This window comes from Deinococcus detaillensis, from assembly GCF_007280555.1.
Classification (GTDB): Bacteria; Deinococcota; Deinococci; order Deinococcales; family Deinococcaceae; genus Deinococcus; species Deinococcus detaillensis.
The window spans coordinates 55,553-105,868 of record NZ_VKDB01000010.1; the positions used below are offsets into that span (position 1 = coordinate 55,553).

Here is a 50,316-nt window from a genome sequence, read left to right on the forward strand (position 1 = left end):
TTTTAGCGGCCCACTGCGGGAGAGTCGCAGATCAGACCCAGTCCAGCTTCGTCCACGGCGGCGGCGGCCACTCCACTTCAATGTCGTCGCCTGCTTTTACTTCGCCGCCACTCAGCACCACGCCCATGATGCCTGCTTTGCGAATCAGGTGGCCACTGTCATCTCTGCCCAGCACGGCGGCCAGCAAGCCGGAGCGCTGAGCAGCGCCGAACCGTTCAATCTGAGCGCAGGGGTTTCGCAGCCCGGTGATTTCCACCACCGCTTCGCCGCCGAGATGCAGGCGCGTACCGGCCGGCAGCGCCAGTAGATCCAGCCCCAATGTCGTTACATTTTCGCCGAGTTGTCCGGCACTGACCTCAAATCCCTGCGCGGCCAGCTCTTCAAAGAGTTCGGCGTGAAGCAGATGAACCTGGCGCAAATTGGGCTGCGACGGGTCGGCAGCCACGCGTGAGCGGTGCTGAACCGTCACGCCGCTGTGGGCATCCCCCTCCACGCCTAGGCCCGCCAGCAAGCGGACACTCGGCTGCGGCGGTTTGCTGAACTCATGTGCGCCGCTCCGGCTGACGGCCCCGACCTGACCAACAGGAGCATCTCTGTTGTGGCCTTCACTGTGACGGCTGTTCATTAACCTGCTCATTGTGTCATATTTCGCCCGTCAGCAGTGCCCACTTTGGCTGAGGCTCTGGCGTGACATTTCACCTGACGCTCTCATGACTTTGGGCCTATCATAGGTTCACCGGCAGAGCGCCCACAACCCAAGTTGTTACTTCTGCTTCTGGCCGGTAAAGAGGTGACTTTGTGCATATCTACAAGCTGAGCGGACGCAATGTTGACGTGACCGACGCCCTGCGCGACTATGTGGAGAGCAAACTGACGCGGCTCGACCGATTTAACGGTCAGATTACCGACGCCCGCGTGACTCTTACCGTCAGAGACGTGCGCGACGCTTCACGCCGCAATAGGGTCGAGGTTCAGCTCAACGTGCCCAACGGCATCATTCGCGCCGAGGAACACAACGCCGACATGTACGCCGCCATCGACAAGGCCGGTGACGTGTTGGAGCGGCAGCTGCGCAAGTTCAAAACCAAAATTATGCGCCACCGCAACGACGCGACGCTCGACGCTGCAGCGCCTGCGCAGGCTGACAGCAGCGGTGACGATGTCAGCGAATTTAACCCCGAGATCGTGCGGCAAAAGCGCTTCGATATGCGCCCGATGTCTGCCGAGGACGCCGTGACCCAAATGGAAGCGCTCGGCCACGACTTTTACGTCTTTTTGAACATGACCACCGATTCCTGCGGAGTGGTGTATCGCCGCAAAGACGGCCACTACGGACTGATTGAGCCGAGCTGACCTGAGCGGTAAGCGCTCAAAGAGTTGGGGCATCTTAAACAAGGTGGCCTAACTGTCTTTGAGCAGCTCCCGTGTTGCGTCTTGATCCCGTTTCAATTGCGCTCTCAGTTCGTCCAGGCCGCCGAACTTCTGCTCCGCGCGGATAAAGTGAAAGAACTTGACTTGCAGTTCTTTGCCGTACAAATCGCCCTCAAAGTCGAGCAAGTTGACTTCGAAGCGTAGCGTGAGGCCGCTGACGGTGGGGCGGCTACCGATATTGGCCATGCCGCTGTACGTTTGGCTGGTTCCGCCAGATTCGACCTGCACCCGCACGGCAAAGACGCCCCTGGGCAGCGCCTTGCCCCCGGCGACCTGCACATTGGCCGTCGGAAAGCCGATGGTGCGCCCCAACTGATCGCCCTGCACCACCACGCCCTGAGCGCTGTAGCGGCGGCCCAGAAAGCGCTGAGCGCCCTCCACGTTGCCGGAGCGCAGAAATTCGCGGATGCGGGTGCTTTTGATGTCCTCACCGCCCAGGCTGTGCATCGGCAGCGCGATCACGTCTCGGCTGACCTGGCGCAGGTCCTCGGTGCTTCCCTCCCTGCCCTTGCCAAAATAGAAGTCCTCACCCACCACGATGGAGCGCGGGCGCAGGCTCCGCAGATCATCCAGAAAATCGGTCTTGGGCCGGGAGGCAAACTCGGCTGTAAACGGCACGGCGATGACTTCGTCAATACCGTAGCGCGAGAGCAGTTCCAGCTTCTCCGGCAAGGTGGACAAAAACTCTACCCCCTGCGTAAAGACGCGGGTGGGCGGATCGAAGGTGTAGACCACGCTCGGCACGTGGTAATGGCGGGCGCGTTCCTTGAGGCGGGCCAAGAGCGCTTGGTGGCCGAGGTGCAGGCCGTCAAACGAACCGATGGCCACCACCGTCTCGGTATCGGGGCGCTGGCTGGGCGAGAGGTAGGTTTTGAGGTTGGTCACGCTCAAGTCAGTGCCGCCCTTCCTGCCTTTTGCCTTCCTGTCCTCTTCCCTGTTGATCGCCGCCTTGCTGATCCACCTGTGCGCCCATTCCGCTGGCGGGCGGCGCACCTGTCAGGGCCAGCAGCGCAGCGGTGACAGTGGCCGCGCTGCCCTTGATGGAGCCGTCGCGCAGGCCGCTCAAGATCGTTTCAGGCCTGAGCCACACCACTTCGATCTCCTCGTCTTCGTCCATCTCTAAGCGCGACTCGCGGGCATTGGTGGCCTTGAAGACAAACAGTTCTTCGTCGCTAAAGCCGGGGCTGGAGTAAAACTGGGTCAGCAAGGTCATGTCGGCGTCAAGTCCGGCTTCCTCTTGCAGCTCGCGGCGGGCGGCGGCTTCGGGGGTTTCGCCCGCGTCGATCAGGCCTGCTGGAACTTCGATGGTGTAGGCGTTGACGGCGTGGCGAAACTGCTTGACGCACAGCAGCTCACCCGACTCGTTTTGCAGCAAAATGGAGACTGCCGGAGCGTGCCGCACGATCTCCCATTTGCCATCCTGCACTTCAAGGCTGACGACTCGCCCGCTGTAAATGCTCTTGGTGGCGCTCTGATCTGACATGAGTCGAGTTTAGCAGGCGGGGGAGAGCAATAAAGCGGGCCACAGCGCTTGACGTTGCTGTGGCCCGCTTAAAGTGCTAGTTGAGTTTAGCCCCGGTCAACTTGACGGAGGAACGCCGGGATGTCGTAGTCTTTGGGGTCGTACTGACTCTGGCCGCGTGAAGATGTGCGGATGGTCGAGGACGGAGAAGGAATCGGGTCGAGTCGCCCGCTACTGAGTGCGGTTTGCGCTTCGTTGAAGCCGGTGGCGATCACCGTGACGCGCACTTCGTCGCCCGCATTTTCGTCAAAGCTCACTCCGAACAGCATGTCGGGGTCGTCGTAGCCGGTGGCGTCACGGATCTTCTCGACGATTTCGTGGGCATCGTTCATCGAGAGGTCGTAGCCGCCGGTCACGTTGACCAGAATGCGCCGTGCGCCTTCCACACCGCGCTCGAGGAGCGGGCTGTTGATGGCGCTGGTGGCGGCCTCCTCGGCCAATTTGTCGCCGCGTCCCGAGCCGATGCCCATCAGCACTGCGCCCGCGTTGGAAAGGAGGTTGCGAACGTCAGCGAAGTCCACGTTGATCATGCCTTCGACATTGATCACGTCGCTGATGCCCTTGACGCCGTAGTACAGCACCCGGTCAGCGATCAGGAAGGCGTCGCGGATAGCCACTTTTTTGTCGATGGCGGTCAGCAGCTTTTCGTTGTTGACCACGATCATGCCGTCGACCCGCTCCTGAAGCTTGATGATACCTTCCTCAGCGACTTTGCTGCGGCGCGGCCCCTCGAACTTGAAGGGCCGGGTCACGATGCCCACCGTCAGGATGTTCATTTCGCGGGCGACTTCGGCCACCACCGGAGCCGCGCCGGTGCCGGTGCCGCCGCCCATGCCCGCCGTAATAAAGAGCATGTCAGTGCCCTCTAGGTACTCTTTAATGCGCTCGCGGTCTTCCATGGCCGCTTTTTCACCGACTTCGGGGTTGGCTCCAGCGCCCAGCCCACGGGTCAGGCGGTCACCAAGTTGGATTCTGACTTCGGCGTGGCTCTTGGCCAGCACCTGCGCGTCGGTATTTCCGGCGATAAACTCCACGCCTTCGAGTCCCGACTCGATCATGCGGTTGACGGCGTTGTTTCCTGCTCCACCGAGGCCGATTACACGAATTCTGGCCGCTTGCATCAATTCTTCTCCTTAAGACCGGAAACTGTCTTCCGTACACTTGATAGTTTAACGCAAGGATACCGTCTAAAAGCCTTGGGCATGGTGGGGTGGTCTGTGCCGCGCTTAGAGGAGCTCAAGTTTTCTCATCAACGTCAATGGAAAGCGCCTCGGCGGGTGGGCCGGGGCGCTTTGAGAGCGGTGAGGAGCGGTTACAGAATGCGGCGGGCGCTGACGTAGCGGCTCGACCAATACGGATTAGACAAGTTGTCGACCATGGTGCGCCCGTAATAGCTGTTGGCGTTGGCGAAGCTGCCGTTGCCCAGATAGATGGCCACGTGCGAGATGCCGCCGCCCATGGTGCTGAAGAACATCAGGTCGCCTGCTTGCAAGCTGCTGCGGGACACGGCGTAGCCGCTGCGCGACTGTGAAGCGGCGGTGCGCGGCAAAGACACACCCATCGAGCGGTAGACCGCTTGGGTGTAGCCGCTGCAATCCAGACCCCAGTTGCTGCTGCCGCCGCTGGCGTAGCGGATGCCCAAAAAGCGCAGCGCAGCGGAGCGGATGGTGCTGTTCCCGCTGGACTGGGGCGCAGCAGCCGTCGCCTTGGCTGAACTGGTCTGGCCGCCGACATTCAGGCGCTGGCCGATTTGCAGGGTGGTGCTGCTCAGACCGTTGAGCTGCATCAGCTTTTGCGGCTGCAAATTGTAGCGCTGGGCGACGCTGGAAAGCGTGTCTCCGGCCCTGACGGCGTAGGAGGCGGCGGTGGCGCTGCCGCTCAGGGCAACTACGGTCAGGAGGATTCGGAAGGCGTTCATGAATAAAAAGAGTTTATCAGGCCTTTAACTTTAAGCCATTCACGCTCAGCTTATTTTAGGGCTTTATCCCTCCTAGACGTTAAAAAACCAATACAAAGGTTCATCTCATTTCCTAGAGGTTATCGTGCTGTTCTCATCTGACTCATCTTTGGGCTCACGTGTGATTTTTCTAGCTTACGGCGCTTACGGGTGTCTGATGCACACTTAAGCTCCAACTCTCTGAGATTGAGTGAGCCAAAACTCATTTTTCACATCTTTCCTGCCTCTCAAAGACTTGGTAAGTGCTCAAGGTCTAGACTTGGGAAATGCGTCTGGCCATTTTTAGCGATATTCACGGCAATTTGCCTGCTTTGGAAGCGCTGCTGGCCGATTTGAGGACTCAAGCGCCCGACCTTTTGCTGTGTCTGGGTGACGTGGCTATGACTGGCCCCTTTCCCAACGAGTGCTTGCAAGCGGTCGCGGCGCTCGGCTGTGGTGTAGTGATGGGGAACGCCGATCAAGCTCTGCTGGAGGCGCTGCCCGCTTTTGTGCCGCGTGGTTTGCCGGACGAGCAAGAAATCTACGACTTGGACGCTTGGAGCCATGCGGCGGTGGGCGACAAAGAGCGCGAGTGGGTGCGGGCCTATCAGCCGACCTTGCGCCCCGCACCGGAACTGCTGGCCTTTCACGGCAGCCCGGAGAGCAACACCGAGGTGCTGGACGCGGGTACGCCGCAGGAGCGCTTGGCCCAACTCCGCGCCGAGTACGGCGACGCGCCGCTGTGGATTGGCGGCCATACTCACCGCCCACTCCTGCGGAGCTTGGACGGTTGGACGCTGCTCAACCCCGGATCGGTGGGAATGCCGTTTGAACTCAGAAACGGCCACTACGTCAATCTGGCCCGCGCCGATTATTTGATTCTGGACTTGGTGGCAGGGGTGTTTCAGCCTCAGTTTCGGCAGGTGCCGTATGCGGCCAGAAGAGTGCAGGACGGCTTTGTGGCTGCCAAAGTTCCCCATGCCGCCAAGTGGGTAGCCGAATGGGTGGACGTGCGCTGAACAGGTCAAGCGGAGCCCTCTTTTCGCTTCACCTGCTGACCAAGTACGGCTAGATTACCGTTTCGGGATTCCGTAAAGAGCGCTCCATCCCTATCGTCGTGAACGGACGCCCTTGAGGACGCCACTCCTTCACTCCCATCTAGCCGTACTTTTCCCATCTCTCGCGTCTTGGGCAGAGCAGCACCTACCGGGCCTGCCCGCTCCGCTCGGTTTATCTAAAGATAAACATTGACCTACTTAAGCAGAGTACCGGGCTTCTTTTCCGCTAATCTGACAAGCATGAGCATTCATATCAACGCCGAAGTCGGCCAAATCGCCCCCACCGTTTTGCTGCCCGGCGACCCGCTGCGGGCAAAGCACATTGCCGAAACTTTTTTCACCGACCCCGTACAGCACAACGACGTGCGCGGCATGCTGGGCTTTACCGGCACCTACAAAGGCAAGCCGGTTTCCGTGCAGGGCACCGGCATGGGTATGCCCAGCGCGGGGATTTATATCCATGAGCTGATCAACTCATATGGCTGCAAAACCCTGGTACGGGTCGGTACCTGCGGCAGTTACCACGAGGAAGTGCATGTGCGCGACCTCATTTTGGCGCAGGCGGCTTCTACCGATTCCAATATCAACAACATCCGCTTTGGAGCCAAAAACTACGCACCGATTGCCGATTTCGGCTTGCTGCTGCGGGCTTATCAGGTGGCCCAGCAGCGTGGCCTGCGCTCACATGTCGGCAACGTCATGAGCAGCGACACCTTTTACCACGACGACTTCGACCAGTACAAAATTTGGGCTGAGTTCGGCGTGTTGGGCGTGGAGATGGAAGCCGCGCAGCTCTACACCTTGGCCGCCAAATTCGGCGTGCGGGCGCTGACCATTCTGACGGTATCGGATCACCTGATTACCCATGAGGAAACTACCGCCGAAGAGCGCCAAGTGACGTTCAACGGGATGGTCGAAGTGGCGTTGGACGCGGCGCTGGAAACTGCTTAAGGCACGAATTTTGCTCGCCTGAGGCGGCAAAACCGCCGACGGTGCTTGGGGCGTCTGTCAAGGTCCGTGTGCGGTGAAGCAGCAGCGTGTTCACGACTCAAGATGGAGAAGCAGGCGGCCAAGTTACCTCAGCCGCCTGCTTTTTTAATTGAGCTGAGTGAGTTGCCAAGAGACTCAGCTCAGAACCGCTCAGTCACCGTCTTGAGCTGCATGAAGTTGCCCAAATACTCCGGCCCACCGGCTTTGCTGTCGGTGCCGGACATGTTGTAGCCGCCGAACGGCTGCACGCCCACGATGGCCCCGGTGATCTTGCGGTTGAAGTACAAGTTGCCCACTTCAAATTCGTTTCTAGCCTGCTCCAAGCGGGCGCGGTTGCGGCTGCACACGCCTCCGGTCAGGCCGTACTCGGTGGAGTTGGCGAGTTCGAGGGCGTGCTTGAAGTCGCGGGCGCGGAAGACTGCCACGACTGGCCCGAAGATCTCTTCTTGGGCGAGGCGGGCGTCACTCGGTACGTCACCGAAGATGGTGGGCTGCACGTAATGGCCTTTTTTACCGCCGCACTCGCCGGGGGCTTCTCCGCCGGTCAGCAGCTTGGCTTCACCCTTGCCGATTTCCTGATACTTGCCGACTTTGTCAAACGATTCCTGATTGACCACCGCTGTGACGTTGCAGTTGGCTTCACCCGTGCCGACGCTCAGCGCTTTGGTGCGCTCCACAAACTGGCCTACCACTTCTTCGTAGACCTCGTCCACCACGATCAAGCGGCTCATAGCGCTGCACTTCTGGCCGTTGAAGCCGAACGCGCCCTGCACCGCAGCGGTCACGGCGTTGGGCAGATCGGCGGTTTCGTCCACGATCAAGGCGTCCTTGCCGCCGAGTTCCAAGATGACCCGCTTGAGCCACTTCTGGCCTTTGGGCACTTTGGCCGCCACCTCGTTGATGTGCAGGCCCACGCTGCGCGAGCCGGTAAAAGTCACGAAGCGGGTCTGGGCGCTCTGAACGAGGTACTCGCCGACTTCCTCGCCCACGCCGGGCAAAAATTGCAGCACGCCAGCGGGCATTCCAGCTTCCAGCATAATGTCCACCACGAATCCGGCGATCATGCCCGAATCCTCGGCGGGCTTGGCAATCACGCAGTTGCCGGCGACAATCGGGGCGGCGAACATGCCCGCGAAAATGGCGTAAGGAAAGTTCCACGGCGAAATGCTGACGCCCACGCCCAGCGAGAGGTACATCAAGCCGTTTTCTTCACCGTCAAACCAGGTGGTTTCCGCCGCGCCGAAACCGGCATACTTCATGGCTTCGCGGGCGTAGTACTCCAGAAAGTCGATGCCCTCGGCCACTTCCACATCGGCCTCGGCGTAGTTTTTACCGACTTCCAGCGTCATCAGGGCGCAGGCTTCCAAACGCCTGCGCTTGAGGATCGCCGCCGCCTTGAGGAGGATGCGGGCGCGGGCGTCCATGCTCCAAGTCTTCCAATCGGCCCAGGCGGCCCACGCGCCGTCGAGGGCACGCTGAGCGTCTTCTATGGTGGCTTTGGCGGTGCTGCCGATCACTTCGGACGTGTCGCAGGGGTTGGTGCTGTAGAGCTTTTCAGCGGTGTCCACCCGTTCGCCGTTGATGATCAGCGGGTAATGTTTGCCCAGCAACTCGGCGCGAACTTTGGCCAGCGCAGCCTGATAAGCGTCCACGTTGGCGGGAACGGTGAAATCGATAAAAGCTTGTGGGCGGTAGGGTTCGACTTTAATCATGGTTGGGCACTCCTTAAGAAGGGGTTGTGGTGTCTAGAACGTGGGGAAAGCGGGTTTGCGCGGCGATTGCCCTTCCCACTCACACCAAATCAAACAAAGACTCGTTCTGCAGGTCTAGCCGCCGCATCTGGGCGTCCACTTGCGGGAGACCCTGCGGATAGAGCTGCGCGGCCACCTGCATCAGAAAGTCTCTGGGGTGTTCGGGCAAATTCGGCAGGCGGCCCAGCAAAAACCAGTTCAGATCGCGGTCGTCAAATTCGGAGAGGGCGTAGGCCCAGGTGCGGGCCAGCGCGGCGTCTTGGGCTTCGGTGAGGTTGTCTAGGCCCGGCAAAAGCAACTGGGCCACATAAGCCGCGTCTGCCGGGCGCTCCGGGTTAAAAGCCGCCAGCACGTGGTCGGCTTCACCGGAACGCGACGCCCAGCCGAGCAAGCCGAAAAACTGGCCCAGATAAAAGCCGTTGATGTGTTCAGGATCGGGAAAGCGGGCGCTCACGGTGTGACCTTGGCGTCCGAAACTCAGCCGCCGAACATGCCGCGCAGCACGAACAAAGCGTTGCTGGGGCGCTCGGCGATCCGGCGGGAGAAGTACGGATACCAGTCGTCGCCGTAAGGGATGTAAGCGCGGACGCGGTAGCCCTCACTCGCCAACTGCTTTTGAAGGTCGCGGCGTACCCCATAAAGAAGCTGAAATTCAAACTGGTCACGCGGGATGCCGTGCGCCAGCACGAACATTTTCACGTCGTCGATGATGCCGTCGTCGTGCGAGGCCACGTTGGTGTAGTTGCCCGCTTTGAGGTTGGCGTACACCAAGCGGCGGTAACTGGCGTTGATATCGGCCTTGTCCTGCATCGCCACGCTTTCCGGCTCGAGGTACGCGCCCTTGACGATTCGCAAATTGGGCTTCAGGTCGGCCAAATCGGCCAAATCTTTCTCGGTGCGGTGCAGGTAGCTTTGCAGCACCGTGCCGACATAGTGATGTCCAAATTCCCCGACCAAGCTGCGGAACTGTGCCAACGTCACGTCGACGCGGGGGTGGTCTTCCATATCCAGCGCCAAAAAGCCGCCGTAAGGCTTGGCCCGGCCCAAAATCCGGCGGGCGTTGGTCAGGCCCAAATCTTCGCCGTCTACTGTCAAGCCCTGCCCCAAGCCCGAGAGTTTCACGGTGATGTACGGCTGAATGCCGGCGGCGGCGGCCTGATCGACCAAGCTCAAAATCTGCTCGGCAAAGGCGTTGGCGGTGTCGGGGCTGTCCACGAACTCGCCGAGTAAGTCCAGCAGACCGCCGATCCCATCTTTTTGCAGGTCTTTGACCGCCTGAATAATGTCGTCGGCTTGGTGGCCCGCCACGAAACGCTGGGCAAGGCCCCAACCGCGTGAACGCATGACGCTTTCCACCGCTTTGTTTCCAGCGACGGTCAGCACAGTTTTGCGGTAGATCTGATCAATCATAATGTGGCTCCTGAAGGCGCTCCCCGCGTTTGCGGCTGAGCTGAGGGAAGCTGAAGTGTTTGAAGTTCGTCCATCACCAGCGCGGCAAAGGTGCGGACATGCTGCTGGGCAGCGGCGCGGGCCGCCTCAGGGTTGCGGCTGAGCACCGCTTCCAAAATGGCGGCGTGCTGATCATGGGTGCGGGGGTAAGCGTTGAAAGTGCGGGTCTGGTGCTTGATGAGCGACACCCTGACTTCGAGGTCGCGGCACAGCGCAAACAACACCGCGTTGTGTGCCGCTTGCGCCACGCGGCGGTGAAAGGCGAGGTCCAACAAGGTCTGCTCCCGGTAGTTGCTGGGTTTAGCGCTGCTGAGTTGTGCAAGCGCCAGCCGCAAGGCCGCCGCGTCATTGAGGTCGTGCTGATCAGCCGCCAGCGCCGCCGCGAGGCCGTCGAGTTCTGCACGCACCACATACGTTTCGGCAATTTCTTGCAGCGAAAGCTGGCGCACCCGCACGCCCTTGTTGGCTTCGGTTTCAATCAGGCCGTCTTGGGTCAGGCGCATCAGGGCCTCACGAATCGGCGTGCGGCTCACCCCCAATCTCGCACCGAGTTCGACTTCCCCGAGGCGCTCACCCGGCAAAAATTCACCGCCCAAAATGGCTTCACGCAAATGCAGATAAACGCCTTCACGCACCAATGCTGGACGCTCGAAAGCGGGCCTGTTGGAGAGTAGGAGCGTCATGTGGATATTGTATACAATCTTTGGGGGAAGTAAAGGGGCAGCGGAAAGCGGCCAAGAGCGGCGGAACTGGCGCGGCAGTCTTTTATGCAATTAGGTCGGCGGCTCCCAACCAGAGCATTTGCTCCTTAGTCTGCGTACAGCGATTCAATTGGGAAAATGCGCTCGGCGAAGCGGCGTACACCTTCTTTTCCGGCCCGCCCCTGGCAACCTTCGGTGCCGAAGCACAGCGTCATATAACGGGTGCGGCGCGAGCTGACCAGCACCCGGTAAACGGCGGCCTCACTGCGCGAGCGGGTGTAGTGGCACAAATCGCAGTGCAGAACCTTATTGCCTTTGGGATCAAGCGGGGTGAACTCAGCGAGTTGAGCGCCGCTGACCAAGGCCATTCGCCCGTCGGCCACCGCGTACAGGCCCAAGGTTTCGCGGGGCGTGGTATGGTCGCCGAACCATTCCCGCGCCGTTTCGGGAAAAAGCTCGCGCAAAAGGTCGTGTTCGGAGTGTTCGCTCATAGCACCCAGTATAAAAAAGTCCAATAACTTCAAACAGAAGATGCCGCCCATTTCCGGCCTGAGGTTCTAACCGTAACAAAGGCGCTCATCGTCATTCTGTTTGTAAGCTAAAATAAAGCAGTGAGAGCTTGCCAGTGAAAGGAGACGGGTGAAATCGCGCAGCACCAACCGCAGCGGCATCGTGATGCGACGCAAAGTCACGCCAGCAGGCGACATTATCGTGACGCTGCTGACGCCGCAGGGCAAAATCAAAGCGGTGGCGCGGGGCGGTGTGCGCGGGCAGCAGGCCAGCCGCCTGAACCTCTTTCATCACGTCGGGGTGCAGCTTTACCAGACGCCCCAGGCCGACCTCGCCACCGTGCAGCAAAGCATTTTGGAAGGAGCGCTGCCCAGACTCTCCGAGCCGGAGCGTCACCCCTACGCGCACCTACTTTCCGAACTGGCCGACGCTCTGTTTCAAGAAGGCGAGTTTTCGGAGCAGGCCTTTGACTTGTACGCGGGCAGCTTGCGCGGCGTCTCGCGGCACCCTGATCCCGAATGGGTGGCGCTGGTGATGAGTTACAAACTGCTGGCCCTGGCCGGATTCGCGCCGCGCACCCGTCACTGCGCCCGCTGCGGAGCCGCCGACCCCTCACATCCCGATCCACTGGGCGGCCAACTGCTGTGTGGGGCCTGCTCCAATCAGCCGCCGCACCCCCCTGAGCGCCTTGAATTTCTGCGCGAAGTGCCGCGCCGCAGTGTGCGTGCTTTGATGGACGCGCCGCTGAGCGCCGAGCAGCGCCCCGCCGTGTGGCGCAGCCTGGAGCGGTTCGTGACGGTGCAGATCGGTAGCGTGCAAAGTTGGCGCTCGCTGGTGGGCGGCGAGGCGGTGGGGGCTTGAGCGCTGAGCGTCCGCACTGTGCTGGGCTTCCAGCAACGCTAAATTGAGCGCTGTGATTCGCCTTCTTTCTCTACCGATTTCGTGCTTCCTCCTTGCGCTGAGCAGCGGTCTGGCTGCTCCGCTCTCCGATTCCGCCGCGCCGTTTCAGGTGAATGTCCCGGATAGCTGGGTACAGCGCCCTTATCCCAATCATTTGCCCGGTATGCTGGTGATCGCCCCGGGCACGCCGCCGCCGGTGGTGCTGCAATTTTTCTATGCGCCGCACAAGGGAAAGCAAAACGACACCAAGATGCTCGCTGATTTCATTGGCGGTGTGGAAGAGTCGATGAGTGGTGATGGGCGTGGCAGCGTCAAGCAGCTCAGCACCCGTCCGCTCGACGTAGACGGAATCAAAGGCACCGAGCGCCAGTATGACCTGACCCTCAAAGCCAACGGCGTTACGGTTCGCACAAAAATCTGGTACGGCGTCAGCGCCAAAAACTTGCTGTCCTTTCAGGTGACCATCGGCACGGCGGCCACTCCAGCGCAGGCCGCCGCCTTCGACAAAGCGCTCAAAACGGTGAAATTCAAGCGCTGATTTCTTACCTTCAGTCTCGCCTGACCTCGTGATGCACCCGGCACCGCGCTTCGTAGGCTTCCTGAGCGCCGACCATTACCACCGGATCGTCAAAGTGGGCGGGCTGACCCCCGATGAGGCGCTGAGTACGGGTGGCCGGTGCGCCGCAGACCACGCAGATGGCCGTCAGCTTCTCGACACTCTCGGCGCGTGAAAGCAGTTCCGGCATCACGCCGAACGGTTCACCACGGAAGTCCAAGTCGAGGCCCGCCAGAATGACGCGCACGCCTTGATCCGCCAACTCTAGAGCCAGCGGCACCAATCCCTCGTCAAAAAACTGGGCTTCGTCAAAAGCCACCACATCCGGCAAATCGGTGGGCAAGCCGAACAAACCGCCCTCGCCGCTGAGATAAGCGCGGGCGTCCACCGTGCCCGCCACCGCCACCGCCTCGGCGCTCTGGCCGGAATGGCTGGCCACGCGGGTGGCGTGATAGCGGGTGTCGATGGCAGGCTTGAACACCACGGCCCGCTGACGAGCGATCACCGAGCGGTTGACGCGGCGAATCAGTTCTTCGGATTTGCCGCTGAACATCGGCCCGACGACGACTTCGAGGTGGCCGCCGGAATAGGGAGACTTGAGCATTCTTTGCGAGAGTGTATCAGGTGGGAGGAGCAGAGCAGGTGGGGAGGGTTCAGCAAGCGCCACAAAAAAACCGAGCCACTTGGCCCGGTCTGGTGCTTCAATAAATTAAAAAAGTGCTTTGTTACTCGGTTTTGCCACGGTTGCGGTAGCCAGTGCCGAAGCGCTTGTTGAACTTGTCTACGCGGCCCTCGGCGTCGAGGAAGCGCTCTTCGCCGGTCCAGAAGGGGTGAACGCCGCTCCAGACATCAACGTGGATTTCAGGCTTGGTGCTGAGCGTTTCCAGAACGACTTTGCCTTGATAAATGATTTTGCAGGGAACTGCTTTGGGGTGAAGGTCTTTTTGCATTATGGTTTTCCTTTGCCGTCACGTCGTGGGTGCGTATACGGGCTAACCGAAAAACTATAGCAGCAAAGAGGCCAAAAAGCTAGCGCTGCTCGGTGCTGAGCGGCACTTTGAGGTCGGTTTCGTCGCGGCCCCGTGCCACGTCGCGCACGCTGCGGCGGCCAAAGCTGTGCATCAGGTCGCGCTCGGAAAGGCGCAAGACAGTGGGCCGTCCGTGCGGGCATGACCAGGGCTGATCGCAGGCGGCGAGCTGCGCCAGAAGGGCTTCGCCGCGTCCCTGATCCAGCATTCCCGCTTTGAGGGCCGGAGCGCAGGCCAAGCGGCCCAAAACTTCGCGCTCGGCGTCACCGCTGACACCCAGCGCCGATTCAATAATTTGCTCGTGCAGCCTCGGCAGCGGTAGGGCAGCGAGGGCGGCGGGCAAACTTCGCAGCCTGACCAGCCCCGCGCCGAATTCTTCCAGCGTCAGGCCCCAGCTTCTGAGGTCGTCGCCGCGCTCGTGCAGGCGGGCAAGTTGTTCGGGACTGAGTTGCAGCAATTCGGGTTCCGGCAGCTCAAACGGCGGCTCAGCGCGGAGGCGGCGCGAGAGTTCTTCGTAGAGGACGCGCTCGTGGGCGGCGTGGGCATCGATGACCCACAGATCGCCCTCGCCCTCGGCCAGCAGATAGGTCTGGCGGTATAAGCCCACCAACGTCAGGCTTGGAAAAGCTCCTTTCTGAGTCGGGTTGGGCGCGGGGGCAGGCACTCGCAACTCCGGCAGCGGGCGCGAGAGCGGGTGCGAGCTGAGCGCCGCTTGAACCGCCGCCGTCACCTTGAGGCAGAGTTCTTGCAGATCGGCCAGCGCCACCACTGCTTTTGCAGGATGGACATTAGGGTTCACATCTTCGAATGGCAAAGTCAAATCCAGCACGCACAGCGGGGCGTGTCCGGCGGAAAGCAGTTCAGCGTATCCGTCGATCACGGCGCGTTCCAGTTCCGGGGGAGCCAAGACGGGGCGGCCATTCACTGAGAAATGCATTCGGTCACGGCGCGGGCGGCTCAGCTCGGGGCGGCTGATGACGCCTTGCAAAGTAGGCGTGCTGACGCTGATGACGCGGTTGGCGTTGAGCGGGCCGTAAACGCTGGCCACCGCGCCCCTATGATCGGCGGGTGCGTGGAGCAGCCTCGTTTCGCCGTCTAATGTCAGTTTCCAGTGGAGGCGCGGCCAGTGCAGCACGTAGCGCGAGACCAGCGCGGTGATTTCGCGCAACTCGGCTCCCGCTGGAAGCTGGGTGCGGCGGCGGGCGGGCAGGTGCCCGAACAGATCCGAGACGCTGACGGTACTGCCTGCCGGAGCGCTGACTTTGGTAACCTCCACGACGTCACCGTGGGCGGTGAGCAGGGTGGCCCCCAGTTGCGCGGGCGGGCGGGTGACGAGCCGCAGTTGCCCGGCCTGCGCCGCCGCCCACAGTGCCTCGCCCCGGAAGCCCAGCGTGGTTACGCGGTCGACCGATTCGAGTTTGCTGGTGGCGTGCCGAAGTGGGGAGAGGGGTACGTCTGAGGCTGGAATGCCGCTGCCGTTGTCGCGCACCCGAATGAGACTCAGGCCGCCGCCGTCCACTTCTATTTCAATGCGGCTGGCGAGGGCGTCTAGCGCATTGTCCAGCAGCTCGCGCACCACGTCTAACGGGCGTGAAACGACCTCGCCAGCCGCGATCAGGCGGGCAGTTTCGGGGGAGAGGAGGCGGATAGACACGCTTCAGTGTCCTGCGTTCGGATGCGGGCAAAGGTCGTGGACGCGGCCAACGCTTAAATCGAGTGCGCCACTCGGCAGAATGTGGACGGTCATTCCCTGACCTCTATACCGTCCCTGCGTTCCTAACACGTCATTCAGCGCGTAGCGGCGGCCCCGGTAGCGCCGGATCATCAGAGACTGTGTGTTGGACGGGATGAGTTGCAAGGTCTGTCCACTTCGGCAGGAGAGTGTTTCGAACGGCAAGTTCATGGAACCCGGCGCGAGAACAGCTCCACCGTCGGCCAGCACGGAAGAAAGGCCCGATGCCAGACACAAGACCAGCCCTCTTTTAATCGTTTCCAGTTTCACAGCTCCCCCTGCCACTTGTGCAGCGTCGCCAAAGCCTCCAGCGGCGTCAGCCGCGTCAAATCTAGCGCGGCCAACTCGGTGTGCAGCGCGTTGCCCTTGGCTTCGTCACGGGCGTTGAGGCCGCTGAGGAGTGCGGCGGCGCGGGTGGTCACGCGGGCGGGCAGTCCTGCGAGGCGGGCCACTTCGACGCCGTAGCTTTGGCTTGCCGCCCCAGCAATCACCTGATGGTAAAACGTCAGTGCACCAGCATCTTCCTCTGCGGCGACGTGGAGGTTGATCAAACCGGGCAGCTGGCCTTCAAGACGGGTTAGCTCAAAATAATGGGTGGCAAACAGCGTATACGCGCCCGTATCGTGCAGGTGTTCCAGCGCTGCCTGCGCAATGGCGAGGCCATCTAAGGTGGAAGTGCCGCGCCCGATTTCGTCCAGAATAATCAGCGATTTGGGCGTGGCGTGGTGCAAGATGCCCGCCAGTTCGTGCATCTCCACCATGAAGGTGCTTCTTCCGCCTGCTAAGTCGTCCGACGCGCCGATGCGGGTGTGGATGCTGTCGAAGATCGGCAGGTGGGCCGCGTCGGCGGGCACGAACGAGCCGATCTGGTGCAGCAGGGCGCAGATGGCCACAGTGCGGAGGTAGGTGCTTTTGCCGGCCATATTCGGCCCAGTCAGCAGCAGGGTGCGGCGGCTGGGCGAGAGTTCGGCGTCGTTGGGTACGAAGGTGCCGCTACTGACCAGCTCCACCACCGGATGACGGGCCTGGCGCAGGGTCACGGTCTGGTCGGCGTCCTCCAAAGTTTGCGGGCGCGTCCAGGCGCGGGTCGCGGCGATTTCGGAAAGGGCGCACAGCACGTCGAGTTCGCTCAAGGCTCCGGCGGCTTCGCTGAGCGCCTCAGCATGAATACTCAAGCCTGCCCGGAGTTCGGTGAACACTTCCACTTCCAGCCGCTCGGCGGCCTGCTCTAAGCGGGCAATTTCACGCTCACGCTCGCGCAAATCGGGCCGGGTAAAACGGGCGCGGTCTTTGAGGGTGGCGATCTGGCGGTAATCGGCGGGCACCTTGCTTAAATGCGCCGCCGTGACTTCCAGAAAGTAGCCGAACACGTTGTTGTAACCGACCTTGAGGCTGCCGATGCCGGTGCGCTCGCGCTCACTGCGTTCCAGCTCGGCCAGCCAAGCGCGGTGGCCCAGCGCTTCGGTTCGCAGGCCGTCCAGCCCAGCGTGAAAGCCCTCGCGGATCAGGCCCCCGTCGGAAGCCCGGATAGGCGGCTCGTCTACTAGGGCAGAGCGGATCAGGCGCACCACATCGGGCAACGCGCCCAGCCTTGCCCGCACGCCCGGCAGCAGCCCTGCGCCACTCACCGAACTCAGCAAGTCAGTGGCGTCAGGAAGGAGTTCTAAGGTGCGGGCCAGTGAAGCCACTTCGCGGGGTGTGGCGCGGGCCGAAGCGACGCGGGCGGCGAGGCGCTCCAGATCGTGGGCACGGTAGAGCAGTGCCCGCACGCCGCCGCGCAAATCGCTGGCGCGGGTCAGGGCTTCCACCGCGTCCAAACGGGCCTCCAAGCTGAGACGGTCGAGCAGCGGTGAGCGCAGCCAAGCCCGCAACCTGCGCCGCCCACCTGCCGTGCGCGTTTCGCCCAGCGCGTCCATCAGGGTGCGGCCCTGCGGCGACTGGGCGGTAAAGATTTCCAGCGCCCTAAGCGCCCACTCGCTCAGGCGCATCTGCGCTCCGGGTTCAAAGCGGCTCAGGCGGCGCACCATCTTGAGGTCTCCGCCTTGCACCCCGGTGTGGATGCTGCGGGCGTAATTCAGCACCGCGCCGCAGGCTCTGGTCAGGCCCGAATGCTGCTCCAAGACGCCGGGCACCTCGCCCAGCACTGCCACCAACGCTCCTCGGCAAGCCTCGTCTTCAAAGTTGCCGTGCGAGAGCATCAGCGGGAATCTCGATTTGAAATCGCTCAGGAGCGCGGCGTTTTCGGAGAGTTCGGGAGCCAGCAGCACTTCTCTGGCCCGCCAGCGGCTGAGTTCATCGTAGAGGGCGGTGCGGCTGCCGAACGCGGCGCAGCGGAACTCCCCGGTCGATACGTCCAGCAGCGACAGCGCGTAGCCGTCGCCCGTCGCCACCGCCGCCAAATAATTTTCGTCGGCGGTCAGGTGCCGCTCCTCAGTGACGGTGCCGGGGGTCAGCAGTTGGGTGACTTTGCGCTCCACCAGGCCCGCGCCGGGAAGTTCCATCTGCTCGGCCACCGCCACGCAGACGCCTTTGCCCAGCAGGCGTTCCACGAAGCTGTCGAGCGTGCGGATCGGGATTCCGGCCATCGGGGTCGAGAAGTCCTTGCTGCTCTTGTGGGTCAGGGCGATGTTGAGCAGGCGGGAAGCGCGTTCGGCGTCCTCGCCAAAGGTCTCAAAAAAGTCGCCGCACTGAAACAGCAGCAGCGCTCCCGAATGCTGGGCTTCGATTTCGTCGCGCAGCGCCACGTACTGCTCCAGCATCGGCGGCAGCTTACCGGAGCCGCTTCCCCTGAGTTTGCCGCGCTGCGGATCAAGCGTGAGCGCCAAAATGGTTCCCGTCATCTGCTCGGCAGTCTAGCGTTTCTGTTGTGAGCGTAGCGGGGAGCAAGCTCACGGTTTGAACACTCAGCGCTTGACTGGGTTCAGCTCGCCCGAACCGCTCGGCTGCGGCGCTTGGCTTCATACATGCGGCTGTCCGCCAGCTCGAGGAGCGCCGCCGCGTCTTGCGGCTCAGCGCCTTTGGGGTGATAGGCCACGCCCGCGCTTGCTCCCGCCCTAGGAAATCCAGCGGTTCGCAGGCGCTGCACTGCCCGCTGCACCCGTCCCAAAGCTTCTTCCTCGGCCAGCGGCGTGAGATTGGGCCACAGCACCGCGAATTCGTCACCGCCGAAACGGTAGACCTTGCCCTGCGGCGTAAATTGAGCTTGCATCTCGCTGGCAAACTTCACCAAGAGCGCGTCACCGCGTGCGTGGCCTTCGTGATCGTTGACCAGCTTGAGGCCGTCTAGATCGGCCACCAAGACGCCGTAAGGCTCGGTCAGTTCGTCCAAAACGGCCATCGCTTGATCGAAGGCGCGGCGGTTGCCGAGGCTGGTCAAGCTGTCTTTGCCTGCCGCTTCTTCAACTTGTTTGAGGTGAGCGTGCCGTTCCAGGAGAGCCCGAATGCTGCGGGCCGCCGCTTCGCACAGCGCCCGGTCACTGCTGCGCCAAGGCCGGGGCTGTAGCCTGAGCGTGACCAAAACGTACTGTCCATCTTGGTAGCTGCCCAGCGGCAACACCGCCATTGCCCGCACGCCGCGCTCGATAAAGTCGGGCACTGCGTGCGGATGAGCGGGGTAATCGTCTATAAAAGCCGATTTTTGCTTCTGGGCCGCCGTGCCGCTCACGCCCTGACGGTAAGCGCTGAGGCTTTGATCCACGGCCAGTTTGAGTTTTGCGGCTTCGCTGCTGTACTGCCAGCCTGCAACCAACTCGAGCCCCGCGCCGCTGCGCAGCACCAGCCCCGCCCAATCGACTTCCACCGCTTGGCTGAGCAGCTCGGCGCTCAGTTGAGCGGCTTTGGTTGGTTCCAGATCGGTGTCAAAGAGATCGGTGATGGCCGCCAGCGTTTGGGCGTGGGCTGCCGTGCGGCGCAGCTCATCGACTTGCGCGGCGCTGGCGGCCACTTGGCGGCTGAGTTCCAGTTGGCTGACCCGCAGTTCCAGCGCTTCCATCACCACCGCGCCGAAGACTTTGAGCATCAGCAGTTCCCGCTCACCGAAAGGATGCGCTTGGGTGTCGATAACGCACAGCGACCCGATGGCGTGTCCATCTGGGGTCATCAGCGGCACTCCCGCGTAAAAGGAGATGTGCGGCTCACCTACCACCAGCGGATTGCCTTCAAAACGCGGATCGCTGGCGGCGTCTTCGACGATCATCACGTCGTCACTCAAAATCGTCCAACTGCAAAACGACACTTCACGCAGCATAGTGCCGCTGTCCATGCCAACACACGATTTTCCCCACTGGCGAAACTGATCTACAAAATTAATCAGCACGATGGGCACTTTCAAGACTTCGGCCACCAAGGCCGTGAGCCGGTCAAAGCTCTCTTCGGGGGCGGAATCAAGAACGCTATAGCGGGCCAAAGCCATCAACCGCGCGTATTCAGATTCGGGGAGGGGAGCCGCTTGCATTGCTCAATTCTGCTCTTTATCCACTCTCTTTGCTCTGACAGAACATACACTCAAGGTAAACTTCTTCTCAAACAAGCACTCATTTTGTGTCAATTGGAATTGATGTCAACCTCTTGGGATTATTTGGTAGAGATGAGTAAAGAATGGGTCTTTATGTGGGCACGTCGGCAAAGCTCTTTCATCTCATATTTAGGCTCAGCTTTCATCGTGTAGGCATGAAAAAGATTCTGATTCTCAGTGTTTTAATTGCCACCGTAACTTCTGCACAGGCCGCTTCCATGCTTTCTCACACCGACACCAATTTTTTAAACAAAGCGGTTATGGGCAATATGTTTGAGATTCAGGCCTCACAATTGGCTCTGACCATGGCCAAAGCTCCTGCCGATCAGACCTTCGCCAAGCAAATGATCAGTGACCACACCAAACTCGGCAGCGACGTTCAAGCGGCAGTCGCCAAAGTTGACGCCAGCATGATGTTGCCGAGCAGCGTATCCAAAGCCCAGCAGAGAATGCTGAACAAGTTGAAGAAATCGGGCAAGAATTTTGACAAGCTCTACAAAGCCGATATGCTCAGCAGCCACGCCAAGACCATCACTCTGTTTGCAAACTACACCGCGTCACGCCACGCCAATCCCACCATTAAAGCGGCCGCGATGAACGCTTTGCCGACCATCAAAACGCACCATGATGAAGCCAAGACACTGCCCAAAATGTAATTGAAAGGCAAGAGTGCAACCAAAAAAGCAGCGTCCTGACATTGGAGGACGCTGCTTTTTTGGAGCTTATGAATGAGCAGAACTCAATTGACGCTTACGTAAGCCTTCAAAAACTCGTCGATAATGCTTTTGCCCTGCGAGGTCAGAAAGTCGGACAGGCCGTCATTGTTTTGCAGCACGCCGTAATAAGCGCTGCTCCAAACGCTGACCGGCTGCTTATACGTGTCAGTGGCTTTAGGGGAAAAATAAGACGTGCTGTCGTACACGTTGATTGAGCCGTACCAAGCGCGGGGCGTGCCGGTGGTTGCGCCAAAATCGAGCGCCACCGCGTAATCGGAGCAAGTTTTAGCGCCGAGTTCGTCAATCTTGATTTTCTTGGCCGCAGTCTGAGCCACGAAATAATCGTAGAGGCCTTGAGCGACTTTACCGGAAGTGGCTTCCATGCCGCCGATGCCCGCCGTGAAAGAGTCGTCGTCGACGCACAGTTTAATGCCGGACAAGTTGTCGTTGTCGTCGACGGCCAAAGCGGAAGAGCCCAAACCGAGCACAAGAGCAGTCAGAAGCAGAGTTGTTTTTTTCATGTTGACCTCGGCTCTCATTGCACGCTTTTTGGTGGCAAGGCGGTGTGAACCAAGAGTCAATGTCTTCGCCCCCACTGGCGGGAGACAGCAGCGGCGGGCGACCACAAAAAACGCGCCCGAAGACGCGCTTTTCAAAAGGGAATTGAGATTTACGACTTGACTTCCGCAAAGCGGCGCGAGACTTCGTCCCAGTTCACGACGCTCCAGAAGGCTTTGAGGTAATCGGGGCGCTTGTTTTGGTAGTTCAGGTAGTAAGCGTGCTCCCAGACGTCTACGCCCAAGATAGGTGTGCCGGAAACGCCTGCCACCGCCTCGCCCATCAAAGGGCTGTCTTGGTTGGCAGTGCTGACGACGGCCAATTTGCCGCCCTGCACGACCAGCCAGGCCCAGCCGGAGCCGAAGCGGGTCTTGGCAGCGTCTTCAAGTTTTTCCTTGAAGGCGTCCATCGAGCCGAAAGCGTCGTTGATGGCCTGGGCGAGTTCGCGGCTGGGCTGCGTGCCTGACTTGCCCAAGACCGTCCAGAAGAGGCTGTGGTTGGCGTGGCCGCCCGCGTTGTTGCGCAGGGCAGTCTTTTTGTCGGCGGGCACCTGATCGAGCTTGGTGATCAGTTCTTCCACAGGCAAGTTAGCCATCTCGCTGCCTTCGAGGGCTTTGTTGGCGTTGTCCACGTAGGCTTGGTGGTGCTTATCGTGGTGAATCTCCATGGTGCGGGTGTCAATGTAGGGTTCCAGCGCGTCGTAAGCGTAAGGCAGGGGGGGAAGGGTATAGGTCATGGGGGGTGCTCCTTTTTGAGTTGGGCCAGCCGGGCGAGGAAGCCCGGCCGCCTCATGGCGTGGTCTTCATCTTAACGCCGCGCCTTGGGGGTTGGGCCTTCAGGGCTTCTTTAGACGCGCCTTGCCAAATTGCCACTCGGCTGAGTTGGCTTTATATTTGGCGCTACGGCTGTGGTTTATCTGAGGTTTGCCTGAAGATTGCGGCCCGCGTGGAGTGGGCAAGCGCTGAGAATGAACGTTGCTCGGTGGGTTCGCAGCAAGTTATGGGCTGAGCGCCATCACTCCAGCGTCAGTTTGCCAGTGCGCTCGGCAAAGCGCCGCCCAGCGCCACCCAAGCGCTCAGCAAGTCTTCCGGCGGCGGCGCGGTGAGGTGCAGCTCTTCGCCGGTGGTGGGATGTGGAATGGTCAGTTGCCAAGCGTGGAGGGCCTGCCGTCCGATCACTTCGCTGGCGCGGCCATACACCTTGTCGCCCACAATCGGGCTGCCGAGGTGAGCTAGATGGACGCGCAATTGGTGGGTGCGTCCGGTACGCGGCTCACAGCGCACCAGGGCCAGCGTGCGGCCGTGTCCGTCTGGGTGCTGGGCGAGCGGCACGAAACGGGTCTGGGCGTCGCGCGAGTTGCTGCCGCCCACCGTCATGTGCTGGCGCTCGATCAGGTGGCGTCCAATTGGAGCGTCCACTTCGGCGACCCGCTCGGCTTTCCACTGGCCCGCCACAATCGCCAAATACACCTTCTGGGTTTCGCGGGCCTTGAAGCTCTCCGAGAGCGCGGCGTGGGCCGCCACCGTCTTGGCCACCACGATCACGCCGCTGGTGTCTTTGTCGAGGCGGTGGACGATGCCGGGGCGGTAGCCGCCTTCGGTATCAAAGTCGTCTTGCTCCGGCAACTTCATGCGGCCCAGGAGGGCATTGACCAAGGTGCCGGACGTGACGCCGGGAGCCGGATGGGTGGTCATCCCGGCAGGCTTGTTGAGGGCGATCAGGGCGTCGTCTTCATAGAGCACTTCAAGAATCACGTCTTCCGGCAGGACGTGGGCGCTGCGCGGCGGCGGCAAGGTCAGCGACAGGGTTTCGCCGCCGCGCAGCTTGACGCTGGATTTGGCGGCGAGCTGGCCGTCCACCAGCACTTGCCCTGAGGCGATGAGTTGAGCCACCTGCGAGCGGGACACGCCCGACAGCTCGGAAAGCGCCGCGTCGAGGCGTCCGGCGACGGCAGTAAAGGTAAGGGGGTCAGCAGACATCCCTCAAGTGTACAGGCCTGAAGTGTGGGGAGCAGAGAACGGCTATTCGTCCCAATCGTCCAAAATAATGTCGTCCAACGCGCCGCCTTGGGCTTTTCTGGCGCGTTTGTTCTCGGCGCGGCGCTCTTTTTTGCGTTTGGGCTTGGGCGGCAGGCCGATCACGTAACGGCCCTGTCCGCAGCGGGCTTCCACTTCGCCGAGCTTTTCAAACGGATCACTTTTGCCCGCGCCCGCCGCGTGGAAGTGCTGAGCGCCGCAAAACGGGCAGGCGGACACCACCCAGAATCCCACCGAGGTGCCGGGCAACTCGCGGAAGGCTACGGCGACATCGGGAACGCGGGGCGCTTTAGGCTTGGCCATACTGGCAAAAAGGTAACGCAGCCGCACCAACAAGACTGTGAGACGTGCAGGCGGCGTGTTGGCCCTATTCCTCACCCGATTTGGGAGCGCTAGGCTTCCTCACCTTCCGGTTCCAGCAAATACGTCACCACGCTGCGGGAGTGCAGGAATCCGGCGCGGGTGTACAAAGTGCGGGCTGGCCCTTCGTGGTCGTGGGCACGCACCTGCACCGCCCGCACTTCGGGGCGCTCAAAAGCCCGCTTCGCGGCGTGCATCAGCAGGGTTTTGCCGTGGCCCTGTCCGCGCTCGGCGGGATGAACGGCGAGGTAAGTCATGCGGGCGAGGTCGCCGTCGAGTTCGGTTTCGGCAAAGCCGAGCGCCTTGCCGCCGCGCCTGAGCACGCTGATCTGCACGTCGGGCGAGTGCAGGTGGGTCAGCAGTTGCGCCTCGCTCCAGTGCAGCCGCTCGCTCCAGGTGTCCTCGGCAGCGCGGTAAAGGGCGCGGTAGGTTTGGGTATCGGCGCTGTGATCCAGCGTCAGGCCATCTGTCAGCGCCGCCGCCGCGCCAAGCTGACCGCGTGACAGGCGGTAAAAATCGGTGGAATGCATCGGCAAAAAAGCCGCTGCTTCCAGCGCTCCGCGCACCGCCACGTTGTCGCGGGCGGCAAAGGCGTACACGCTTTGGTTGTCGCTGTGTTTGAGAGCCGCGCCGAGCAAGCGGGGCAAATTGCCCGGCGTTTCTGAAAGCGGGCCTTCGAGCAAGAGGCCGTCTTGAAACGGCGACAGCGCCGCGAACGCCGTGACGCTGCCGAGGTCGTCGGCGGTCACCAAACAGGTTTTGCCGCTGTTCTCAAGCGCCAAATCGTCGGGCGTGCGGGCGTCTGGAGCGAAGACTTCGCGCTCTGGAGCGCCGTCCATCCAAGAAAGTAAGCTCACCACATCTGGGCCGTCGCTGGACTGCAAGCTGCGAATCATTGACCTGACCTCCCTTGACAAGTGGAAAAGACAGAAACTCAAAACGGTGTTGGACGCTTTTTAGTGTAGACGTACATCGGTGAAGGCGAACTGTAAATCCTCACGGCATTTTCCCGCGCGGGCGTGCTAGACTTTGCTCATGCCCTGAACTGGGTACGGACTGCACTCTCCCACGCAACGCCACGACGCGCGTTTCGGGGGATTTTTTGTTTTTGGCAGGTCATTTCCTTTTTGGCAAAGCAGTGGGCCGGCAAACCAAATGGAAAACCAAACAAGCACGTGAAGGAAGGCAACACCAGGGAGGGGTCGCTTTGAAAGAGCAGACAGATTTGATGGCCTTACGCGCTCAGCTCGCCAAAGCTGAGAAGGCCAGTCGGCGTAAGCCCGCTCCCGCGCCCAAGCCAGCCAACTTGGCCCTCAAGCCGCTCAGCCCGCAGCGCGAAGCTGAGTTGCAGGGGGTCAGCACCGATGATTTTTTGCTTTCCCGCGCCCACTCCCGGCTGCGCGAAGCGGTCTACGAAGGCCACTATCACGTCTGCACCCACGCCACCCACCACGCCCGCGCCGAGGGATTCTTGGAACACGACATCATGCAGGTGCTGCTGTCCGGGCGGGTAAGGGCCATTTATCCGCAGGAGCGCCGCTGGCTGGTGGCCGGGTACTTTGAAGCCTGCACCATCAAATTGCCGCTTCACGTCGTCGTGCAGCTTGAAACCGTCCACACTCCGGCGGGTTCGGTGGACTTTTTGGACGTGGTGACAGCCTTTGTGCCCAAGCATCCGCATCACATCATCAGCCGCGTCCGCCTCGCCGTGCTGCTGCGCTACGACGACGAAACGGTGCAGCACCGGATGTCAGTGGTGGCCAACCGGGTCGGACACAAAAGCAAAGGCAAGTGGAAACGGGGAGCTTAGGCCTTAACCCTAAAAAACGCTCCACCCGCTGTTGTATTCGGGGCAGGCCATATTCCAGATGCTCTGGCTGAGCAGCGCGTTGCTGACCGAGAGGACTGTGCCGCTGCCGCGATTGACCGAAGTGACGCCGCTCGGGGCTTTGACGCTGAGGAGGCAAGCCGGATTGGCCGAATCTTTGCCAAATTGCACGGTGCTGCGAACAGCGTTGGCCCGCACATACAAAATCTCTTTGAAATTCACGAGGTAGCTGCGCGAAGCCGTATCGGTGGACGAGGGGGTCTGTGCCGCCGAGCACTCTGCTCCGCAGCGCTGGACAGCCACGCTTTGGCCGCTCAGCACAGGCGCAGTTGGTACGGTTCCACAAGCCACCAACATCAGCGGCAATACCATGAATTTTTTCACATCCCCATCATGACAAGATTGTGGGAGTTTTGTCAGAGTGGCATTGGCATGTTAAAAAGCTCCTTTTGCAGAAGGAAAATGTGAAAAAGCCCACGTAGGCCTCCTTTCCCATCTGTCTGTTCGAGAAATAAGGACGCCGCACTCCCCAATCAATTAAGGTTTGATAAATAGTTTGAGACCACGTTTTCGTCCAGTCGCAGAGCAAAAGCGGCCTTACTACTCGCTTCAAAGCGCTGACCTCCTCTGCGACGCTATGCTGAGCAGATGACTGCTGCTTCCCCCAATCCTGCCCGTGAGGTGGCCCTCCGGGTGCTGACCCGCGTGCTCGGCGGCGCTTACGCCTCTGCCGAGCTTGACCGTGAACTCAAACGTGCCCATTTGGCGGGCCGCGACTCGGGCCTAGCCACCCAACTGGTCTACGGCACCTTGCGCCACTACCGGCGGCTCAACGCCGCGCTGACACCGCTGCTTCAGGAAAGTACCCGGGACAGCACCCGCGCCGTGCTGCTGGCCGGAGCGTACGAAAAATTCGTGCTGGAAACGCCGGTTCACGCTGTGGTCAACGAGTACGTGGACTTGGCACGCGGCGGCTTCGGCCCGCCTGGACTGGTCAACGCGGTGCTGCGGCGCTTGGAGCGGCTGCCCAATGTCTCGGCTTTGCCCGAATGGTTGGAAGCCGAGCTGCAGGACGCCTACGGTTCACAGGCGCGGGCGGTGCAGGAGAGCTTGCTCGAACCTCAACCGCTCTGGCTGCGGCTGACGCCTGAAGGCGTGGGTGCCCTGCGCGGCGAGGGCAGCGAAGTGGAAGAAGGTCACGGCGACGTTTACCGCGTCTCACTTTCACGGCCTCTGGGCGTCACCTCGGCGTTCAAGAGTGGCTGGGCGCAGCCGATCAATCCGGCGAGCTTTGCTTGTGTGTTGGCCCTCGGTGAAGTAGAGGGCGTGCGGGTGCTGGACTTGGCGGGCGGCGCGGGCGTCAAGGCGGCCATGCTGGCTTCTAGGGGCGCACAAGTCACCAGCGTTGATGCCAACGAGAAAAAAGCACGCCCAGCGCGGCAAAATATGGGTAGGCTGCACCTCAAAGCCGAGTTTTTGACCGCAGATTTGACCCGGACGCCTTCCGATCTGGCCCCCGCCCAATTGGTCTTGCTGGACGCGCCTTGCAGCGGCAGCGGCACCCTGCGTGCTCACCCCGAAATCGCTTTGCGCCTGACCGAGCAGACCGTCAGCGAACTGGCCGAGCTGCAAGCCAAGCTTCTCCGTGCCTGTGCGCCGCTGGTGGCACCGGGCGGCACACTCGTCTACAGCGTGTGCAGCATCAGTGCTTCCGAGGGGCCAGCGCAAATGCAGCGCTTTTTGGCCGATCATCCCGACTTCGCGCCCGCGCCACTGCCCGATTTGCTGGTGCCCGTAACTGAGCGGGGCGCAGGCGTACTCACCATGATGCAGGGCGGCATAGACGGGTTTTATATCGCCCGGTTGCAGCGGCGCTAGGCGGGAGCGCCGACAGGAGCCACGTTTCAAGCCTCCGTCTCACGCCTTTTGCCCTGTGTTGACGGGCCTGCCCTCGATGCGGGGCAGAAGTTTGATCGTCAGCACTTAGCAACAAAAAAAGCCGCCCCGCGAGGCGACTTTTTTTTGACCTGAAATCCTTACTTGTTCAGCACTTTCTTGACCAGCTCAATGATCTCCGGCATGGTGTCGGCCACCGGCACATTGGCGTCCTTGAAGGCGGCCAGCTTGCTTTCCGGCGTGCCGACGTTGCCCATGATGATGGCTCCTGCGTGGCCCATCCGCTTGCCGGCTGGGGCGCTGCGGCCCGAAATGAACGCGACGACCGGCTTTTTCATGTTGTGCTTGATGTATTCGGCGGCGGCTTCTTCGTCGGCTCCACCGATTTCACCGATAACGACGATAGCGTCGGTGTCGGGGTCGGCTTCAAAGAGGGGCAACACGTCGGCGAAGGTGGTGCCGATCACCGGGTCGCCGCCGATGCCGACGGTGGTGGAGGTGCCGAGTCCGGCCAGTTGCAGCAGCTTGCCCGCTTCGTAGGTCAGCGTGCCGGAGCGCGAGATCAAGCCGATGCGGCCCTTCTGGGCGTAGATGCTGTTGGGCATGATGCCGATTTTGCACTCGCCGCTGCTGATCAGGCCGGGGCAGTTGCCACCGATAAGGCGCACGCCTTTACCGCCTTCTTCGCGGCTGGCGTGATCGAGCGCCTTGACTTCCTGCACCGCTTTCATCATGTCCACGGTGGGCACGCCCTCGGTGATCAAAATGACCAGTGGCACGCCCGCGTGGGCCGATTCCAGCACTGCGTCGGCGGCTCCGGCGGGCGGCACGAAGATAATGCTGGCGTCGACTTGGTGGTTGCTGACCGCTTCGCCCACGCTGTTGTAAATGGGAAGGCCTTCGTGGGTCTGTCCGCCCTTACCGGGGGTCACGCCGGCCACGACTTTGGTGCCGAATTCGCGCATGGCTTTGGTGTGGTTTGCGCCCTCGCGTCCGGTCATGCCGACGACGATCACGTGGGTGTCTTTATTGATGAGGATGCTCATTTCTTGTCTCCGGCGGTGTTGGAGTCTGCTTTGTTGGCATCGGCGGCAGCGGCTTCAGCGGCTTGGAACATATCGGGGTACATCTGAATCAAGGGGCTGTTGACTTCGGCCAGCAGCGCTTTGGCTTCGGTCTCGGCGGTTCCGGCAATGCGCATGCGTACTGGCTTGGTCAAAATGCCTTCGTTCAGCGCCTGAATCACGCCTTTGGCCACTTCGTCGGCGCGGGTGATGCCGCCGAAAATGTTGATGAAGATGGCTTTGACGTCGCTGTCTTTGCTGACCAGTTTGACGGCGTTGTAAACGATCTCGGCTTTTGCGCCGCCGCCGATGTCGAGGAAGTTGGCGGGCTTGGCTCCGGCGCGGTTGACCACGTCCAGAGAAGTCATCACGATGCCTGCGCCGTTGCCCAGCACGCCCACGTTGCCGTTATCCAGCTTGACGTAAGCGAAGCCGTACTTGGCCGCTTCGATTTCTAGGGGGTGCTCGGCTTCGGTTTCGCGCCAGCTCAGCAAATCTTGGTGGCGGTACATGGCGTTGTCGTCGATCTCGAACTTGGTGTCGAGCGCCAGGGGCGTGCCGTCGGCGTCGATGAACAGCGGGTTGATTTCCACCAACACGGCGTCGCGCTCTAAAGCGGCCTTGCTCATTTTGACCATCATGTCGGCAATTTTGTTGAGGTTGCCTTTAAATCCGGCCTTGATGGCGACTTCGCGGGCCTCGTAAGGGCGCAGGCCCGTCACGGGATCGACGCGGTGGTGAATGATCTTTTCGGGCGTGGCAGCGGCGACTTCTTCGATCTCCACGCCGCCCTCGGCGGAAGCCATCAAGGTGAAGCTCTGCACGTTGCGGTCAACGATCATGCCGACGTAATATTCCACGCCCGCATCGATGTCCACCGCTTTGGTGACGAGCACTTTGTTGACGGTCAGGCCCTTGATGTCCATGCCCAGAATCTTCTCGGCGTTTTCAAAAGCCTTGTCGATGGTGGGGCTGAATTTGACGCCGCCGGCTTTACCGCGCCCGCCGACGTGGACTTGCGCCTTGACCACGACCGGCTGGCCGTACTCGCGGGCAATAGTGCGCACCTCGTCGGGGGTGTAGGCCACTTTGCCGTCCTGCACGTTGACGCCGAACTGACGCAGAATTTCCTTGCCTTGGTATTCGTGAAGTTTCACTGTGACTCCTTTTCAAAAAAAGTTGGTCAAGAAGGGTGGGCGGCTTTAAGCTGCGCCGCTTGGGGTTGTTGCGGTGTGAGTTGTGCGGTACTGCTTTCCCGATATAGGAGTATACCCGCTGAGGCTGCCCTCTCATCTATAGCCCGCCTTGTTGTTCCTGACTCAAGAACAGGGTCAGGAACAACAAGGCGGGCGCTTGGCCTGCTTCTAGTTTTCCTCGTTGTCCATCTCAGCCCGCGTTTGCAGCCAGGCCGAGAGCAGTTCGTCCACCAACTCCGAAACGCTTTCGCCGCCTTCTTGCTTGACTTCCTTCCAGACCGCCCGCAGGATTTCTTTACGGACATAAACGATTTCGAGCGGTTCTGAACTGTTGGGGTCGGGCTTGGTCTTGTCGTGTTTCTTTTTGGGATGGCTGCGTTTGCTGACTTTCTGGCCGTCCAAGTACCCGAAGCGGCCTGCCATCAGCAGCTCACAGCAGTTCCCGCGACAAGGTCACGATGTCGGCCCAGGCCTGCGCGGCCCTGTCGTCGCGCACGTCTCTACACAGCACGCCGAGTTCGGCGGCCCGCACGTAAGCGGCGTACGAGCGCACCAAGGTATTGCAAACGGTCACGCCGCCTTCGCGCAGTTCCTCACGGGCTTCCAAGCCGGCCTTGCCCACCGGCGGCACGCGGTTGATGACCACGCGGGTGCGGCGGCGGGTTTGGGGGTCTTGGTGCAAAAAAGTCATCAGCTCGGCGGTGGCGTCGAGTTCCAGCATCGACACCCCGCTCGGCACCAAAATCAGATCGGCACGCTCGCCCAGCGCCCGTAAGTCTTTGCGTTTGGGGCGGCCCTCGGTGTCGATGACGATCACGTCGGCTTCCCTCAATTTTTTGGGCTTGACCTCTTCAGGCTCCAGCACCGGAAACGGCAGGCCTGTCCCGCGTCTGGCCCAGCGCACCGCGCTGCCGACCCGCCCGTCTTCGTCGATCAGCACGGCGCTCAGGCCGCGTTCCTGAAAAGCGCCGGTCAGGTGGACACTGAGGGTACTTTTGCCCACACCGCCTTTCTCGGAGGTCACGGCGATCACTTGCGGCATTGGGTGTTCACCTGCTCGTCTTGCACGTTCTTCATGAAGCTCAGCCTAGCAGGGGAGGCAGGAGGGTATGTCAGGCCTTGATCGGCCCCCAGAACGGGCGGCGTTACAAGCTTGTTCTTCCCACTCCCCGGCCCCCCTTCTTCAGTAGTTGAACTCCACCCGCGCTTTCTCGCTTCCCCGCTCCAGCTTCAGCGCCCAGTTGCCGCTCATCCACAGCCGCGTCTGGCCGCTGAGTTGATTGCCTTTGGCTTCCAGCGTTAGAAGCTGATCCGGCATCGGGTGATCTAACATTTGCAGGGCGGCGCTGAGCTTGGGCAAGGCGGGCGTCAGCGTCAGCGCCGCGTCACCCGCTCCGCTGAGCACCAATTGCCCGCTGAGCGTTTGCTGGCCCAGCTTCACCGAAATCGGCACAGCCTGGCGCTGAATAAGCGCGGTGCTCGGCGGCGGTGAGGTCGCTAGCGCCCCCGACAGGCCCAGCACGCCAAGCAGCAGCGCTCCTTCCAGACTGAGCGGGAGCCATTTTGGGGCGCGAATGCTGAGTCTGGCGGCCACGGTCAGCCGCACCAACACCGCCGAAAGCAGGGCTAGTTCAATCAGGCCCAGCTTCATCAGGAGCGTCACGCCCCAAGTGCTGCCCCACAGCGCGGGCCAGAGTGAGGCGAGTGGAATGTGGCCCAGCACGGTGATGACGCCCGAAACGCTCAGCACGGCGAGGCATGACAAAGCCAGCGGCGTAAAGCGGCGGGTGACAGCGGGGGAGAGCAAACGCCCCCGGAGCGCCCCCAGCGCAAACGCCAGCACGCCGCCCACCCAGATAGACGCCGCCGCCGCGTGCAACATGTCCAGCAGCAGCCAAACGCCCCCGCGCTCGCCCGCGTGTCCGGCGTTGGAGGTGGCGTAGAGGACGATCAGGCCGCCTGCCCATTCCAACCAGCGCCAGTTTTGCAGGGCGGCTGCCAGCAGCACCGCTGCGCCGATGATTCGCACAAGGGCCGACTTGCCCGTGCGGGTGGAGGTCAGGAAGTCGGCCACGTCGCTCATGGCGGTGAAGCCCAGATCAACCAAAGTGCTGCCGACTTCCAGCCCCGCGCCAAGCACGATCAGGGCCGTGCCCAGCCCCAGCCACCACAGCGGCGCGTCCGAAAGCCGCCAGCGCCGCACCACCACGCCGCCGAGCAGCACGGCGAGGCCGCTGTAAGTCAGCAGCTTGGCGACTTCCAGCCAGCTCACCTAACGCCTCATTTGATGCTGAAAATGGACTGCCCGCTGACCGGATGTCCGTCGTCCGACAAAATGCGCCACATCACCACGTACTGGCCCGCTTTGAGGTGACTTTGCAGCGGAATACTCAGCTTGGCGGCCATGTTGGATGAACTGGAATAGGTATCGACGCGGGCCTCAGCGTCGTCTTTGAGATTGATCTTCGTCTTGGTAAAAGTCGCCGCGTCCGTTCCGGCGGGCAGGGCATAGACCTTAAAAGTGGAAAAGCGCAAGTTGACCGGCTCATTGAGCGTCAGAGCTACGGCGCTGGGCGCGGCCACGTTGCTGCCCTGCGCCGGAACTACCTTAGTGACTTGGGTGTGGGCCAAGGCCGTGCCGATCAGCAAAGCAGCGGACAGGGGAAGCAGTTTGTTCATGGGGGAATTTTTCATACATCTCCTCAGTCGGGGATGAGCCGTTGAACTCGCCCCCTTTGACACGCAGAGAGCTGAGGTATGGGCGCTAGCAGCAGCGAGCGCTCACGCCTCAGCGGCTTAAAGCCTTACTTCACTGCCGTTTTGCTGGCGGGCAGCTGCGGATCGGTGCCGTCCCACGCCACGACGCTGCCGTCGGCGTATTTTTGGTAGATGTTCCAACTCAAGTCGCCTGCCACCGCCGGATTGCGGGCCTGAAAGAAAAAGCGGGCGTATTCTATGGGCGCAATTTTGCCTTTCCAGGTGACTTCCGTGACGAGTCCAGCGTCATCGGTTTTGGTGGTGCGGACGAATCCCGGCGTCACTTGAAAGCGGGTGATGCTCACACCTTTGGGCACCACCAAACGAACTTCGGTGGTCGCCATGTCTTTTTCGACCGGCACGTTCAGGCGGTAAGTTTCGCTCGCGCCCGCCATACTCTCGGCTGCGCCCGTTTCAGTGCGGACAACGGCGTGGGCAAGAGCGGGCGCGGCGCTCAGCACGGCGGCAGCGATCAGGGCGGTCAGGGTGTTGGAATGGTTCATGTCTACCTCTTGGGATTGAGTGGGGGTTCAAAATTTAAGAACTCACTTCATCCAAGAGGCGGAGCGCGTGCCCGTTTAGAGCCCAGCAGCGGGCGCGGCGCGGCGGGTATGTGGGCCAGTTGGTGGGCCGTTTGGACATACTCGGGGGCCAGAAGCTCAACAGAGAAGGCCGCCAGCGCGAAAGCCGCCGTGAAGCAAAATGGGCAGTGTCCGGCGTGGCCCTGCTGATTTGGAGTGTCCGGCGTAGGCGCGGGCGGCGCGTTGGCGTTGTGGGTCTTGGTGTGGTGATCGTGCGCCGCTGGGAGCTGAGCTGCTGTGGGCTTGGCTGCTGGGAGATTGGCTACGCTATGGCCCGCCTGCTCAGCAGGGGTGTCCATCTGGGCCGTTTCCGGCTCAGTCATAGGCTTTTCGGCCAGCGGCGCGGCTTGGCTGGCCGCCCCGCCCATCAGCATGCCTGACATGTCCATCGACGCCGGCATGCCTTGTTGCCGGGTCATAAAAGCAAACGACGCCAGCAGCCACAGCAGCGCGGCGAGCGTACGCTGAAAGCGGTGAATGGCTGGGCGGCGCATGGACGCTGAGCTTAGCGCAAGCAAACGAGGACAAAACAGCCGAAACCCCCGCCAAAATAAGCGGTATGACTGAATCTTCCCCGCCAGAAACCCAACTCCAAATCCTGCTGGACTGTCCGCCGTACTGGATTGCCCACGCTATGCAGGAGCAAGGCAGCCGCTTTTTTCAGCATCTCGGCGCGGCTCTGGCTGCCGCCGACCTCGCCAACCGCCGCCTCATTTACCAAACTTGGCCCGCCGAATGTTGGGACTTTTACTTGCGCGGCCTGACCTTGCAGCGGGCCGAAGAAGGCGAAGAAGCGTAGAGGATTTTAGAAAGGCCTCCACATTTAGCTGCTCTAAACTGGGGTCATGACGACTTCCCCCAAACCAAACGCGGGTTTTGCCAAACCCAGTGACGCTGAACTCAAATCCCGCTTGACGCCTGAGCAGTACCAAGTTACCCAGCACGAAGGCACCGAGCGGCCTTTTACGGGCGAGTACTGGAACAACCAAGAAGAGGGTATTTATGTGGACATCGTGTCGGGCGAGGCGCTGTTTAGCTCGCTCGACAAGTACGACGCCGGGTGTGGTTGGCCCAGCTTTACCCGCCCGATTCAAGACGCCCAGCTTCAGGAGCTGACCGACAAGCGCCACTTCATGACCCGCACCGAAGTGCGCTCCGGCGCGGCCAATTCTCACCTCGGCCACGTCTTTGACGACGGCCCTCAAGACCAGGGCGGCCTGCGCTACTGCATCAACTCGGCGGCGCTGCGCTTTGTGCCCGCACCTGAGCTGGAAGCGCAGGGATACGGGCAATACAAAGCTCTATTTGAGTAGACTGCCGTATGCATTGGCGGCCAAGCAGGCGAGTGGAGTGGTTGCTCCTCGCCTGCTTGTTGCTGCCCGGTGCCGCCCGGCCTTCAAAACAGATGCTCAGTCCGCCGCCCAAGCCGCTGACTGCCGCCGCCCCACTCACCGAAGCGCTGACCTACCCAGTGGACGGCCTGAGCATCAAAGGCTTCGTTTGCCGCCCCGATAAAAAACTGGGTAGGCCGCTGCTCAACTTGGTCCACGGCGGGCTGGACACGCCGGTTGACCTGGCGCTGTGCCGCCGCCTTGCTCGGCTGGGCTATGTGGTGGCGGCCAGCGCCCTGCGCGGTCAGGGCGGCAGCCAAGGCAAAGTGGAAATTTGCGGCGGTGAGGTCAGTGACGTGCGTGCCCTGCGCAGTCTGGTGCAGGGGCGCTACAAAACTGACCGGGGGCGGGTGGGCTATTTGGGAATCAGTTTGGGCGGCTGCGTCGCCATCAAAGCGGCCTCAAACACAACAGGGGTGCGGGCGGTGGTCACGCTGCTCTCGCCCACCGACTTTGCCGAGCAGTTGAAGTTGCTCAGCTACCGCCCAGACGTGGCCCAGCGCTGGAAAGCGCTGCTGGGCGGCTCGGCGGAGCAAGTCGGCCACGCTTATGAAGCCCGCCGACCCCTGGAAGCGCTCAGGCAACTCAGAGCGCCGCTCTTGACCGTGGCCGCAGACCGAGATCAGCTCATTCCGCTGCGGCAAAGCTGCTCGGTGCTGGACATTCGCCGCCAGATGGGACTCAAGGTGTCGGTGGTGCGCCAAACCAAAGACGGCAATCCTGTCGACCTCACCGCGCAGGTGCGCCAACGCTGCACAGCCGAAGCGGCAGTCAGTCAGCTTCCCGCCCTCAAAGGCCAAGACGTGCTGCTGATCTACGAAAACTTGGATCACCTCAGTACGCCCGCCATGTGGAAAGCGGCGGAAGCGTATTTGGCGGCTAACCTTGATTAGTCCACTCTTCTTGAGCTAAAAGCGCTGCTCCTCGATTTGCACGGCGGCGACTTCGGGGCTGAGTTGCTTGGTGTTGGGTTGTTGAGCGCCGGACTGCTGAGCGCCGGATGGTGGGGCACCGGACTGCCCCGCCTTACTCAGTTCAACCGCGCTGGGCCGCTGCGACTTGCTGACAGTGCCTTCGCCGATCTGATAACTCGCCAGGCCCGCCGTGTCTGGCAGCAAGTGGGCGTTGGCGGCCTGCGCGAAGGCCTGCGACACGGCGCGGTACTGCGACATGAACTGGGCGTACTCGGTGTGGGCTGAGCTGAGGCGGCCACTCAAGTCGGCGTGGCGGGCGCTGAATTCGCGCTCCAGCGCCGCCGAGCGTTCGCGGGCGCGGTTTTCCAGCTCGTGCTCTTGGGCTTGGTACAACGATTCGAGTTGAGCGCGGCGCACGCTGAATGTGCTTTCGAGTTCGCGCAGGCGGCTTTCATGACGCTCCAAGGCTTCTTGCTCGCGGTTTTTGGCGACTTCCAGCAGCAGAGCCGAGCGGTGTTCGGCTTTCTGAACCGTCAGCATGGCTTCTTGGCGAGACTGCTCCTTAAGTTCGTGGCCGATGCGCTCGGCGGCCACCACCGTGCGGCGCAGTTCGTCTTCGGCCGCTTTGTAATCCTGAATCTGGCGCTGCATTTCGCTCAGGCGCTGCTCAATGGCGGCTCGCTCGCGCAAATCGGCCTCCAGCGACTGAGCCACTTCCGAGAGGTAGGCCTGCACATCGGCTTTGCGGTAGCCGCGCCATCCCGAGCCGAATTCTTGGTGCTGCACGTCCAGCGGCATAATCTGACCGCGCCGACTCGAACTCGCTGACGGCAAAAGCTGGGCTTCTGCGGCTCCTGCCAGAGTGGTCTTGATGGGCTGGCCCGACTCTGGGTTGCCGCCACCTTTGGAAAAATCGCTCACAAAAACAGCCGCCTTCCAATTCGCAGCAGCGTCGCGCCTTCTGGGATGGCCTGCAAAAAGTCGTCACTCATGCCCATGCTCAGTTCGCTGAGTCCCAAATCGGCGGCGTGCCTCGCGGTTTCAGCGAACACCCGCTGGGCCGCTGCGAGGTCGCCGTAAGGAGCCATGACCATCAGGCCGCGCACTTCTAAACCCGTTTGCACCGCTGCATGGTACAGCGCTTTGAGATGCTCGGGAGCGACGCCGTGCTTTTGCGCTTCGCCGTTGTGCAGTTGCAGCAGCACGGCGGGCGCGTGGCCCCACTTGTGGGCGGCCTCGGCAATCGCCTCAGCTTGCCACGCTTCTTCTAAGGTATGCACCAAGCTGACCGGCTCAAGGTACTTGATTTTGTTGCGCTGTAAAGGCCCGATGAAGTGCCACTCCAGCGGCCCGAAGCGCTCTTGCCAGCCGAGTTCCTCAGCTTGGCGCACCTTGTCGCGCAGGTCTTGGCCCCGGTTCTCGGCCAGCATGATCGGCGCGGGCAAGACTCGGCCAGTCAGAATCTTTTCCTCGATGCTCTCCAAGCTCCGCCCTTTGCTGACCACCACCAAACGGGCGCTGTCAGGGGCCCGGCCCGCTTGCTGCGCCGCACTGCGAATTTCGGATAAGACTTGGTTCAGGCTCATTTGTAGATTAGTCTATGGGAAGCGCCGCAGCACCGTAAGGAATGTATGGCGGATCACCTTGAGAACATGTTCACTTTCTGCTCGGAAAGTGGGAGAGAGCGGGCCTGTGACCTTCAACTCAACTCCAGCCCGCGCCTTCCAGCACGGCACCCGGCGTTTCATTCGCAGCCAATTCAAGCACTCTTCACCTTTCTCAGGGCCATTGCAGACAATGTGTCAAAGAAGAAGGTGTCACGCCGGTAGCGTTTAGCCCGACAGTATTTACCCCAACAGTGCTTACTCAGAGAGTGTCTACTCAGCAATTGCCCACCCAGAAAGTACTTGGCCTACCTGTCCCTTGAGGAGAATTAATGAAACACCCGCTCACCTTGGCCCTTTCCTTGGCGCTCGCCGCACCGCTGGCCGCTGCCCAAAGCACCACTCCCACTGCTCCGGCGGCGGTTCAGGCCGCCAATCTCGGTGACGTGGTCGTGACCGGCGCACCTGATTTGCTGGGCAATTTCCTCAAAGCCAGCTTGACGGTGCAGCGCGGCGCGGCGCTGAGCGGCCTCAACCTGCGTCAGATCGAGCAAGAAGCGCTGGCCACCGGCTATTTCAGCAGCGTGACGGCCTCGCTCGGTACCCAAAACGGCCAAAACGTGCTGACGCTGGCGGTCAAGCCCAATCCAGTGATCAGCGCAGTGGAGGTGCAGGGACTGACCTACTTTCCGGCAGATACCTACAAGGCCCGCATCGCCGACCTGCTCAACATCGCCCCCGGCGCGACCCTCAACACCGACCGGGTGGATCAAAGCAAGGAACTTCTGGCCCAGAACTTTCGTGGCGAAGGCTATCCTTTTGTGCCGAGCATCAGCACCAAAACCACCGCCGCAGCTGACGGCAGCGTGACTTTGACCTACGTAGTGGACGAAACGGCTCCGCTGAGCCGCGTAGAAATTGAAGGCAACACCCGCCTTCCCCGCGACAGCATCGTCAACGCCTTCAAGCCGCTTTACGACGCTAAAAAGTTCACGCCCGAAGTGTATTTCAAAGCGGCGCAGGACATCGCTCAGGCTTACCAAGCCGCCGGCTTTTTGCAAAGCGGCATCAATGTCAGCGCCACCACCCTCGACAAGGGCGTGCTGAAGATCAAGCTGACTGAAGGTGTGGTCAGCAAGGTGGACACCAGCATTCTGGGCAGCGCCGTCAGCGCGGCGGGCCTGCTGACCAAAGAGGGCACGCCCCTGACGCTCAGCACCCTGGAAGCCGACACCCGCACCTTGTCGAATCAAACCGGCAAATCGGTGGGCTTCGCGCTCCAGCCGGACGCCCAAAACCCTTCGCAGGTCACGGTGGTGTTCGGTGACGCCCAAACCGCCAGCGGCCCGATCAAAGAAATCCGCTTCGTGGGCAACACCAAGCTCACGAGTGCCGACTTGCAGGCCGCCCTCAAACTCAAAGTGGGCGACGTATTTTCTCAGCAGCTCGCCGAAAGCAGCTTTTTTGCGCTGCGTGACGCTTACCGGGCCGCAGGCTACGAGATTTCGACCCGCGATCCGATTGCTTTTGACAGCGGCGTGCTGACCTACACCATCCACGAAACCAGCGCGGCCAAGTTTGAGCTCAGCTGGACAGGAGCGCACCGCACCCAAGACCGGGTGATTTTGCGCGAACTGCAAAACCTGACCGGCGTAGTCTCCAGCGCCAGCATCCGCGACGGCCTCGACCGCGTCACCCGTTTGGGCATCGTCAAGGTCACCAACCTGACCACCCGCTCGGACGATCCCAAAAACCCCGAAGTGCTGACGTACGTCATTAACCTCACCGAGCAGAGCAGTACCCGCAGTGTTCCGTTCGGCATCAGCTACGACACCGTCAGCGGTTTTCAGGGCAGCCTCGGCCTGAGCAACAACAACGTCTTTGGCCTCGGCCACACCTTGGAAGCCTCGGTGACGGCCCAGCCCACCGATTCGGGGCAGTTCCTCGGCGGCGGCGTCAATTATACCATTCCCTGGCTCGACATCGATTTTGCCGATTTCCGCAAAACCCCCACCAGCGTCTCGCTCAGCTTGTCGAGCACCTTGTCGCCCAACAACGGCATTTTGAACACCGACAGCAGCGCCACCGGGCGGCAATTTACCCAGCGCTCTAGCGGCATCAGCGTGCGGGTAGGCCGCAGCCTCGCCAAGTACCTGACCGGCAGCGTTGGCGTGGGCACCAGCTACGACGTGAGCTACCTTGAAAAAATCACCGACGCTGATCAAAAAACGGCCGACGACGCGGGCAAGACCCTGATCGACGACGCGGCGGCCACGGCGCTGCTGCCAGAAAGCGGTTTGATTACCCGCCTGAGTCCGGCGCTGAACTACGACTCGACCAACAGCGGCGACTTTCCCACGCAGGGCATTCGCGCCAACTTCTCGCCGTCGTACAATTTCGGCTCGGCGGGCAGCAATAGCCTCAGTTGGTTTAAGCTCGAAGGTGGAGCCAGCACCTACTACGGCTTCGGCAAGACGATTGAAAAGGGCTTTAACCAGCAGAGCAAGCAGCAAGTGCTGGCCGCTCGGGTCAACGCCGGAACGCTGACGGGCAACTATCCGGTGGGTAGCACCTTCGGCATCGGCGACGCCAGCATCGTCAGCGCCTACGAGCTGCGCGGCATTCCCACTGGCACTCTCAAGGGCAGCAGTTACGTCACCGGCAGCGCCGAGTACCGCTATGATTTCGGCGTCAGCAACTCCATAGCGCAGGGCCTTTACGGCATCGCCTTCGTGGATGCGGGCAGCGCTTTCGCGGCCAACGGCACTTCGGCCAGCGCTTATGGCCTCGGCCTCGGCGTCCAGCTCAACCTCGGCATCGGCGGCGCACTCCTGCCCGCTCTGCGCTTTGATTACGGCTTCTCGCCCAGCAACAACAGCTCCAAGTTCAGTTTCCGCATCGGGCCGGTCTTTTAAGTTTTGGTGGCGAGCTGATCTCAAAAGTGTCGGCGTGACAGGTTGCTTAGGCTCCTGTCACGCTTTTTTGGTTCACACTCTTTTTGCAGCGTGTCTCGGCTGCGCCTTATTTGCTGCCGCGTCCGTTACCGATCAGCCGCCGCTGTTTCTCAGCGCAAGACCGGCTCGGCTGGCTCCTCGTCCGGTACAGGGGGCGGCGTGACTTCCAAGCCCTCACCCTGCGCCCAGTCCATAAAGGCGCTCAGGCCGCGCCGGTAGAGCACCGGACGCTTTTCGCGCTTGCCCCACTTTTTGCGGCCTTCGGGAACGGGAAGCTCCGGCACCAGTGCCCAATTGACGTTCATCGGCTGGTAGTTCTTGGGATTGGCGCTGGCGAGGTAGCGGGTCAGGCCACCGAGCATGCTTTCTTGCGGCGGCACGATTAAGCTCAGGCCCAGCGCGGCGCGGGCGGCGTTGGTTCCAGCCAGCCAGCCGGTCGCCGCCGACTCGAGGTAGCCTTCGGTTCCGGCCAGCACGCCTGCCACGAAGGTCTGAGAGCGCATTTTGAGTTCCAAGGACGCTTCCAGCACTTTGGGGGCGTTGAGGTAGGTGTTGCGGTGCATCACGCCGTAGCGGATAATTTCGGCGTTTTCCAAGCCTGGAATCAATTGCACCACCGCTTTCTGGTCGCCCCATTTGAGTCCGGTTTGAAAGCCGACCAAGGACCACATCCGGCCTTCCTGGTCTTCCTGGCGCAGTTGGGCCGCCGCGTAAGGCCAGCGCCCGGTGCGCGGGTCGGTCAGGCCACGCGGTTTCATCGGGCCGTAACGGGGGGTGTCTTTGCCTCTGCGGGCGATTTCTTCAATCGGCATACAGCCTTCGAAGAATTCCAGCTTTTCCCAGTCGTGCGGGGTGTGGCTGCGGGCTTGCTCCAACGCTGTATAAAAGGCTTCGTACTGCTCTTGGTTCATCGGGCAGTTGAGGTAATCGGCGCTTTGCTCGTAGCGTCCGGCCCGGAACACGATGTCCATGTTGATGCTCTCAAAGGCGATCACGGGTGCGGCGGCGTCGTAAAAGGCCAGTTGCTCGTCGCCGGTCAGCCGCGCCAGCTCGCCGGACAGCGCTTCGGCGGTCAGAGGGCCAGTGGCGATCACGCAGGGGCCAGTCGGCAACTCGGTGACTTCCTCGCCGTGAACGGTAATCAGCGGGTGGTTTCTCACCGCGCCGGTAATCCGCTCGGAAAAGCCTTCGCGCTCGACTGCCAGCGCTCCGCCAGCCGGGAGCCGCGAGGCGTCGGCGCTCTCCAGAATGGCGCTGCCCACCGCCCGCATTTCGCTTTGGAGAAGGCCCTTGGCCTGCAAGTCGCCCTGCCCGCCCAACGAGTTGCTGCACACCAATTCGGCAAAGTTGCCGCTGCGGTGCGCTGGGGTCATTTTGATGGGCCGCATTTCGTAGAGGTGAACTTGCACGCCGAGCTTGGCGGCGGCGAGGGCCGCTTCAGAACCGGCCAGGCCCGCGCCGACGACGGTGATGGATGGGGTGGGAAGAGTCATCTGGGTAGTTTAGAGGGTGGCGGCACAAGGAGGGGAGAGGCGGAACGCTTTTGACAAGTCTTTGACGGTGTCGACGCTAGTTTTGCTTCAACTTCAAGCTCCAAAAGGAATTTCCATGACCCAGCCCAGCGACGAAGCCCTCCGAGCCGCCCAAACATATGAGCGCTATATGGTGCCGCATAAGTTCGCGCCTTGGGCGGCGGCGCTGCTGGACTTTGCCAGTTTGCAGGAAGGCGAACGGGTGCTGGACGTGGCCTGCGGCACGGGCATTGTGGCGAGGCAAGTGGCCGTGCGCGTGGGGGCGAGTGGGGCCATCAGCGCCCTAGATGTCAATCCGGCGATGCTGGCGGTGGCCCGCGAGACTGCCGCGCCGCACGCCCCCGTCATCGATTGGCAACACGGCAGCGCCCAGAGCTTGCCGTTTGCAGATGACTCTTTCACGGCGGTGCTGTGTCAACAGGGCTTGCAATTTTTCCCTGATCCGGTAGGAGCGCTCAGCGAAATGCGCCGGGTGCTGGAACCGGGCGGACGGGTGGCGCTCGCGGTTCATCAGGCGATTGAACACAACCCGCTGTTCTTCCGGCTCAATCAAGCGGGGCGGGCACGGATGGGCGTGGACGTTTTCGCGTCTCCTTTTGCGCTGGGCGGGGCGGACGCGCTGGAACATCTCCTGGTGGCAGCGGGCTTCGTGGACGTGGAAGTCGAAGCGCAGACGTGCACAGTTCGTTATCCTGAACCGGAACACTTCTTCGCCTTCACCTTGCAGGGCGCGGCGGCGGCAACGCCCAATCTGGCGGCCATGACCGAGGAGCAGCGTCAGCATCTCGGCGAGCAGCTTCAGCATGACCTGGCCGACTGGATAGCGGCCCACACCGAACACGGTGAACTGGTGGACGAGATGGCTGTGCATCTGGTGCGGGGCCGTTGAGCACGCCTTCACGCGCATCAGCTTTCACTTCGCTGCCGTTTGTATTCTAGTGCTGGCGAAATTCAACTCCTTTCTTGAAGAGCCTCCTGCCCAGCCTTTCGTTTCGTTTCAAGATCAGGCCCCAAAAGGAGTCCGCATGACCCAGCCCAGCGAAGACGCCCTCCGCGCCGCCCAGATGTATGAGCGCTACATGGTGCCGCGCTTGTTTGCACCTTGGTCGGAGGTGCTGCTCGATTTTGCCGAGATTCGGGAAGGTGAGCGGGTGCTGGACGTGGCCTGCGGGACGGGCATCGTGGCGCGGCAAGCAGCCAAGCGGGTGAGCGTGGGCGGTGGCGTCAGCGCCCTCGACCTGAATCCGGCGATGCTGGCGGTGGCCAGAGAAGCTGCCGTGCCAGATGCCCCCAACATTGATTGGCAGCGCGGCAGCGCTCAACATCTGCCCTTTGGGGACAGCTCTTTTGCAGCGGTGCTGTGTCAGCAGGGCTTGCAATTTTTCCCCGATCCGTTGGGAGCGCTCAGCGAAATGTGGCGGGTGCTGAAGCCGGGCGGACGCGCAGCGCTGCTGGTTCACCAAGCGGTTGAACACAATCCGCTGTTTCACCGGCTCAATCAAGCGGGGCGGGCGCGGGTGGGCGTGGACATTTTCATGGCTCCCTTTACGCTGGGCAGCGCGGCCAAACTTGAGCAGCTCATGGCCGACGCCGGCTTCGTGGATATTGAAATCGAAGCGCAGTCGCGCACAGTGCGTCATCCAGCGCCGCAGCAGTTCGCCGCGCTGATCTTGCAGGGCGCGGCGGCGGCGGTACCTCAGCTGGCCGCCATGACGCCGCAGCAGCGCCAGCAGCTCAGCGGGCAGCTTCAGCACGACCTCAGCGACTGGATAGCCGCGCACAGCGAAAACGGCGAACTGATAGATGAAGCGGCGGTGCATCTCATCCGGGGCCGCAGGCAGGAGTAGGGCAAGACTCGGCTTGGCGCTCTATCTTCTCTGCATGACCATTCGCTTAATCGCCACCGACCTTGACGGAACCCTGCTGAGAAGCGACTTGAGTGTGAGTGAGCGCACCCGGAGAGCGCTGGACCGGGCAAGGGCGGCGGGCATTCACACGGTTCCAGTGACGGCCAGACAACCGCACGGTGTCAAAATGATTGCTGAGCAAGCTGGCTTTAACGAATACGCCCTGTGCGGCAACGGCGCTCACGGCGTTCACCTCGCCACCGGCGAGACGTTGTTTGAGGCGCATGTCACCCAAGCTGCCCAACGCGCCCTCGCTGAAGCGCTCAGCGCACAGGTGCCAGACGTGCTGTTTGTCAGCGTGCGCGACGGCGGCACGACCTTCGTGGCTCAGCAAGGCTACGCTGAAATCGCCCACTTTGAAGACCACAAACGCGATCCGGGCACGATGGGCAGCGCTGGGCTGGCGGAGGTGCTGGCATTGCCCAGTCTCAAATTCATCGTGCGCCACGCCACCCTGACGCCGCGCGAGCTGCTGACACAGGTGCAGGCGCTCAACCTGAGCGGTTTTGCGGCGACCCACAGCGGCGCACCCTTTTTGGAAATCTTGGCCGAGGGAGTCAGCAAAGCGTGGGGCCTGACGCGGCTGTGTGGTCGGCTGGGCATAGACGCCTCGGAAGTGCTGGCTTTCGGTGACGCTCTCAACGACGCGGAAATGCTGAGCTGGGCAGGCAGAGGCGTGGCGATGGCCAACGCCGAGGAAGAAGCGCTGGCTGCCGCAGACGAAGTGACGCTCAGCAACGACGAGGACGGCTTGGCCGCCGTATTGGAGCGCTTACTGGCCTGAGGAGTTGTTGTGTGGGGACGCGCGGCAATCGTCACCCATCTGACCGCTCACCGCTGGGCGCGGCCTTAAGCTGAACCATGAACAAGACAATTTGCCGCGTCGTGGTGCTGGGGGCCGTGAGCTTGCTGTCCACTGGCCCTGCTTCCTCAGGGCTGGCTGTTTCAGTGCTGGCCGTTTCTGCGCCTGCTACAACTACTGCTGCGGCGCAAACGGTGGCCGAAAAGGCTGTTCAGATTCGCGCCCGCGCTCTGCTTGAAGAATTTTACGCCGTTAAGCTTGAGCGGTTGTGGGCCGCTTTCACGCCGGATGTCAAGGCCCAGTGGGGCACCTTCGACGGCTTTACCCAGTACCGCAAAACCGGCGTGGAGCAGTTCGGAGCGCAAAAGGAACTGGTGGCCGAAAAGACCTTCGTGCGCGGCGGCGTTACCTACTACGTTCGCAGCGCCACTTTCGAGAAATCTCCGCAAGTCGTTTGGGCAGTGGCGTTCGGCTTCGATCAACTGGGCCGGGTCAGTGACTTCGGGATCAGCTTGGAGCACGACCGCTCGGGCGACCAAGTGGCGCTGGGTTCTTTCTAAACGCTGGCCCTACACCGCCTGCGGTCAGCTTGAGTTCATGAGCTCGGGTTAGCCTTTCGCCATGCGTTTCTTGCCTGCCGTGCTGCTTTCGCCCGCCTTGTTGCTGGCCGCCTGCGCTCCGACCACCCAGTCACGCGGGCCAGATTACTCGCTGCTCTCGGGCAACTATCAGGGCACTGCCAGCTTGGGGCCGATTCCGGCCAGTTACGAGTTGCTGCTCAACATCAATGGCCGCACGGGCCGCGCCAACGGCATTTTGACCCGCAGCAGCAATGGCAACGTCTACACGGCGGAGGGCCGATTCTTGCCGTACGACGCCAATGGCGGCACCATTGACCTGACACTTGCGAGCGGGAGCAGCGACGCCGGAACCCTCAAGGCCCGCATTCAAGCCGGGAAGCTCGAAGGTGTAATGAAAACCACGCTGTTTACCTTTCAGGTCAGAATGCAAAAGCAGGGCGTGACGGCCCCCACGCCTCAGCCTGCGCTGGGCGTGCCGCTGCCCAGGACGAGTGTCACGCTGGAAACCACCCAGACGCAAACCACCTCCGTGCCGGTGTACGTGGAGCCGACGCCAGTAAAGCCTGCCCGCCCCTGAGGCCCAGTGCGGCGCGAACGTCGACAGACACAACCATACAATCCTGAGGTTGCACGTTCAGATTGTTGAGCGGTGTTACTCCGCTTCCCGCCTTTGCCAAGCAGATTGAGCAAACGGGTGCGGCGGCATCTGACTCTCGCACTCGCCCCAGCTGGAGCTTGATCTTTCCATTCCGCAATTCACGTTTGTATATTACTTTCAAAAGACATATTGTGCTCTTGGGAGTAATAATGAATGGACAAATGCAAATTGGTTTGGCGGGCCTCCTCAAGCGGCATAACATCACCCAAAAGCAACTGGCGCAGGCGGCCAGAATGCGTCCTGCGACACTGAATGCCCTTTATAACGCCCGTGTGGAGCGGGTGGAAATGAGTACCCTGGTCGATTTGGTCATCGGTCTCAGGCAACTGGGTGTCAAGGCCGATGTGGGCGACATTCTTCAGGTGGTTGATGTGCCTGACCCTGCCGATCAAGCGGCCCGTGACCGTGCCCTGAAGCTGCTTGGCGGCGAACCCTGGGGCCTCAAGCCAGCAGGGCTGTCTGAGCCGGTGCCTGTCAGCGGCCCCCCTATTGAAGACCTCTTGCCGGAATTTCTGGGGCCAAGTCTTTGACCTTGCTGTATCTGGATACTTCGGCTTTACTTCGCCTCTATACCCAGGAACCGCAGTATCAGATGGTGGTCAGTGCCAAAGCGCAGTCCAGCGGCGTGGTCTGCCACGCCATCACCTCTGTGGAAGCTGTCGCTGCTCTGACCGGACGCAGGCGACGTAAGTTGCTCACAGGCGGGGCTTACCAGACTGCTCTGGCTGCCTTTGAAGCCGACTGGCCTACATTCCGGCATGTGGCAGCCGATGAACTGCTTCTTCATGACGCTGCCCATCTGACTACACTCCATCCTTTGAGGGCTTACGACGCCGTACACCTCGCCGCCGCGCAGGCTATTGCGCCGTTGGGCTTGCAATTCATGACTTTTGATTTGAACTTGCGGGTCATAGCGCAGCAGGTGATGCCGGGGATGGTCTGGCAGCCGTAACACCCCCGCCCCCTGCCCAAGCAGAAGCCTGAGCAAGTGTCAAACCTGCACCAGCTTGAGTGGCAGATAGTCTGCGAAGCACTGAAAATCCTTGTCTTTGGTCAGAATGGGCAGCTCGAACGCCACGCTGCACGCCGCGATCAGAAAATCCGTGCTGCTGCCCTGAATGCCGTTCTGACGGCAGGTATTAAAAAACTCTGCGGCCAGTTCGTATTCCAGCGCCGTAACTTCTTGGTCTGGAAGGGGCCGCAGACTCTGCCGAATACGTTCAAAGGCTTCCTGCCGCCCTAGGCCCTGCAAAACCTCTTGGCGGATACAGCCGAGCATCTGCACCCTGTTTTCTCTGATCAGGTCGCTCAGCATCCTGAGTTCGGGCGAGGGGTCACCCGCCCGCTTCCTGAACGCTTCCGACCAGACGTTACTGTCTACGATGACTTTCAAGAACCCGTCCTCAAGACACCAGTCTCAAGACCGCTGCCGCTGCGCCCGCATCTCCTCGTCGGTCAGCATGTCTGCCGGGTCTACTGTGCCGAACAGATCGAGAATCTTGAGCTGCTCGCGGTGCTGAATATACTCGGTCAGCGCCTCGGTCACGGTTTCGCGTTTGGTGCGGTGGCCGCCCACTTTCAGCGCACGCTCCAGCAGATTCGGGTCAATGTGAAGGTTGGTTGCCATGTGTGGATATTGACACATCAGCGTGTGTAAAAAGGTGAGAGTGGTTGGAGATGATGCCTTATATCCTTATCCCTGACCAAGCTGAAGACTGAGCGCAAAGCACCTGTCGTATGCATGTTAGTATGCAGATATGACATACGAAACTACGCAACGGGTCACGGTCAGTTTGCCGCCCAGCCTCGCTACTTACCTTGACGAGTACCAGAAAAGCCACCAGCTCAGCAGTCGGAGTGAGGCGGTGGCACAGGCCATTGAGGCCCTGCGAGAAAAGCAACTGGCCGAGGAGTACGCGGAATACGCCCGCTCCGGCGAGTTTGTTGACCTTGAAAATGGGGATGGACTGGAATCTGGCGAGGATGACAGGCTGTGGAAGTAGGGCTGATTCGGCGCGGTGATATTTTCCTGGTGGACTTTTCACCTGCCCGGAATAACGAGGCCAACTTCACCCGGCCCGCCGTCGTCGTGACCAACAACGCCGCCAACGCTCAGAACGTCGTGATTACGGTGGTGCCGCTGACCAGCAATGTAGAGCGGGTGTACGCCTTTCAACTGCTACTCCCCAACGAGCGCACCGACCTGAATGAGGACAGCAAAGCACAGGTCGAGCAACTTCGCAGCGTGGCCCTAAGCCGGGTGCTGCGCCGCCTCGGTCATGTTCCCGAAGACCTGATGACACAACTCAGCGAACGGGTGCGGCTGCATCTGGCCCTCTAGCGCCCGCCCTACCCCCTGCCCAAGCTGAAGCCTGAGCCAAGTGGAGCTTCAGCGAATCAGTTGCACAGCAAAGGGCAGATCAGGAATCTTTGCCCAGCCACGCTCCGCCGTCAGTACGTTCAGGCCCAGTGCCTCAGCCGTACCCAGACAGGCCGCGTCACCCAGACTGAGGTTGTACGGCGACTTGCGGGCATAGTAGAAGGCCGCTTTGGTTCGGCAAGCCGCATCAAACGGCACTTCTTGCAAGGGGTCTAAAATCTGCCGTAAGACAGCATTGGCCTGTCCATGTGTTAATGTGCCTCGCCCCACCAGTTTTCCTTCTACTTCTGTCAGCGTGATGCTGCTGATGAAACAATTCTGGGTCGTGAGCGCCGTTTCAGCTTGCGCTGCTCCCGGCTCGTCCGTCATGAACGCGATGAGGGCGCTGGCATCCAGCAATAAGGCGTTCACCATCCTTTCTGCGCTGCCTCTGCACGCCGGTCACCGAGCAGTTCCCCAGTCAAGTCGCGCCCCTCGGCTTCACCTGTCTTTTTGACAATGCCCCGGAGCGACCGAACAAGCAAGCGCCGACTGGTGAGTCTGTATCCGCCCTCGTCCTTGAGCAAAATCAAGTCGTCGCCTTCCTTGACGCCCAATTCGGTGCGAACGTCGGCAGGCACGACCACACGGCCCTGCGCTTGAATCTTCAGATTGTAGGCATGTTGAGCAGTCATGCCTGAGACTAGCGCTTTAGGCATTTGAACGGTGTAACCCAACTTCCTGCCCCGCCCCCTGCCCAAGCAGAAGCCCGAGCTTTGATGACACTCAGACTGTGATGTCGCCAATTGCGCTTGCTGCGAATATTGCGAATACTAAATGCGAGAGGTGAATCATGACCCTGCATCACACGCCTAGCGCTGCCGAACAAGCATTGGCACAGGCCGCACAGCAATTGCTCAGCCAAGCCCCCTTGAAGCTCAGCCGCGACGTGACCCTGACACCAGAACTCACTCAACTGCTCAGCGAAATTTTGGGGCAACTTGGTAAGGGCCAGAGCATTACCGTACTGAGTCAAGATCAGGAACTCAGCACCCAAGCCGCTGCCGATGTATTGGGCGTCAGCCGTCCTTACCTGATTGAGCAGCTTTTGGAGGGGCGCAAACTCCCTTACCGCAAAGTTGGCAAGCACCGCCGCATCCGCCTGAGTGACGTGTTGACGTACCAGCAGCACGACTTGGCCGAGCGGCAGGCGTTGGCGCGGGAAATTACGGAGATCGGCCAGGAGATTGATCCCTATTGAGCCTCACTCCGTTATATAGCTGCTTTTTCCGTGCCGAGCTTCCAATGTTTGCCAAGCAGCTTGAGAAGTTCAGGGACAGCCTCTAGCGCCTGCCCCACCCCCGCCCCTTGCCCAAGCTGGGGCTTGAGCGTGAGGTTATTCTGTGCTCCAACTTCACCCAGCCTCTCGCCCGACCCGCCCAAGCAGTGGCGGGGGCTGAAGCGACAAGGCGCGTGGGCTTGTTCCAACATGCGGCCCGATGTAAACTGGTCAGCACTGGTCAGGGAGGCGCAATATGAAAGCACAGTTTGCAAAAACCGAGTGGCCGTTGCAGGATGCCAAAGCCCATTTCAGTGAACTGGTAGACGCCGCGCTCACACAGGGACCACAGGCGGTTACGCGGCACGGCAAGAATGCAGTAGTGGTGCTTTCACATCAGGATTTCGTTCGGCTGAGTCAGGCCAACACGACCCTGGCCGATGCGCTGAACGGTGCTCCCGCCGAGTTGAGCTTTGAGCGTGACCGAACGCCTATTCCCACAGTTCAACTCGACTGATGTACCTGCTCGACACCAACGTCGTCAGCGAACGTAGCAAGTTGCAACCCGACGCGAAGGTTATGGCCTGGCTGGGCAGCCACACCGTAGGGCAGACATACCTGAGTGTGATCAGTCTGGCCGAGCTGGAACAGGGTGTGCTGCGGCTGGGCAACACCAAGCGGGCCAGAGAGTTGCAGTTTTTCTTGAGGCGCATTGAAGAGCAGTTCACAGGCCGCATTCTGCCGGTTGACTGGGCTGTCGCCCGCGCCTGGGCAAGCATGACTGCTGGAGCTATTTCGGCTGGTAAGACCCTGGGTTACGCCGACTCGCTGATCGCTGCTACGGCCTGCACGCACGGGCTGATTGTCGTGACGCGCAACGTCGCAGATTTTCAGGCCGTCATGACAGACGTGGTCAACCCCTGGGAATGAAGGAGGCAAGATAGCTCATCCGCCCCTATCCAGCCTAGCCCCCGCTACCCCACTCCGCCCAAGCAGAAGCGGGGGCATTCTCACTAAACAGAAGGCCCCTCCTTCCCACTCCGCCCCCTGCCCAAGCTTGAGCGAGTGGGGTTGAGCCTTCGCTCGCTCCCACCACAGGCGAAAGGCGAAGCGGAGGACAAATGAGAATTAACTTAGCTCGACTTTGGCCATTGGATACTGTTAGGCAGCGTAGCAAAGTGCGTCTGCGAGGCGCTCAATAAAGTCCAGTGGGACTTGAATCATTTCACGTCCTGGCGCAGACATGCGAAAAGTCGGTACCTTCCA

The 50,316-nt window shown here is 61.2% G+C and carries 61 protein-coding genes; 24 read left to right on the top strand and 37 right to left on the bottom strand.

Annotation, left to right across the window (positions count from 1 at the left end; all coding sequences use genetic code 11):
- Nucleotides 1-31: 31 nt before the first annotated feature.
- Nucleotides 32-625, bottom strand: a complete 594-nt coding sequence (locus FNU79_RS10460) for an MOSC domain-containing protein (RefSeq protein WP_143720798.1) — start codon at nucleotides 623-625, stop codon at nucleotides 32-34.
- Between the two features lie 173 nt (nucleotides 626-798).
- Here FNU79_RS10460 and hpf point away from each other — a divergent pair, with 173 nt between their 5' ends.
- On the top strand, nucleotides 799-1,353 hold the full coding sequence (hpf, locus tag FNU79_RS10465; RefSeq protein WP_124867130.1) for a ribosome hibernation-promoting factor, HPF/YfiA family: 555 nt from the start codon (nucleotides 799-801) through the stop codon (nucleotides 1,351-1,353).
- 48 nt (nucleotides 1,354-1,401) lie between these two features.
- Here hpf and FNU79_RS10470 read toward each other — a convergent pair whose 3' ends face one another.
- The 4 genes from FNU79_RS10470 to FNU79_RS10485 all read right to left on the bottom strand — a co-directional run bounded on the left by FNU79_RS10470 (nucleotide 1,402) and on the right by FNU79_RS10485 (nucleotide 4,871).
- Nucleotides 1,402-2,316, bottom strand: coding sequence for a bifunctional riboflavin kinase/FAD synthetase (locus FNU79_RS10470; protein WP_143720799.1), 915 nt, complete (start codon nucleotides 2,314-2,316; stop codon nucleotides 1,402-1,404).
- 7 nt (nucleotides 2,317-2,323) lie between these two features.
- Nucleotides 2,324-2,914: an NUDIX domain-containing protein gene (locus tag FNU79_RS10475; protein WP_143720800.1), complete on the bottom strand. Its 591-nt coding sequence runs from the start codon at nucleotides 2,912-2,914 to the stop codon at nucleotides 2,324-2,326.
- A gap of 86 nt (nucleotides 2,915-3,000) precedes the next feature.
- Nucleotides 3,001-4,074 carry a cell division protein FtsZ gene (gene ftsZ, locus FNU79_RS10480; protein ID WP_143720801.1) on the bottom strand — a complete coding sequence of 358 codons (1,074 nt, stop codon included), beginning with the start codon at nucleotides 4,072-4,074 and terminating at the stop codon, nucleotides 3,001-3,003.
- 191 nt (nucleotides 4,075-4,265) lie between these two features.
- Nucleotides 4,266-4,871 (bottom strand): C40 family peptidase, encoded by a 606-nt coding sequence (locus FNU79_RS10485; RefSeq protein ID WP_143720802.1) that lies wholly within the window; start codon nucleotides 4,869-4,871, stop codon nucleotides 4,266-4,268.
- Between the two features lie 305 nt (nucleotides 4,872-5,176).
- On the opposite strand from FNU79_RS10485, the gene FNU79_RS10490 reads away from it, so the two are divergent.
- Nucleotides 5,177-5,908, top strand: a complete 732-nt coding sequence (locus FNU79_RS10490) for a metallophosphoesterase family protein (RefSeq protein WP_143720803.1) — start codon at nucleotides 5,177-5,179, stop codon at nucleotides 5,906-5,908.
- A gap of 279 nt (nucleotides 5,909-6,187) precedes the next feature.
- The gene (gene deoD, locus FNU79_RS10495) at nucleotides 6,188-6,898 is read left to right on the top strand and encodes a purine-nucleoside phosphorylase (RefSeq protein ID WP_143720804.1); all 711 of its coding nucleotides are present in this window, start codon (nucleotides 6,188-6,190) and stop codon (nucleotides 6,896-6,898) included.
- A gap of 179 nt (nucleotides 6,899-7,077) precedes the next feature.
- Here the strand turns inward: deoD and pruA are convergent, their stop codons facing one another.
- The 5 genes from pruA to FNU79_RS10520 all read right to left on the bottom strand — a co-directional run bounded on the left by pruA (nucleotide 7,078) and on the right by FNU79_RS10520 (nucleotide 11,329).
- Nucleotides 7,078-8,649, bottom strand: a complete 1,572-nt coding sequence (gene pruA / locus FNU79_RS10500) for an L-glutamate gamma-semialdehyde dehydrogenase (RefSeq protein WP_143720805.1) — start codon at nucleotides 8,647-8,649, stop codon at nucleotides 7,078-7,080.
- Nucleotides 8,650-8,728: 79 nt separating this feature from the next.
- Nucleotides 8,729-9,142: a hypothetical protein gene (locus FNU79_RS10505; RefSeq protein WP_143720806.1), complete on the bottom strand. Its 414-nt coding sequence runs from the start codon at nucleotides 9,140-9,142 to the stop codon at nucleotides 8,729-8,731.
- Nucleotides 9,143-9,165: 23 nt separating this feature from the next.
- Nucleotides 9,166-10,098 (bottom strand): proline dehydrogenase family protein, encoded by a 933-nt coding sequence (locus FNU79_RS10510; RefSeq protein WP_143720807.1) that lies wholly within the window; start codon nucleotides 10,096-10,098, stop codon nucleotides 9,166-9,168.
- Nucleotides 10,095-10,820, bottom strand: coding sequence for a GntR family transcriptional regulator (locus FNU79_RS10515; RefSeq protein ID WP_143720808.1), 726 nt, complete (start codon nucleotides 10,818-10,820; stop codon nucleotides 10,095-10,097). The genes FNU79_RS10510 and FNU79_RS10515 overlap by 4 nt, the downstream gene beginning before the upstream one ends.
- A 125-nt stretch (nucleotides 10,821-10,945) precedes the next feature.
- The gene (locus tag FNU79_RS10520; RefSeq protein WP_143720809.1) at nucleotides 10,946-11,329 is read right to left on the bottom strand and encodes a hypothetical protein; all 384 of its coding nucleotides are present in this window, start codon (nucleotides 11,327-11,329) and stop codon (nucleotides 10,946-10,948) included.
- Nucleotides 11,330-11,477: 148 nt separating this feature from the next.
- Between FNU79_RS10520 and recO the strand changes: the two genes are divergently transcribed.
- Together recO and FNU79_RS10530 are read left to right on the top strand one after the other, a co-directional pair.
- The gene (gene recO, locus FNU79_RS10525; RefSeq protein ID WP_143720810.1) at nucleotides 11,478-12,209 is read left to right on the top strand and encodes a DNA repair protein RecO; all 732 of its coding nucleotides are present in this window, start codon (nucleotides 11,478-11,480) and stop codon (nucleotides 12,207-12,209) included.
- Between the two features lie 52 nt (nucleotides 12,210-12,261).
- The gene (locus tag FNU79_RS10530; protein ID WP_143720811.1) at nucleotides 12,262-12,786 is read left to right on the top strand and encodes a hypothetical protein; all 525 of its coding nucleotides are present in this window, start codon (nucleotides 12,262-12,264) and stop codon (nucleotides 12,784-12,786) included.
- Between the two features lie 10 nt (nucleotides 12,787-12,796).
- Here the strand turns inward: FNU79_RS10530 and FNU79_RS10535 are convergent, their stop codons facing one another.
- From FNU79_RS10535 to FNU79_RS10560, 6 genes are all read right to left on the bottom strand, one after another.
- Nucleotides 12,797-13,408, bottom strand: a complete 612-nt coding sequence (locus tag FNU79_RS10535; protein ID WP_143720812.1) for a thymidine kinase — start codon at nucleotides 13,406-13,408, stop codon at nucleotides 12,797-12,799.
- Nucleotides 13,409-13,529: 121 nt separating this feature from the next.
- A complete protein-coding gene (rpmE, locus tag FNU79_RS10540; RefSeq protein ID WP_124867146.1) occupies nucleotides 13,530-13,754 on the bottom strand; it encodes a 50S ribosomal protein L31 in 225 nt (74 codons plus the stop codon).
- Between the two features lie 79 nt (nucleotides 13,755-13,833).
- Nucleotides 13,834-15,486: a DNA mismatch repair endonuclease MutL gene (gene mutL / locus FNU79_RS10545; protein ID WP_143720813.1), complete on the bottom strand. Its 1,653-nt coding sequence runs from the start codon at nucleotides 15,484-15,486 to the stop codon at nucleotides 13,834-13,836.
- Between the two features lie 3 nt (nucleotides 15,487-15,489).
- Nucleotides 15,490-15,834 (bottom strand): hypothetical protein, encoded by a 345-nt coding sequence (locus FNU79_RS10550; RefSeq protein WP_143720814.1) that lies wholly within the window; start codon nucleotides 15,832-15,834, stop codon nucleotides 15,490-15,492.
- On the bottom strand, nucleotides 15,831-18,404 hold the full coding sequence (gene mutS / locus FNU79_RS10555) for a DNA mismatch repair protein MutS (protein WP_225430017.1): 2,574 nt from the start codon (nucleotides 18,402-18,404) through the stop codon (nucleotides 15,831-15,833). Before mutS ends, FNU79_RS10550 begins: the two co-directional genes overlap by 4 nt.
- Nucleotides 18,405-18,484: 80 nt before the next feature.
- Nucleotides 18,485-20,017 carry a sensor domain-containing diguanylate cyclase gene (locus tag FNU79_RS10560; protein WP_143720815.1) on the bottom strand — a complete coding sequence of 511 codons (1,533 nt, stop codon included), beginning with the start codon at nucleotides 20,015-20,017 and terminating at the stop codon, nucleotides 18,485-18,487.
- A 215-nt stretch (nucleotides 20,018-20,232) separates the two neighbouring features.
- On the opposite strand from FNU79_RS10560, the gene FNU79_RS10565 reads away from it, so the two are divergent.
- Entirely contained in the window at nucleotides 20,233-20,733 is a 501-nt protein-coding gene (locus tag FNU79_RS10565; protein ID WP_185974680.1) for a DUF4142 domain-containing protein, read from the top strand.
- An 83-nt stretch (nucleotides 20,734-20,816) separates the two neighbouring features.
- Here FNU79_RS10565 and FNU79_RS10570 read toward each other — a convergent pair whose 3' ends face one another.
- The 5 genes from FNU79_RS10570 to FNU79_RS10590 form a co-directional block, all read right to left on the bottom strand.
- Entirely contained in the window at nucleotides 20,817-21,281 is a 465-nt protein-coding gene (locus FNU79_RS10570; protein WP_185974681.1) for a hypothetical protein, read from the bottom strand.
- Between the two features lie 182 nt (nucleotides 21,282-21,463).
- A complete protein-coding gene (locus FNU79_RS10575; RefSeq protein WP_143720818.1) occupies nucleotides 21,464-22,087 on the bottom strand; it encodes a superoxide dismutase in 624 nt (207 codons plus the stop codon).
- Nucleotides 22,088-22,376: 289 nt separating this feature from the next.
- A complete protein-coding gene (locus FNU79_RS10580) occupies nucleotides 22,377-23,330 on the bottom strand; it encodes an RluA family pseudouridine synthase (protein WP_143720819.1) in 954 nt (317 codons plus the stop codon).
- Between the two features lie 42 nt (nucleotides 23,331-23,372).
- The gene (locus FNU79_RS10585) at nucleotides 23,373-23,690 is read right to left on the bottom strand and encodes a hypothetical protein (protein WP_143720820.1); all 318 of its coding nucleotides are present in this window, start codon (nucleotides 23,688-23,690) and stop codon (nucleotides 23,373-23,375) included.
- Nucleotides 23,691-23,779: 89 nt separating this feature from the next.
- Nucleotides 23,780-24,643, bottom strand: coding sequence for a GNAT family N-acetyltransferase (locus tag FNU79_RS10590; RefSeq protein WP_143720821.1), 864 nt, complete (start codon nucleotides 24,641-24,643; stop codon nucleotides 23,780-23,782).
- A 311-nt stretch (nucleotides 24,644-24,954) separates the two neighbouring features.
- Here FNU79_RS10590 and FNU79_RS10595 point away from each other — a divergent pair, with 311 nt between their 5' ends.
- Nucleotides 24,955-25,557, top strand: coding sequence for a hypothetical protein (locus FNU79_RS10595; protein ID WP_143720822.1), 603 nt, complete (start codon nucleotides 24,955-24,957; stop codon nucleotides 25,555-25,557).
- A 9-nt stretch (nucleotides 25,558-25,566) separates the two neighbouring features.
- On the opposite strand, the gene FNU79_RS10600 is transcribed toward FNU79_RS10595, so the two are convergent.
- Entirely contained in the window at nucleotides 25,567-25,959 is a 393-nt protein-coding gene (locus FNU79_RS10600) for a hypothetical protein (RefSeq protein ID WP_143720823.1), read from the bottom strand.
- 264 nt (nucleotides 25,960-26,223) lie between these two features.
- Between FNU79_RS10600 and FNU79_RS10605 the strand changes: the two genes are divergently transcribed.
- Nucleotides 26,224-27,453 (top strand): transcription antitermination factor NusB, encoded by a 1,230-nt coding sequence (locus tag FNU79_RS10605; RefSeq protein ID WP_143720824.1) that lies wholly within the window; start codon nucleotides 26,224-26,226, stop codon nucleotides 27,451-27,453.
- Between the two features lie 158 nt (nucleotides 27,454-27,611).
- Here FNU79_RS10605 and sucD read toward each other — a convergent pair whose 3' ends face one another.
- From sucD to FNU79_RS10645, 8 genes are all read right to left on the bottom strand, one after another.
- The gene (gene sucD / locus FNU79_RS10610) at nucleotides 27,612-28,517 is read right to left on the bottom strand and encodes a succinate--CoA ligase subunit alpha (RefSeq protein ID WP_143720825.1); all 906 of its coding nucleotides are present in this window, start codon (nucleotides 28,515-28,517) and stop codon (nucleotides 27,612-27,614) included.
- On the bottom strand, nucleotides 28,514-29,692 hold the full coding sequence (gene sucC, locus FNU79_RS10615; protein ID WP_143720826.1) for an ADP-forming succinate--CoA ligase subunit beta: 1,179 nt from the start codon (nucleotides 29,690-29,692) through the stop codon (nucleotides 28,514-28,516). The genes sucD and sucC overlap by 4 nt, the downstream gene beginning before the upstream one ends.
- Before the next feature lie 207 nt (nucleotides 29,693-29,899).
- Nucleotides 29,900-30,154, bottom strand: coding sequence for a hypothetical protein (locus tag FNU79_RS10620; protein ID WP_143720827.1), 255 nt, complete (start codon nucleotides 30,152-30,154; stop codon nucleotides 29,900-29,902).
- A gap of 7 nt (nucleotides 30,155-30,161) precedes the next feature.
- On the bottom strand, nucleotides 30,162-30,773 hold the full coding sequence (locus FNU79_RS10625) for a ParA family protein (protein ID WP_143720828.1): 612 nt from the start codon (nucleotides 30,771-30,773) through the stop codon (nucleotides 30,162-30,164).
- 141 nt (nucleotides 30,774-30,914) lie between these two features.
- Nucleotides 30,915-32,003 carry a CopD family protein gene (locus tag FNU79_RS10630; protein ID WP_143720829.1) on the bottom strand — a complete coding sequence of 363 codons (1,089 nt, stop codon included), beginning with the start codon at nucleotides 32,001-32,003 and terminating at the stop codon, nucleotides 30,915-30,917.
- 8 nt (nucleotides 32,004-32,011) lie between these two features.
- Complete coding sequence (locus FNU79_RS10635; protein WP_225430018.1) at nucleotides 32,012-32,425, bottom strand: copper resistance CopC family protein; 414 nt, start codon at nucleotides 32,423-32,425, stop codon at nucleotides 32,012-32,014.
- Nucleotides 32,426-32,535: 110 nt separating this feature from the next.
- On the bottom strand, nucleotides 32,536-32,991 hold the full coding sequence (locus FNU79_RS10640) for a DUF1775 domain-containing protein (protein WP_143720830.1): 456 nt from the start codon (nucleotides 32,989-32,991) through the stop codon (nucleotides 32,536-32,538).
- 47 nt (nucleotides 32,992-33,038) lie between these two features.
- Complete coding sequence (locus FNU79_RS10645; RefSeq protein WP_143720831.1) at nucleotides 33,039-33,563, bottom strand: hypothetical protein; 525 nt, start codon at nucleotides 33,561-33,563, stop codon at nucleotides 33,039-33,041.
- 65 nt (nucleotides 33,564-33,628) lie between these two features.
- Here FNU79_RS10645 and FNU79_RS10650 point away from each other — a divergent pair, with 65 nt between their 5' ends.
- Genes FNU79_RS10650 through FNU79_RS10660 form a run of 3 tightly spaced genes read left to right on the top strand, consistent with a single transcriptional unit; the run spans nucleotide 33,629 to nucleotide 35,353 of the window.
- Complete coding sequence (locus FNU79_RS10650; RefSeq protein WP_143720832.1) at nucleotides 33,629-33,868, top strand: hypothetical protein; 240 nt, start codon at nucleotides 33,629-33,631, stop codon at nucleotides 33,866-33,868.
- 46 nt (nucleotides 33,869-33,914) lie between these two features.
- Nucleotides 33,915-34,382 (top strand): peptide-methionine (R)-S-oxide reductase MsrB, encoded by a 468-nt coding sequence (msrB, locus tag FNU79_RS10655; RefSeq protein ID WP_143720833.1) that lies wholly within the window; start codon nucleotides 33,915-33,917, stop codon nucleotides 34,380-34,382.
- A gap of 8 nt (nucleotides 34,383-34,390) precedes the next feature.
- Entirely contained in the window at nucleotides 34,391-35,353 is a 963-nt protein-coding gene (locus FNU79_RS10660) for an alpha/beta hydrolase family protein (protein WP_143720834.1), read from the top strand.
- Between the two features lie 15 nt (nucleotides 35,354-35,368).
- Here FNU79_RS10660 and FNU79_RS10665 read toward each other — a convergent pair whose 3' ends face one another.
- Both FNU79_RS10665 and FNU79_RS10670 read right to left on the bottom strand, forming a co-directional pair.
- A complete protein-coding gene (locus FNU79_RS10665) occupies nucleotides 35,369-36,295 on the bottom strand; it encodes a DivIVA domain-containing protein (protein WP_143720835.1) in 927 nt (308 codons plus the stop codon).
- Entirely contained in the window at nucleotides 36,292-36,960 is a 669-nt protein-coding gene (locus FNU79_RS10670) for a YggS family pyridoxal phosphate enzyme (protein ID WP_143720836.1), read from the bottom strand. Before FNU79_RS10670 ends, FNU79_RS10665 begins: the two co-directional genes overlap by 4 nt.
- A 350-nt stretch (nucleotides 36,961-37,310) precedes the next feature.
- Here FNU79_RS10670 and FNU79_RS10675 point away from each other — a divergent pair, with 350 nt between their 5' ends.
- The gene (locus FNU79_RS10675) at nucleotides 37,311-39,893 is read left to right on the top strand and encodes a BamA/OMP85 family outer membrane protein (RefSeq protein WP_143720837.1); all 2,583 of its coding nucleotides are present in this window, start codon (nucleotides 37,311-37,313) and stop codon (nucleotides 39,891-39,893) included.
- A 149-nt stretch (nucleotides 39,894-40,042) separates the two neighbouring features.
- Here the strand turns inward: FNU79_RS10675 and trmFO are convergent, their stop codons facing one another.
- The gene (trmFO, locus tag FNU79_RS10680; protein ID WP_143720838.1) at nucleotides 40,043-41,425 is read right to left on the bottom strand and encodes a methylenetetrahydrofolate--tRNA-(uracil(54)-C(5))-methyltransferase (FADH(2)-oxidizing) TrmFO; all 1,383 of its coding nucleotides are present in this window, start codon (nucleotides 41,423-41,425) and stop codon (nucleotides 40,043-40,045) included.
- A gap of 115 nt (nucleotides 41,426-41,540) precedes the next feature.
- Between trmFO and FNU79_RS10685 the strand changes: the two genes are divergently transcribed.
- The 7 genes from FNU79_RS10685 to FNU79_RS10715 all read left to right on the top strand — a co-directional run bounded on the left by FNU79_RS10685 (nucleotide 41,541) and on the right by FNU79_RS10715 (nucleotide 46,364).
- Nucleotides 41,541-42,353 carry a class I SAM-dependent methyltransferase gene (locus FNU79_RS10685; protein WP_143720839.1) on the top strand — a complete coding sequence of 271 codons (813 nt, stop codon included), beginning with the start codon at nucleotides 41,541-41,543 and terminating at the stop codon, nucleotides 42,351-42,353.
- Nucleotides 42,354-42,489: 136 nt separating this feature from the next.
- On the top strand, nucleotides 42,490-43,311 hold the full coding sequence (locus FNU79_RS10690; protein WP_143720840.1) for a class I SAM-dependent methyltransferase: 822 nt from the start codon (nucleotides 42,490-42,492) through the stop codon (nucleotides 43,309-43,311).
- Nucleotides 43,312-43,345: 34 nt separating this feature from the next.
- Complete coding sequence (locus tag FNU79_RS10695; RefSeq protein ID WP_143720841.1) at nucleotides 43,346-44,155, top strand: Cof-type HAD-IIB family hydrolase; 810 nt, start codon at nucleotides 43,346-43,348, stop codon at nucleotides 44,153-44,155.
- Nucleotides 44,156-44,232: 77 nt separating this feature from the next.
- Entirely contained in the window at nucleotides 44,233-44,733 is a 501-nt protein-coding gene (locus FNU79_RS10700) for a hypothetical protein (protein ID WP_143720842.1), read from the top strand.
- Between the two features lie 61 nt (nucleotides 44,734-44,794).
- The gene (locus FNU79_RS10705) at nucleotides 44,795-45,331 is read left to right on the top strand and encodes a hypothetical protein (protein WP_143720843.1); all 537 of its coding nucleotides are present in this window, start codon (nucleotides 44,795-44,797) and stop codon (nucleotides 45,329-45,331) included.
- A gap of 230 nt (nucleotides 45,332-45,561) precedes the next feature.
- Complete coding sequence (locus FNU79_RS10710; protein ID WP_143720844.1) at nucleotides 45,562-45,942, top strand: helix-turn-helix domain-containing protein; 381 nt, start codon at nucleotides 45,562-45,564, stop codon at nucleotides 45,940-45,942.
- Nucleotides 45,939-46,364 carry a type II toxin-antitoxin system VapC family toxin gene (locus tag FNU79_RS10715; RefSeq protein ID WP_143720845.1) on the top strand — a complete coding sequence of 142 codons (426 nt, stop codon included), beginning with the start codon at nucleotides 45,939-45,941 and terminating at the stop codon, nucleotides 46,362-46,364. Before FNU79_RS10710 ends, FNU79_RS10715 begins: the two co-directional genes overlap by 4 nt.
- Nucleotides 46,365-46,403: 39 nt before the next feature.
- On the opposite strand, the gene vapC is transcribed toward FNU79_RS10715, so the two are convergent.
- Together vapC and FNU79_RS10725 are read right to left on the bottom strand one after the other, a co-directional pair.
- Nucleotides 46,404-46,805 carry a type II toxin-antitoxin system VapC family toxin gene (vapC, locus tag FNU79_RS10720; RefSeq protein WP_143720846.1) on the bottom strand — a complete coding sequence of 134 codons (402 nt, stop codon included), beginning with the start codon at nucleotides 46,803-46,805 and terminating at the stop codon, nucleotides 46,404-46,406.
- Nucleotides 46,806-46,829: 24 nt separating this feature from the next.
- Nucleotides 46,830-47,039, bottom strand: a complete 210-nt coding sequence (locus FNU79_RS10725; protein WP_143720847.1) for a type II toxin-antitoxin system VapB family antitoxin — start codon at nucleotides 47,037-47,039, stop codon at nucleotides 46,830-46,832.
- A 130-nt stretch (nucleotides 47,040-47,169) separates the two neighbouring features.
- Between FNU79_RS10725 and FNU79_RS10730 the strand changes: the two genes are divergently transcribed.
- The gene (locus tag FNU79_RS10730; protein ID WP_143720848.1) at nucleotides 47,170-47,415 is read left to right on the top strand and encodes a CopG family ribbon-helix-helix protein; all 246 of its coding nucleotides are present in this window, start codon (nucleotides 47,170-47,172) and stop codon (nucleotides 47,413-47,415) included.
- A complete protein-coding gene (locus FNU79_RS10735) occupies nucleotides 47,406-47,753 on the top strand; it encodes a type II toxin-antitoxin system PemK/MazF family toxin (RefSeq protein ID WP_124867178.1) in 348 nt (115 codons plus the stop codon). Before FNU79_RS10730 ends, FNU79_RS10735 begins: the two co-directional genes overlap by 10 nt.
- Before the next feature lie 48 nt (nucleotides 47,754-47,801).
- On the opposite strand, the gene FNU79_RS10740 is transcribed toward FNU79_RS10735, so the two are convergent.
- Both FNU79_RS10740 and FNU79_RS10745 read right to left on the bottom strand, forming a co-directional pair.
- A complete protein-coding gene (locus FNU79_RS10740; protein WP_143720849.1) occupies nucleotides 47,802-48,206 on the bottom strand; it encodes a PIN domain-containing protein in 405 nt (134 codons plus the stop codon).
- A complete protein-coding gene (locus tag FNU79_RS10745) occupies nucleotides 48,200-48,466 on the bottom strand; it encodes an AbrB/MazE/SpoVT family DNA-binding domain-containing protein (RefSeq protein ID WP_143720850.1) in 267 nt (88 codons plus the stop codon). Before FNU79_RS10745 ends, FNU79_RS10740 begins: the two co-directional genes overlap by 7 nt.
- Nucleotides 48,467-48,624: 158 nt before the next feature.
- On the opposite strand from FNU79_RS10745, the gene FNU79_RS10750 reads away from it, so the two are divergent.
- The 3 genes from FNU79_RS10750 to FNU79_RS10760 all read left to right on the top strand — a co-directional run bounded on the left by FNU79_RS10750 (nucleotide 48,625) and on the right by FNU79_RS10760 (nucleotide 49,980).
- The gene (locus tag FNU79_RS10750) at nucleotides 48,625-49,032 is read left to right on the top strand and encodes an excisionase family DNA-binding protein (RefSeq protein WP_143720851.1); all 408 of its coding nucleotides are present in this window, start codon (nucleotides 48,625-48,627) and stop codon (nucleotides 49,030-49,032) included.
- 274 nt (nucleotides 49,033-49,306) lie between these two features.
- Nucleotides 49,307-49,567: a type II toxin-antitoxin system Phd/YefM family antitoxin gene (locus FNU79_RS10755; RefSeq protein WP_143720852.1), complete on the top strand. Its 261-nt coding sequence runs from the start codon at nucleotides 49,307-49,309 to the stop codon at nucleotides 49,565-49,567.
- Nucleotides 49,567-49,980, top strand: a complete 414-nt coding sequence (locus FNU79_RS10760) for a type II toxin-antitoxin system VapC family toxin (RefSeq protein WP_143720853.1) — start codon at nucleotides 49,567-49,569, stop codon at nucleotides 49,978-49,980. The genes FNU79_RS10755 and FNU79_RS10760 overlap by 1 nt, the downstream gene beginning before the upstream one ends.
- Nucleotides 49,981-50,316 lie beyond the last annotated feature (336 nt).

Excerpts from the sequence above, each read along its gene's own strand:
- FNU79_RS10460 (WP_143720798.1), bottom strand. The coding sequence starts at position 625 with ATGAACAGCCGTCACAGTGAAGGCCACAACAGAGATGCTCCTGTTGGT.
- FNU79_RS10475 (WP_143720800.1), bottom strand. The coding sequence starts at position 2,914 with ATGTCAGATCAGAGCGCCACCAAGAGCATTTACAGCGGGCGAGTCGTC.
- ftsZ (WP_143720801.1), bottom strand. The coding sequence starts at position 4,074 with ATGCAAGCGGCCAGAATTCGTGTAATCGGCCTCGGTGGAGCAGGAAAC.
- FNU79_RS10485 (WP_143720802.1), bottom strand. The coding sequence starts at position 4,871 with ATGAACGCCTTCCGAATCCTCCTGACCGTAGTTGCCCTGAGCGGCAGC.
- FNU79_RS10490 (WP_143720803.1), top strand. The coding sequence starts at position 5,177 with ATGCGTCTGGCCATTTTTAGCGATATTCACGGCAATTTGCCTGCTTTG.
- deoD (WP_143720804.1), top strand. The coding sequence starts at position 6,188 with ATGAGCATTCATATCAACGCCGAAGTCGGCCAAATCGCCCCCACCGTT.
- pruA (WP_143720805.1), bottom strand. The coding sequence starts at position 8,649 with ATGATTAAAGTCGAACCCTACCGCCCACAAGCTTTTATCGATTTCACC.
- FNU79_RS10510 (WP_143720807.1), bottom strand. The coding sequence starts at position 10,098 with ATGATTGATCAGATCTACCGCAAAACTGTGCTGACCGTCGCTGGAAAC.
- FNU79_RS10515 (WP_143720808.1), bottom strand. The coding sequence starts at position 10,820 with ATGACGCTCCTACTCTCCAACAGGCCCGCTTTCGAGCGTCCAGCATTG.
- FNU79_RS10520 (WP_143720809.1), bottom strand. The coding sequence starts at position 11,329 with ATGAGCGAACACTCCGAACACGACCTTTTGCGCGAGCTTTTTCCCGAA.
- FNU79_RS10535 (WP_143720812.1), bottom strand. The coding sequence starts at position 13,408 with ATGCTCAAGTCTCCCTATTCCGGCGGCCACCTCGAAGTCGTCGTCGGG.
- rpmE (WP_124867146.1), bottom strand. The coding sequence starts at position 13,754 with ATGCAAAAAGACCTTCACCCCAAAGCAGTTCCCTGCAAAATCATTTAT.
- mutS (WP_225430017.1), bottom strand. The coding sequence starts at position 18,404 with ATGACGGGAACCATTTTGGCGCTCACGCTTGATCCGCAGCGCGGCAAA.
- FNU79_RS10560 (WP_143720815.1), bottom strand. The coding sequence starts at position 20,017 with ATGCAAGCGGCTCCCCTCCCCGAATCTGAATACGCGCGGTTGATGGCT.
- FNU79_RS10565 (WP_185974680.1), top strand. The coding sequence starts at position 20,233 with ATGAAAAAGATTCTGATTCTCAGTGTTTTAATTGCCACCGTAACTTCT.
- FNU79_RS10575 (WP_143720818.1), bottom strand. The coding sequence starts at position 22,087 with ATGACCTATACCCTTCCCCCCCTGCCTTACGCTTACGACGCGCTGGAA.
- FNU79_RS10580 (WP_143720819.1), bottom strand. The coding sequence starts at position 23,330 with ATGTCTGCTGACCCCCTTACCTTTACTGCCGTCGCCGGACGCCTCGAC.
- FNU79_RS10585 (WP_143720820.1), bottom strand. The coding sequence starts at position 23,690 with ATGGCCAAGCCTAAAGCGCCCCGCGTTCCCGATGTCGCCGTAGCCTTC.
- FNU79_RS10590 (WP_143720821.1), bottom strand. The coding sequence starts at position 24,643 with ATGATTCGCAGCTTGCAGTCCAGCGACGGCCCAGATGTGGTGAGCTTA.
- FNU79_RS10605 (WP_143720824.1), top strand. The coding sequence starts at position 26,224 with ATGACTGCTGCTTCCCCCAATCCTGCCCGTGAGGTGGCCCTCCGGGTG.
- sucD (WP_143720825.1), bottom strand. The coding sequence starts at position 28,517 with ATGAGCATCCTCATCAATAAAGACACCCACGTGATCGTCGTCGGCATG.
- FNU79_RS10620 (WP_143720827.1), bottom strand. The coding sequence starts at position 30,154 with ATGGCAGGCCGCTTCGGGTACTTGGACGGCCAGAAAGTCAGCAAACGC.
- FNU79_RS10625 (WP_143720828.1), bottom strand. The coding sequence starts at position 30,773 with ATGCCGCAAGTGATCGCCGTGACCTCCGAGAAAGGCGGTGTGGGCAAA.
- FNU79_RS10635 (WP_225430018.1), bottom strand. The coding sequence starts at position 32,425 with ATGAAAAATTCCCCCATGAACAAACTGCTTCCCCTGTCCGCTGCTTTG.
- FNU79_RS10640 (WP_143720830.1), bottom strand. The coding sequence starts at position 32,991 with ATGAACCATTCCAACACCCTGACCGCCCTGATCGCTGCCGCCGTGCTG.
- FNU79_RS10645 (WP_143720831.1), bottom strand. The coding sequence starts at position 33,563 with ATGCGCCGCCCAGCCATTCACCGCTTTCAGCGTACGCTCGCCGCGCTG.
- FNU79_RS10650 (WP_143720832.1), top strand. The coding sequence starts at position 33,629 with ATGACTGAATCTTCCCCGCCAGAAACCCAACTCCAAATCCTGCTGGAC.
- msrB (WP_143720833.1), top strand. The coding sequence starts at position 33,915 with ATGACGACTTCCCCCAAACCAAACGCGGGTTTTGCCAAACCCAGTGAC.
- FNU79_RS10660 (WP_143720834.1), top strand. The coding sequence starts at position 34,391 with ATGCATTGGCGGCCAAGCAGGCGAGTGGAGTGGTTGCTCCTCGCCTGC.
- FNU79_RS10670 (WP_143720836.1), bottom strand. The coding sequence starts at position 36,960 with ATGAGCCTGAACCAAGTCTTATCCGAAATTCGCAGTGCGGCGCAGCAA.
- FNU79_RS10675 (WP_143720837.1), top strand. The coding sequence starts at position 37,311 with ATGAAACACCCGCTCACCTTGGCCCTTTCCTTGGCGCTCGCCGCACCG.
- trmFO (WP_143720838.1), bottom strand. The coding sequence starts at position 41,425 with ATGACTCTTCCCACCCCATCCATCACCGTCGTCGGCGCGGGCCTGGCC.
- FNU79_RS10685 (WP_143720839.1), top strand. The coding sequence starts at position 41,541 with ATGACCCAGCCCAGCGACGAAGCCCTCCGAGCCGCCCAAACATATGAG.
- FNU79_RS10690 (WP_143720840.1), top strand. The coding sequence starts at position 42,490 with ATGACCCAGCCCAGCGAAGACGCCCTCCGCGCCGCCCAGATGTATGAG.
- FNU79_RS10695 (WP_143720841.1), top strand. The coding sequence starts at position 43,346 with ATGACCATTCGCTTAATCGCCACCGACCTTGACGGAACCCTGCTGAGA.
- FNU79_RS10700 (WP_143720842.1), top strand. The coding sequence starts at position 44,233 with ATGAACAAGACAATTTGCCGCGTCGTGGTGCTGGGGGCCGTGAGCTTG.
- FNU79_RS10705 (WP_143720843.1), top strand. The coding sequence starts at position 44,795 with ATGCGTTTCTTGCCTGCCGTGCTGCTTTCGCCCGCCTTGTTGCTGGCC.
- FNU79_RS10710 (WP_143720844.1), top strand. The coding sequence starts at position 45,562 with ATGAATGGACAAATGCAAATTGGTTTGGCGGGCCTCCTCAAGCGGCAT.
- FNU79_RS10725 (WP_143720847.1), bottom strand. The coding sequence starts at position 47,039 with ATGGCAACCAACCTTCACATTGACCCGAATCTGCTGGAGCGTGCGCTG.
- FNU79_RS10730 (WP_143720848.1), top strand. The coding sequence starts at position 47,170 with ATGACATACGAAACTACGCAACGGGTCACGGTCAGTTTGCCGCCCAGC.
- FNU79_RS10740 (WP_143720849.1), bottom strand. The coding sequence starts at position 48,206 with ATGGTGAACGCCTTATTGCTGGATGCCAGCGCCCTCATCGCGTTCATG.
- FNU79_RS10745 (WP_143720850.1), bottom strand. The coding sequence starts at position 48,466 with ATGACTGCTCAACATGCCTACAATCTGAAGATTCAAGCGCAGGGCCGT.
- FNU79_RS10750 (WP_143720851.1), top strand. The coding sequence starts at position 48,625 with ATGACCCTGCATCACACGCCTAGCGCTGCCGAACAAGCATTGGCACAG.
- FNU79_RS10755 (WP_143720852.1), top strand. The coding sequence starts at position 49,307 with ATGAAAGCACAGTTTGCAAAAACCGAGTGGCCGTTGCAGGATGCCAAA.
- FNU79_RS10760 (WP_143720853.1), top strand. The coding sequence starts at position 49,567 with ATGTACCTGCTCGACACCAACGTCGTCAGCGAACGTAGCAAGTTGCAA.